The organism is Aeromicrobium terrae (genome assembly GCF_008039565.1).
Taxonomy (GTDB): Bacteria; Actinomycetota; Actinomycetes; order Propionibacteriales; family Nocardioidaceae; genus Aeromicrobium; species Aeromicrobium terrae.
The window spans coordinates 387146-440851 of the sequence record NZ_VDUX01000003.1; the positions used below are offsets into that span (position 1 = coordinate 387146).

Annotated in this window: 63 protein-coding genes (2 of these 63 only partly in view); 32 read left to right on the forward strand and 31 right to left on the reverse strand. The window is 70.1% G+C overall.

Annotated elements, in window-relative coordinates; genetic code table 11:
- The 3 genes in view from FHP06_RS08610 to FHP06_RS08620 are tightly spaced (each overlapping or abutting the next) and all read left to right on the forward strand, a layout consistent with a single transcriptional unit that may run on beyond the window.
- Positions 1–223: the 3' portion of a phage holin family protein gene (locus tag FHP06_RS08610; RefSeq protein WP_147685781.1), read on the forward strand. It extends 170 nt beyond the left edge of the window; 223 of the gene's 393 nt are visible here — the last part of the coding sequence; its start codon lies beyond the left edge, outside the window; its stop codon occupies positions 221–223.
- Positions 220–411 (forward strand): DUF3618 domain-containing protein, encoded by a 192-nt coding sequence (locus tag FHP06_RS08615; RefSeq protein ID WP_147685783.1) that lies wholly within the window; start codon positions 220–222, stop codon positions 409–411. The genes FHP06_RS08610 and FHP06_RS08615 overlap by 4 nt, the downstream gene beginning before the upstream one ends.
- Positions 408–707 carry a DUF4235 domain-containing protein gene (locus FHP06_RS08620; RefSeq protein WP_147685785.1) on the forward strand — a complete coding sequence of 100 codons (300 nt, stop codon included), beginning with the start codon at positions 408–410 and terminating at the stop codon, positions 705–707. The genes FHP06_RS08615 and FHP06_RS08620 overlap by 4 nt, the downstream gene beginning before the upstream one ends.
- Before the next feature lie 3 nt (positions 708–710).
- Here FHP06_RS08620 and FHP06_RS08625 read toward each other — a convergent pair whose 3' ends face one another.
- From FHP06_RS08625 to FHP06_RS08645, 5 genes are all read right to left on the reverse strand, one after another.
- A complete protein-coding gene (locus FHP06_RS08625) occupies positions 711–1028 on the reverse strand; it encodes a hypothetical protein (protein WP_147685787.1) in 318 nt (105 codons plus the stop codon).
- 5 nt (positions 1029–1033) lie between these two features.
- Complete coding sequence (locus FHP06_RS08630) at positions 1034–1294, reverse strand: hypothetical protein (RefSeq protein WP_147685789.1); 261 nt, start codon at positions 1292–1294, stop codon at positions 1034–1036.
- Between the two features lie 355 nt (positions 1295–1649).
- A complete protein-coding gene (locus FHP06_RS08635; protein ID WP_147685791.1) occupies positions 1650–2084 on the reverse strand; it encodes a DUF488 domain-containing protein in 435 nt (144 codons plus the stop codon).
- The gene (locus tag FHP06_RS08640; RefSeq protein ID WP_222706420.1) at positions 2081–2692 is read right to left on the reverse strand and encodes a DUF488 domain-containing protein; all 612 of its coding nucleotides are present in this window, start codon (positions 2690–2692) and stop codon (positions 2081–2083) included. Before FHP06_RS08640 ends, FHP06_RS08635 begins: the two co-directional genes overlap by 4 nt.
- A complete protein-coding gene (locus FHP06_RS08645; protein WP_147685793.1) occupies positions 2689–3387 on the reverse strand; it encodes a dual OB domain-containing protein in 699 nt (232 codons plus the stop codon). Before FHP06_RS08645 ends, FHP06_RS08640 begins: the two co-directional genes overlap by 4 nt.
- Positions 3388–3708: 321 nt before the next feature.
- On the opposite strand from FHP06_RS08645, the gene FHP06_RS08655 reads away from it, so the two are divergent.
- Positions 3709–4020 carry a hypothetical protein gene (locus tag FHP06_RS08655; protein ID WP_147685794.1) on the forward strand — a complete coding sequence of 104 codons (312 nt, stop codon included), beginning with the start codon at positions 3709–3711 and terminating at the stop codon, positions 4018–4020.
- Positions 4021–4660: 640 nt separating this feature from the next.
- Here FHP06_RS08655 and FHP06_RS08660 read toward each other — a convergent pair.
- The 3 genes from FHP06_RS08660 to ychF form a co-directional block, all read right to left on the reverse strand.
- The gene (locus tag FHP06_RS08660) at positions 4661–5806 is read right to left on the reverse strand and encodes a hypothetical protein (RefSeq protein ID WP_147685796.1); all 1146 of its coding nucleotides are present in this window, start codon (positions 5804–5806) and stop codon (positions 4661–4663) included.
- Complete coding sequence (locus tag FHP06_RS08665; protein ID WP_147685798.1) at positions 5796–6839, reverse strand: ImmA/IrrE family metallo-endopeptidase; 1044 nt, start codon at positions 6837–6839, stop codon at positions 5796–5798. Before FHP06_RS08665 ends, FHP06_RS08660 begins: the two co-directional genes overlap by 11 nt.
- Positions 6840–7018: 179 nt before the next feature.
- Positions 7019–8107, reverse strand: coding sequence for a redox-regulated ATPase YchF (gene ychF, locus FHP06_RS08670; RefSeq protein ID WP_147685800.1), 1089 nt, complete (start codon positions 8105–8107; stop codon positions 7019–7021).
- Between the two features lie 89 nt (positions 8108–8196).
- Between ychF and FHP06_RS08675 the strand changes: the two genes are divergently transcribed.
- Positions 8197–8781 carry a hypothetical protein gene (locus FHP06_RS08675; protein WP_147685802.1) on the forward strand — a complete coding sequence of 195 codons (585 nt, stop codon included), beginning with the start codon at positions 8197–8199 and terminating at the stop codon, positions 8779–8781.
- On the opposite strand, the gene FHP06_RS08680 is transcribed toward FHP06_RS08675, so the two are convergent.
- Positions 8773–9387: a TetR/AcrR family transcriptional regulator gene (locus FHP06_RS08680; protein ID WP_147685804.1), complete on the reverse strand. Its 615-nt coding sequence runs from the start codon at positions 9385–9387 to the stop codon at positions 8773–8775. The genes FHP06_RS08675 and FHP06_RS08680 overlap by 9 nt on opposite strands.
- 59 nt (positions 9388–9446) lie before the next feature.
- On the opposite strand from FHP06_RS08680, the gene FHP06_RS08685 reads away from it, so the two are divergent.
- On the forward strand, positions 9447–10334 hold the full coding sequence (locus FHP06_RS08685) for an alpha/beta fold hydrolase (RefSeq protein WP_147685806.1): 888 nt from the start codon (positions 9447–9449) through the stop codon (positions 10332–10334).
- Here the strand turns inward: FHP06_RS08685 and FHP06_RS08690 are convergent.
- Complete coding sequence (locus tag FHP06_RS08690; RefSeq protein WP_147685808.1) at positions 10324–10848, reverse strand: GNAT family N-acetyltransferase; 525 nt, start codon at positions 10846–10848, stop codon at positions 10324–10326. The two genes, FHP06_RS08685 and FHP06_RS08690, sit on opposite strands and share 11 nt — an antisense overlap.
- A gap of 32 nt (positions 10849–10880) precedes the next feature.
- Here FHP06_RS08690 and FHP06_RS08695 point away from each other — a divergent pair, with 32 nt between their 5' ends.
- The 3 genes from FHP06_RS08695 to FHP06_RS08705 are packed head-to-tail and all read left to right on the forward strand — an operon-like array spanning position 10881 to position 12219.
- The gene (locus FHP06_RS08695; RefSeq protein WP_147685810.1) at positions 10881–11210 is read left to right on the forward strand and encodes an antibiotic biosynthesis monooxygenase family protein; all 330 of its coding nucleotides are present in this window, start codon (positions 10881–10883) and stop codon (positions 11208–11210) included.
- 51 nt (positions 11211–11261) lie between these two features.
- On the forward strand, positions 11262–11681 hold the full coding sequence (locus FHP06_RS08700) for a DUF6542 domain-containing protein (RefSeq protein ID WP_147685812.1): 420 nt from the start codon (positions 11262–11264) through the stop codon (positions 11679–11681).
- Between the two features lie 4 nt (positions 11682–11685).
- Positions 11686–12219: a GNAT family N-acetyltransferase gene (locus FHP06_RS08705; protein WP_230973445.1), complete on the forward strand. Its 534-nt coding sequence runs from the start codon at positions 11686–11688 to the stop codon at positions 12217–12219.
- Here the strand turns inward: FHP06_RS08705 and FHP06_RS08710 are convergent, their stop codons facing one another.
- The gene (locus FHP06_RS08710; RefSeq protein ID WP_147685814.1) at positions 12220–14103 is read right to left on the reverse strand and encodes a Na+/H+ antiporter; all 1884 of its coding nucleotides are present in this window, start codon (positions 14101–14103) and stop codon (positions 12220–12222) included. It lies immediately after the preceding gene.
- 108 nt (positions 14104–14211) lie between these two features.
- Here FHP06_RS08710 and ggt point away from each other — a divergent pair, with 108 nt between their 5' ends.
- Entirely contained in the window at positions 14212–16044 is a 1833-nt protein-coding gene (gene ggt, locus FHP06_RS08715) for a gamma-glutamyltransferase (RefSeq protein ID WP_222706421.1), read from the forward strand.
- Between the two features lie 319 nt (positions 16045–16363).
- Here the strand turns inward: ggt and FHP06_RS08720 are convergent, their stop codons facing one another.
- On the reverse strand, positions 16364–17359 hold the full coding sequence (locus tag FHP06_RS08720; protein WP_147685816.1) for a 4-hydroxy-3-methylbut-2-enyl diphosphate reductase: 996 nt from the start codon (positions 17357–17359) through the stop codon (positions 16364–16366).
- A gap of 30 nt (positions 17360–17389) precedes the next feature.
- On the opposite strand from FHP06_RS08720, the gene xseA reads away from it, so the two are divergent.
- Positions 17390–18607: an exodeoxyribonuclease VII large subunit gene (gene xseA, locus FHP06_RS08725; protein WP_147685818.1), complete on the forward strand. Its 1218-nt coding sequence runs from the start codon at positions 17390–17392 to the stop codon at positions 18605–18607.
- Positions 18600–18824 (forward strand): exodeoxyribonuclease VII small subunit, encoded by a 225-nt coding sequence (locus tag FHP06_RS08730; protein ID WP_147685820.1) that lies wholly within the window; start codon positions 18600–18602, stop codon positions 18822–18824. Before xseA ends, FHP06_RS08730 begins: the two co-directional genes overlap by 8 nt.
- Here the strand turns inward: FHP06_RS08730 and FHP06_RS08735 are convergent.
- Positions 18794–19318 carry a DUF4245 domain-containing protein gene (locus tag FHP06_RS08735; protein WP_187271854.1) on the reverse strand — a complete coding sequence of 175 codons (525 nt, stop codon included), beginning with the start codon at positions 19316–19318 and terminating at the stop codon, positions 18794–18796. The two genes, FHP06_RS08730 and FHP06_RS08735, sit on opposite strands and share 31 nt — an antisense overlap.
- An 80-nt stretch (positions 19319–19398) precedes the next feature.
- On the opposite strand from FHP06_RS08735, the gene FHP06_RS08740 reads away from it, so the two are divergent.
- From FHP06_RS08740 to FHP06_RS08775, 8 genes are all read left to right on the forward strand, one after another.
- A complete protein-coding gene (locus FHP06_RS08740) occupies positions 19399–19788 on the forward strand; it encodes a TOBE domain-containing protein (protein WP_147685823.1) in 390 nt (129 codons plus the stop codon).
- The gene (modA, locus tag FHP06_RS08745) at positions 19785–20528 is read left to right on the forward strand and encodes a molybdate ABC transporter substrate-binding protein (protein ID WP_147685825.1); all 744 of its coding nucleotides are present in this window, start codon (positions 19785–19787) and stop codon (positions 20526–20528) included. Before FHP06_RS08740 ends, modA begins: the two co-directional genes overlap by 4 nt.
- Positions 20521–21312: an ABC transporter permease gene (locus tag FHP06_RS08750; protein WP_147685827.1), complete on the forward strand. Its 792-nt coding sequence runs from the start codon at positions 20521–20523 to the stop codon at positions 21310–21312. The genes modA and FHP06_RS08750 overlap by 8 nt, the downstream gene beginning before the upstream one ends.
- Before the next feature lie 25 nt (positions 21313–21337).
- Entirely contained in the window at positions 21338–22348 is a 1011-nt protein-coding gene (glpX, locus tag FHP06_RS08755; RefSeq protein ID WP_147685829.1) for a class II fructose-bisphosphatase, read from the forward strand.
- A 1-nt stretch (position 22349) separates the two neighbouring features.
- Positions 22350–23255 carry an alpha/beta fold hydrolase gene (locus FHP06_RS08760; RefSeq protein WP_230973446.1) on the forward strand — a complete coding sequence of 302 codons (906 nt, stop codon included), beginning with the start codon at positions 22350–22352 and terminating at the stop codon, positions 23253–23255.
- Entirely contained in the window at positions 23255–23881 is a 627-nt protein-coding gene (locus tag FHP06_RS08765; RefSeq protein ID WP_147685831.1) for an FMN-binding negative transcriptional regulator, read from the forward strand. Before FHP06_RS08760 ends, FHP06_RS08765 begins: the two co-directional genes overlap by 1 nt.
- A gap of 70 nt (positions 23882–23951) precedes the next feature.
- Positions 23952–24551 carry a methyltransferase domain-containing protein gene (locus FHP06_RS08770; RefSeq protein ID WP_230973447.1) on the forward strand — a complete coding sequence of 200 codons (600 nt, stop codon included), beginning with the start codon at positions 23952–23954 and terminating at the stop codon, positions 24549–24551.
- Positions 24548–25933 (forward strand): class II fumarate hydratase, encoded by a 1386-nt coding sequence (locus tag FHP06_RS08775; RefSeq protein ID WP_147685835.1) that lies wholly within the window; start codon positions 24548–24550, stop codon positions 25931–25933. Before FHP06_RS08770 ends, FHP06_RS08775 begins: the two co-directional genes overlap by 4 nt.
- A 113-nt stretch (positions 25934–26046) precedes the next feature.
- On the opposite strand, the gene FHP06_RS08780 is transcribed toward FHP06_RS08775, so the two are convergent.
- The 7 genes from FHP06_RS08780 to FHP06_RS08810 form a co-directional block, all read right to left on the reverse strand.
- A complete protein-coding gene (locus FHP06_RS08780) occupies positions 26047–27366 on the reverse strand; it encodes a DUF2079 domain-containing protein (protein ID WP_147685837.1) in 1320 nt (439 codons plus the stop codon).
- Entirely contained in the window at positions 27366–28535 is a 1170-nt protein-coding gene (locus FHP06_RS08785; protein WP_147685839.1) for an ABC transporter ATP-binding protein, read from the reverse strand. Before FHP06_RS08785 ends, FHP06_RS08780 begins: the two co-directional genes overlap by 1 nt.
- Positions 28532–29512, reverse strand: coding sequence for an ABC transporter permease subunit (locus FHP06_RS08790; protein ID WP_147685841.1), 981 nt, complete (start codon positions 29510–29512; stop codon positions 28532–28534). Before FHP06_RS08790 ends, FHP06_RS08785 begins: the two co-directional genes overlap by 4 nt.
- Positions 29509–30354 carry a carbohydrate ABC transporter permease gene (locus FHP06_RS08795; RefSeq protein ID WP_147685843.1) on the reverse strand — a complete coding sequence of 282 codons (846 nt, stop codon included), beginning with the start codon at positions 30352–30354 and terminating at the stop codon, positions 29509–29511. The genes FHP06_RS08790 and FHP06_RS08795 overlap by 4 nt, the downstream gene beginning before the upstream one ends.
- Complete coding sequence (locus tag FHP06_RS08800) at positions 30351–31574, reverse strand: extracellular solute-binding protein (RefSeq protein ID WP_187271855.1); 1224 nt, start codon at positions 31572–31574, stop codon at positions 30351–30353. Before FHP06_RS08800 ends, FHP06_RS08795 begins: the two co-directional genes overlap by 4 nt.
- Positions 31575–31632: 58 nt before the next feature.
- Positions 31633–32976 (reverse strand): PhoH family protein, encoded by a 1344-nt coding sequence (locus FHP06_RS08805; RefSeq protein ID WP_222706422.1) that lies wholly within the window; start codon positions 32974–32976, stop codon positions 31633–31635.
- 194 nt (positions 32977–33170) lie between these two features.
- Positions 33171–33932 (reverse strand): isoprenyl transferase, encoded by a 762-nt coding sequence (locus FHP06_RS08810; protein ID WP_147685846.1) that lies wholly within the window; start codon positions 33930–33932, stop codon positions 33171–33173.
- 17 nt (positions 33933–33949) lie between these two features.
- Here FHP06_RS08810 and trhA point away from each other — a divergent pair, with 17 nt between their 5' ends.
- On the forward strand, positions 33950–34648 hold the full coding sequence (gene trhA, locus FHP06_RS08815; protein ID WP_147685848.1) for a PAQR family membrane homeostasis protein TrhA: 699 nt from the start codon (positions 33950–33952) through the stop codon (positions 34646–34648).
- A gap of 43 nt (positions 34649–34691) precedes the next feature.
- Positions 34692–37904, forward strand: a complete 3213-nt coding sequence (locus tag FHP06_RS08820) for an adenylate/guanylate cyclase domain-containing protein (protein ID WP_147685850.1) — start codon at positions 34692–34694, stop codon at positions 37902–37904.
- Here the strand turns inward: FHP06_RS08820 and FHP06_RS08825 are convergent.
- Complete coding sequence (locus FHP06_RS08825; protein ID WP_147685852.1) at positions 37901–39880, reverse strand: thioredoxin domain-containing protein; 1980 nt, start codon at positions 39878–39880, stop codon at positions 37901–37903. The genes FHP06_RS08820 and FHP06_RS08825 overlap by 4 nt on opposite strands.
- Before the next feature lie 23 nt (positions 39881–39903).
- Here FHP06_RS08825 and FHP06_RS08830 point away from each other — a divergent pair, with 23 nt between their 5' ends.
- Entirely contained in the window at positions 39904–40428 is a 525-nt protein-coding gene (locus FHP06_RS08830) for a GNAT family N-acetyltransferase (RefSeq protein WP_147685854.1), read from the forward strand.
- Positions 40429–40431: 3 nt separating this feature from the next.
- Here FHP06_RS08830 and FHP06_RS08835 read toward each other — a convergent pair whose 3' ends face one another.
- From FHP06_RS08835 to mca, 3 genes are read right to left on the reverse strand one after another with little or no spacing between them, the layout of a single operon-like run.
- On the reverse strand, positions 40432–40626 hold the full coding sequence (locus FHP06_RS08835) for a hypothetical protein (RefSeq protein ID WP_147685856.1): 195 nt from the start codon (positions 40624–40626) through the stop codon (positions 40432–40434).
- Positions 40627–40635: 9 nt separating this feature from the next.
- Positions 40636–41565, reverse strand: coding sequence for a cation diffusion facilitator family transporter (locus tag FHP06_RS08840; RefSeq protein ID WP_147685858.1), 930 nt, complete (start codon positions 41563–41565; stop codon positions 40636–40638).
- Positions 41566–41569: 4 nt separating this feature from the next.
- Positions 41570–42442 (reverse strand): mycothiol conjugate amidase Mca, encoded by an 873-nt coding sequence (gene mca / locus FHP06_RS08845; protein WP_147685860.1) that lies wholly within the window; start codon positions 42440–42442, stop codon positions 41570–41572.
- A gap of 52 nt (positions 42443–42494) precedes the next feature.
- Here mca and FHP06_RS08850 point away from each other — a divergent pair, with 52 nt between their 5' ends.
- From FHP06_RS08850 to greA, 3 genes are all read left to right on the forward strand, one after another.
- Positions 42495–43343, forward strand: a complete 849-nt coding sequence (locus FHP06_RS08850) for an SDR family NAD(P)-dependent oxidoreductase (protein ID WP_147685862.1) — start codon at positions 42495–42497, stop codon at positions 43341–43343.
- Positions 43344–43371: 28 nt separating this feature from the next.
- The gene (locus FHP06_RS08855) at positions 43372–43773 is read left to right on the forward strand and encodes a DUF4307 domain-containing protein (protein ID WP_147685864.1); all 402 of its coding nucleotides are present in this window, start codon (positions 43372–43374) and stop codon (positions 43771–43773) included.
- Positions 43774–43837: 64 nt separating this feature from the next.
- Positions 43838–44341, forward strand: a complete 504-nt coding sequence (greA, locus tag FHP06_RS08860) for a transcription elongation factor GreA (protein ID WP_147685866.1) — start codon at positions 43838–43840, stop codon at positions 44339–44341.
- 13 nt (positions 44342–44354) lie between these two features.
- Here the strand turns inward: greA and ilvA are convergent, their stop codons facing one another.
- Positions 44355–45545: a threonine ammonia-lyase gene (gene ilvA / locus FHP06_RS08865; RefSeq protein WP_230973448.1), complete on the reverse strand. Its 1191-nt coding sequence runs from the start codon at positions 45543–45545 to the stop codon at positions 44355–44357.
- Between the two features lie 10 nt (positions 45546–45555).
- Positions 45556–46665 (reverse strand): AI-2E family transporter, encoded by a 1110-nt coding sequence (locus FHP06_RS08870; protein WP_230973449.1) that lies wholly within the window; start codon positions 46663–46665, stop codon positions 45556–45558.
- 76 nt (positions 46666–46741) lie between these two features.
- Here FHP06_RS08870 and msrA point away from each other — a divergent pair, with 76 nt between their 5' ends.
- Positions 46742–47371, forward strand: a complete 630-nt coding sequence (gene msrA / locus FHP06_RS08875; protein ID WP_147685870.1) for a peptide-methionine (S)-S-oxide reductase MsrA — start codon at positions 46742–46744, stop codon at positions 47369–47371.
- Between the two features lie 18 nt (positions 47372–47389).
- Here msrA and FHP06_RS08880 read toward each other — a convergent pair whose 3' ends face one another.
- A complete protein-coding gene (locus FHP06_RS08880) occupies positions 47390–48751 on the reverse strand; it encodes a GntP family permease (protein WP_222706434.1) in 1362 nt (453 codons plus the stop codon).
- Positions 48752–48777: 26 nt separating this feature from the next.
- Entirely contained in the window at positions 48778–49281 is a 504-nt protein-coding gene (locus FHP06_RS08885; RefSeq protein ID WP_147685873.1) for a gluconokinase, read from the reverse strand.
- A 60-nt stretch (positions 49282–49341) separates the two neighbouring features.
- Here FHP06_RS08885 and FHP06_RS08890 point away from each other — a divergent pair, with 60 nt between their 5' ends.
- Both FHP06_RS08890 and FHP06_RS08895 read left to right on the forward strand, forming a co-directional pair.
- On the forward strand, positions 49342–49872 hold the full coding sequence (locus tag FHP06_RS08890; RefSeq protein ID WP_230973450.1) for a mismatch-specific DNA-glycosylase: 531 nt from the start codon (positions 49342–49344) through the stop codon (positions 49870–49872).
- Positions 49873–49979: 107 nt separating this feature from the next.
- Positions 49980–50405 (forward strand): Hsp20/alpha crystallin family protein, encoded by a 426-nt coding sequence (locus tag FHP06_RS08895; protein ID WP_147685877.1) that lies wholly within the window; start codon positions 49980–49982, stop codon positions 50403–50405.
- A gap of 45 nt (positions 50406–50450) precedes the next feature.
- On the opposite strand, the gene FHP06_RS08900 is transcribed toward FHP06_RS08895, so the two are convergent.
- Together FHP06_RS08900 and FHP06_RS08905 are read right to left on the reverse strand one after the other, a co-directional pair.
- Complete coding sequence (locus FHP06_RS08900; protein ID WP_222706424.1) at positions 50451–51011, reverse strand: sugar O-acetyltransferase; 561 nt, start codon at positions 51009–51011, stop codon at positions 50451–50453.
- A 45-nt stretch (positions 51012–51056) separates the two neighbouring features.
- Positions 51057–51335 carry a hypothetical protein gene (locus FHP06_RS08905; RefSeq protein WP_147685878.1) on the reverse strand — a complete coding sequence of 93 codons (279 nt, stop codon included), beginning with the start codon at positions 51333–51335 and terminating at the stop codon, positions 51057–51059.
- Between the two features lie 108 nt (positions 51336–51443).
- Here FHP06_RS08905 and FHP06_RS08910 point away from each other — a divergent pair, with 108 nt between their 5' ends.
- The 3 genes from FHP06_RS08910 (at position 51444) to FHP06_RS08920 (ending at position 53595) form a co-directional block, all read left to right on the forward strand.
- The gene (locus FHP06_RS08910; protein WP_147685880.1) at positions 51444–51887 is read left to right on the forward strand and encodes an SLOG cluster 4 domain-containing protein; all 444 of its coding nucleotides are present in this window, start codon (positions 51444–51446) and stop codon (positions 51885–51887) included.
- A 1-nt stretch (position 51888) separates the two neighbouring features.
- Positions 51889–52311, forward strand: a complete 423-nt coding sequence (locus FHP06_RS08915) for a VOC family protein (protein ID WP_147685882.1) — start codon at positions 51889–51891, stop codon at positions 52309–52311.
- A gap of 84 nt (positions 52312–52395) precedes the next feature.
- The gene (locus FHP06_RS08920; RefSeq protein ID WP_147685884.1) at positions 52396–53595 is read left to right on the forward strand and encodes an HNH endonuclease signature motif containing protein; all 1200 of its coding nucleotides are present in this window, start codon (positions 52396–52398) and stop codon (positions 53593–53595) included.
- On the opposite strand, the gene FHP06_RS08925 is transcribed toward FHP06_RS08920, so the two are convergent.
- Positions 53592–53706: the final stretch of an SDR family NAD(P)-dependent oxidoreductase gene (locus FHP06_RS08925; RefSeq protein WP_147685886.1), read on the reverse strand. Its footprint extends 689 nt past the window's final position; 115 of the gene's 804 nt are visible here — the last part of the coding sequence; its start codon lies off the right edge, out of view — the gene reads right to left on this strand; the stop codon is at positions 53592–53594. The genes FHP06_RS08920 and FHP06_RS08925 overlap by 4 nt on opposite strands.

Here is a 53706-nt window from a genome sequence, read left to right on the forward strand (position 1 = left end):
CGCCATGCTGGGCGTCATCACGCTCGTCGGCTCGGCCGTCGCGGCGCTGTCGCTGGTCGTCGACGTCTGGCTCGCGACCCTGGTCGTCGCGGTCGCGCTGTTCGCGATCGCAGGCATCGTCGCGCTGGCCGGCAAGAAGCAGGTGGGCGAGGTCGGTCCGCCCGAGCAGGCGATCGAGAACGTCAGGAAGGACCTCGCCGAGGTGAAGGAGCACCGCTCATGACGCACGCAGCCACCACCGACGAGCTCGTCGACGACATCGAGCGCACCCGCGAGCAGCTTGGCGAGACCATCGACGCGCTCAGCGCAAAGCTCGACGCCAAGGCCGCCGCACGGCGCCACTGGCCGGAGCTCGCCGTGGCCGGCGCGACCCTCCTGGGTCTCGTAATCGTCTGGAAGAGGATGGGATGACGACGGAGAAGCAGAACGCCAGCAAGCCCGCCAAGGTGCTCTACCGCCCCGTCGGGCTGGCGACGTCGGTCGCCGCGGGCATGATCGCGAGCTCGATCGTGAGCAAGGTCTGGCAGAAGACCCTCGGCGACGAGGGCGACGACCCGCCGCAGGCGCTGGAGAGCGAGTATCCGTTCAAGGAGATCCTCGCCGCCGCGTTGATCCAGGGCGCGGTCTTCGCCGTGGTCAAGGCCGCCACCGATCGTGCCGGCGCTCGCGCCTTCGAGCGCGTTACTGGCGAATGGCCGGGCAGCTAGGCCCTACCCGCGTTCCCTGCCCGGCAGGGGCGCGCCGGCGAGGAACGCCTCGTACGCCTCGCGTGCGTCCTCGTCGACCGTCGTGTTCCGCGGTCCGTAACGCGTGTCGGTCCGATCGCGCTTGGGCCCGGACAGCCAGAACTCGTCGCCGGTCTCGTGGTCGTAGAAGTTGCTGTCGAAGCCGGCGAACTTGTGGAGCACGCGTCCGTGGACGCGAGCGGTCTTCCAGCTCCGGTTGAACTCGACCCAGCCGATGAACGACGGCCCCGCGTCGGTGTCGTAGCCCGTCTTCTGCTGGACGAACATGATGCGGCGTGCCATGTCAGTCAGCGCTCGGACGGCCGGAACACGCCCAGCATCCGGTCGACCTTGCCGCCGGCGTCGGCGTACGACGCCTGCTCGAGGGTCCAGCCCTCGGCCTCGACGGCCTCCACCATCGCGCTGATGTGCTTGAGCTCGCCCGAGACCGATCCACCGGACAGACCCCCGGACTTGAACACGGCCACGAAGACGGACTGACCGTTCACCTTCGCCGCGCGCGCGTCGCTCGCCACCATCCCGACCTTGGTGTCCTTGATGATCCCCACGCGGTCCTCCTCGTCGCGTGCATCGTCTCACCGAACGAGGCCGGTCCTGCCGGCTTTGGACAGATCGAGGCTGCTCAGACGTTGAAAGGAACGATCAAGCGGGGCTTCGATGGTCGTTGATAATCTCCGAATGGCGCCGGAAAACACGCACTTTGACATGCGGAGACAACGATCTCCCGACTGGTGGACGTCCTCGGCAAGCTTCGGTCTCGACTGGACTTGTTGCGGACTATTTGCGGACTGCAGAGTCGAGTACGTCGGCATCTCGCCGAATGCGTCAGCCAGCCGCGATCGATGTCGATCAACGGCCGCTAACGGTTCGCGCAAGTCAGCTGCATGATGCCACCAACGTCCGTCAGAGGTGCTCGATGGTGACGTCATCCCAGCGCTCGGCGAGGTACTCAGCCACAAGTCTGCGGTGACAGTGGTGTGCGGTAGCCTCGCTGCACAGCAGCACGGAGTTGTCCAAGAGTGCGGGGGACATCCTGTCCTCGATCTGCCGCTCAGCGATCAGGTCCAGGAACCACCGCTCGTAGTCCATCCATCTCGCGCCATGCTTCTTGTAGTCGTCGAGCATGTCCTTGGTTGGCGCTAGCTGGATCTCGTGGTGGTACGCCATTTCACAGATCTCGTCGAGGAAGTACGACAGGTCGTCCCGCTTGGCGAACCCGGACAACTGCGAGACGTTGTTCAGACGCACATCAACGAGACGCTCGGCGCCGGACTTCCGGAGCAGGCCGAAGAAGCTGCTGGCCGGCTTCTTCGTGAACCCGATCGTATAGATCTTCATCCCTGCTGGACCTCGCCGAGCGCCAAATCCTTATCGACGTACGCGATTCTCTGCTCCTGCCGTGCCAGAGCTTCGTCGAGCAATTCCTCATGTGTATGGAAGAGATCGTCTTGATCAAGCCCAAACCCGGACATGAGTCGAAGCATCGCGTCGTTGTGGCCTTCAAGTCGCCCGTCACCATGAATGTGCGCAACGGACGCTCCACGGTCGGCAAGCACACGCGAGACCAAGACCGTTCGATGACAGTCCAGCGGTTCCTGCTCGGCGCACAGCACCGCGATGCGTTCCGTGGCAGCGCCCTTCAGGAGGCGCTCGATCCCTTCACCGAAGGGCACCGTCTGAGCGAGTCGCTCGTACTGGACCTGCCCGTTGACATAGCACGAGCGGTCGTCGGAGCGAGCCCCCAACTCTTGGCCGAGGAACACGTACTTGATTCCGTGGTCTGCAAGCGAGCGCTTGAGTACGGGACGGTTGAACTGCGGAGTAAATCGGCTGGCAGGAACCGACCGAACGTCCGCCACAGCCGTGACACCGTGCCGAGTCAGAAGCGCAAGGAAGTGCTCGATCGCATGGGTGGAGTGCCCCACGGTTAGCAGGGATGCGTTCACGAGCTGCCTCCATTCGGCTCGATCACAGCAGCGACCAACTTCGACGAGTAAAGCTGCTCACTGCCGGGCTTTGACCAAGGCTCACCGAGGCTGATCGTTAAGTACGCACTCGGGACAAGGAACTCTCCGTCTTCACCAGTGAGATATCGATCCTCATAGACCGGATCCGTCACCTTGAAACGGTAACTCACCCCGCGGTGGGCGAACGTCGCTCGTAGTTCCTGTTTTTCGCTCCATCGGTTCGTTTGAGCGCTGAGTACGAGCTCCTGGGGACTAAGCAACAAGATCGAGTCGGCGAATTCGTCCAACTCTGATTCGGCTACCAAGTCGTTCAGGCCCAGGAGAGTCTCTTCATCATTCGTCCAAAGCGTATCCGGATCGCTGACCAGTTGATCGAGGTCGTCGTAGCTGAAGGTCCCAGCCCTTCGTCTAGGACGATCGGCATCCACTAGCCAGTTCTCGCTGTGACAGTTCATGGGCACATGACGTGCAACCACGAAATCAACCACATCAAGGGGCAGCGGCTCCGACCCGTCGGGCAATCGTCGTTCCCAAGGCTTCAGTCCGGCGCCGTACACGTCACCAACCGGACGAACCCACCCAACGTGTGCGCCGGCGATTTCGATGCCAGCGACACAGCGACCAGGCGGCTTACGTGAGTTCGCCAGAATCACAATCCGCTTGGCCTCGGTCATCGGTGTCCTTCCCGGGACGGCGAAAACTGGTCCGCCTCCAAGCCTAGAACAACGCGCCGACAACTCGGCTTGACAAGCCGAAGTCAGGACTCGGCGTTCAGCTCCACGACTTGCGCCACTTCTACGCGTCGGGCCTCATCGCGGCCGGCTGCGATGGCGTGACCGTCCAGCGCTCCCTCGGCCACGCCAAGTCGACTCTTAACACTTACGCCGACCTCTGGCCGACGGCTGAAGACCGCACGCGCCAGGCGCTCAGTCGATCATGGACGCTTCGCAGGATCACCAGACTGGGCATTGACCACTGTTCATGATTCTGGAATCATGAACCAAATGGCAACAATTGCGGATCGCGAGCGTGCCTGCTCAAAGAGCCTGTTCGGCAACGCTCACATGCTCGCGGTAGCGATCTCGATCGCCGACCTGGAGGGCGACGTGTTCATACCTTCCGACGTGCGTTCTCGTACGTCCCTGGCGGCCAGCAGCATCCACCGGCTCCTCGAGAAGTTGGTCGAAGTGCGGATCTTGGAGCGAATTCCCCGTGATCGCGGTGAGCACAATCAGCACTATCGGGTCATGTCGCACCCCTTCTGGAGTGCTGCAGAGCGCATCCGGAAGGATGCGATAGAGCAATGAGCCGCCTCTTCGCCTGTCGGGGAGGCGGACCTGAGCCCACGGAGAGGCAGACGTTGCGAATCGCTCACCTTGACGCGTCGGATGCGGGGACCTCAAGCGCGCGTGGCGATGTCCAATTGGTAATGGAATTCACGCTCGGCGTCGATCATGCGGTCTTGGTCGATCGCCTTAGACGCGGTTCAGGGCCGATCACCAACCTGGAAGTGTTGAATCTTCTGATCCAGCTGCCAGCGGGACGGCCGTGTTGGGTCGACTGGTCGAAGTACGAGTTGCAGCTACTGCGCCCTCACTTCGGGTCGGCTCTAGAGCTCAACCAAAGACGAGGAAATCACTACCTCGTGACTCGCTGGTTGGAACCAGCGGTTGAAGTGCAGGCAGTCCTCATCTCTGGAGCCCGATGGGACAGAGCAATCGCGGCTGCATCAAAGTACGCGCCGTATTGCCAGCGGCGAGTATCAGTGGATGAACTTCCCGGCGATGAACACCTGTTCTGGTGGGAAGCTCGGCTTCTAGGCGTTGGCGTCGTTACGTCGTCCGGAGCCGAACTCTTGGAAGCCGCGCCATTCGCCCCGGAACGTTACTCAGGTGCGTCGTGGAAATTTGCTGAGCAGATGCTCGCAAGCACTGACCTTGCGTCGAGCTAGGCCCCGTCGACACTCATCCAGATCTGCAGCTCGTCGGGGACCGGCACCTTCACCCCTGTCTGGCCACTCAGAAGGTCGTGCGCAATCTGTGCCTGACGGAGCCGCGAAACCCACCACGAGTCGACGCCAGACGGATCATCTTGAGCAGCGGCATGGAGCTCTTGCACGACTGCGGCGTTGTGCAGGTGGGCTGCGAGGCGGTCCGTCGGTGATCCGCTGAACTTGTCAATGTCGCGGCCTTTACAGACGGCGCAGTCACACTTCCACGGAGTGGAACTAGCGAACCACTTCTCCTGCATCACGTTCGTTCGCCCGAATCGGAGAAGGCTCGGGATGAGAACGTGGGGAAACTTTTCTTGGGGTCGCTGTGCCCTGCCGTTCTTGTTTGGCTCGTTGACTCGGCGAAGGCTCGGGAGTTGTCCGATAGCGGCTGCCGCCGCTCCGCGAGCCATTGCGCCGAAGCCGGCGAGGTCAGTCCTCCACGCTACGGCGTCCTCAACCTCGCCGAAGAACCTCCGGTACCCCTCAATGCGATGACGGCTCGTAAGCGGGTTAGTCTGTGAACCCAACGTCAGAGCCACAGGGTGGTGGATGCGCTTCGCGACGGCAATGACCGTCGCGACGTGCTCTGGAGCCATGAATTGCGGTGCGAGCGCCATGAGAACGAGCACGTCCTCACGCTCGATGCCATTGGCGGCCGCAAGCAGACCCTTTAGCGAGCGGATATCCCCAGCGGCGATGAACTTGCTGGGTGTTACGGCAACCGACGCACCGCTGCCGCGCTGACCGTCAAGCAGATCGTCGATGGTCTGGTCAAACAGACCATCCTGCGGGCCCAAGTCGAACGGGGCCTCCGGCGTAGCAACGGTTCCGTGCGAGGTCGGATCGACCAGGAGCGTCATATCGCTGTGAGCCAGGCGGAGCTGTCGAACGATCTTTCCGGCGTCAGCCCCCGAGACGACAAGCCCACTGGTATCGACGGATACGAGCGGTGCCGTGCGGAGCGCGTCATTGCCCGAGACAACGAGTACACGCTGAGCGAGCGCGGCGCGCGCTGTCTGCGGGAAGGAACTGGGGGCGACAGTGCCGGCCGGTAGCGCGGCACCAGTCCGATCGACCCCATCGACGATTTCAGTAGACATCGGCACTCCCTACATAAGCGTCGCGGAGCTCCTCGGTGGTCATCATGGCGTCGCGGGCGATCGACTCGATGGACTCTCCACTTGCAATTCGCGTACTGATCGCTGCAGCGACGGCGTGGGGGGACTCCTGCGTGATTTCAACCGGCTCGCTCTTGCGGTAACCGGCCGTAGAGATGTCAATGTTGACCTGCTTGTATCGAAAATCCGAGATCGCACCCAGGTCGCGGGCGCGGCGCAGCAGAGCAGCCATAGACACGCGCCATTTCAATTTGAGTTCGGCCAGGCGAGCCAGCGAAACGTTGTTCAGGTCATGTCTGATGTCGTCAGCAGGCATAAGGAACTCGCTGGCGAACTGATCGGCCTCGGCTTCCTGACGATTGCTGGGCACCTTGTGCATTACTGCGTGACCCAACTCGTGCGCCAGCGTGAATCGGAGCCGGTCACCGGGCGCGTGGTCGCCGATCAGTACGAGCGGCGCCCGACCATCCGGCCAACTGATAAGAGCATCAATCAAATTCGAGCCGAGGTCACGACGCACGACGACCACTCCGCAACTCTCTAGAAGTTGCACCATGTTCTTGACCGGCCCCGGCTCCAGACCCATGGTCCGGCGCAACTCCTGCGCACGTTCTTGCGGAGTTTCAAAGGCATCGTCCGGGAGCGGCTTGTGCGAAATGACCACTCGCGGCGCTTGGTCTTTGAAAAGTGCGGACGTCTGAACATGGGACAGCTCGATCATCGCGCGGAACTGATTGACCTTGGACACCGGAAGAGCTGACCTCTTCCGATGGAAGACATGGACCGGCTCACCAGCCGGCTGTGGAAATCGAAGTAGATCTGCCGGAACATCCAGTTCATGAGCGAGCGCGGATATCCGATCGTCATCGAGGTCGACCAGACCCCCTTCCGCCTTTGACAACACCGCCTGCGGGACCCCGGTCGCCGCCTCGAGCTCCTTCTGAGTCCGACCGCGGGCTGCACGCACGATGCCAAGCATCGTGGGTTCACTAACGGCGATCGCTGAGGAGTTCATGCCTCCACCGTATAGGTAGCGCCCGTCAATACCGACCTGCGATGTCAAAAAATATTCTGGCGAGTCGTTGGCAGCAGGCGCGAGTCCGGACTCACCCGTGTATCGGCTCTCGATTCTTGCGGACCAATTGCGACCGCCATGATTTTTCTCAGCACATTGACCTGCGCAAACGTCCTCATTCAGACATTGAAGCGGAACTCCACGACGTCGCCGTCGGCCATGACGTAGTCCTTGCCCTCCATGCGGACCTTGCCGGCGGCCTTCGCCGCGTTCATGGAGCCGGCCTCGACGAGGTCGTCGAAGGAGACGATCTCGGCCTTGATGAAGCCCTTCTGGAAGTCGGTGTGGATCACGCCGGCGGCCTCCGGGGCGGTGGCGCCCTTGCGGATGGTCCAGGCGCGCGACTCCTTGGGGCCGGCGGTCAGGTAGGTCTGCAGGCCGAGGGTGTCGAAGCCGACGCGCGCGAGGGCATCCAGGCCGGGCTCCTCGACACCCATGTCGGCGAGCATCTCGGCGCGCAGCTGCTCGGACTCCTCGTCGTCTCCCAGCTCGGCGAGCTCCGCCTCGCCCTTGGCGTCGAGGAAGATCGCCTCGGCCGGCGCGACGATCTCGCGCATCCGGTTCTTGAGGTCCTCGTCGGCGAGCTCGTCGGCGTCGCAGTTGAAGACGAACAGCTGCTTCTTGGCACTCAGCAGGTGCAGGTCGCGCAGGAGCGCGAGGTCGAGGCCGGCGCGGAACACGCCCGTGCCCTCGCCCAGCACCTCGGCGGCCTTCTGCGCCTCAGCGAACTGAGGCGCCAGCGACTTGTCGCGCTTGGACTCCTTCTCCAGCCGCGGCAGCGCGTTCTCGACGGTCTGCAGGTCGGCGAGGATCAGCTCGGTGGAGATGGTCTCGATGTCGCTGCTCGGGTCGACCTTGCCGTCGACGTGCGTGACGTCCTCGTCGCGGAACACTCGCGTGACCTGGCAGATCGCGTCGGACTCCCGGATGTGCGAGAGGAACGCGTTGCCCATGCCCTCGCCCTCGGACGCGCCGCGGACGATGCCGGCGATGTCGACGAACTGCACCGTCGCCGGGAGGATCCGGGCCGACCCGAAGATCTCCGCCAGCTTCGGCAGCCGGGCGTCGGGGACGCCGACCACGCCGACGTTCGGCTCGATCGTCGCGAACGGGTAGTTCGCCGCGAGGACGTCGTTGCGGGTGAGGGCGTTGAAGAGCGTCGACTTGCCCGCGTTGGGGAGACCGACGATGCCGATGGTGAGTGCCACGAGGGACTACCCTACGTGGCCGCGCTCACGGCCTATTTACCCCTGTGCTCAAGAGGAATAGCGTCGACAGGGGGCGACAGGAGGCGATCATGTTCATCCAGGTCATCCAGAGCCGCGCCAGCAAGCGTGCGGAGATCCGGCAGCTGTTCGCGGAGTGGGCCGCGCAGCCCCGGACGGAGCCCACCGGCTGGCTCGGCGGCACCTACGGCTTCACCGACGACGACCAGCTCTTCGCGGTCATCCGGTTCGAGTCGAAGGAGGCCGCGATGGCGAACTCGGCGCGGCCGGAGACCGACGCCATGGCGCAGAAGATGATGGAGCTGACGGACGGGCCGCCGACGTTCATCGACTGCGACGACGTCACCGAGTGGCTGGACGGCGGGTCGGACGACGCCGGCTTCGTGCAGATCATGAAGGGTCACACCGACGATCCCGAGAGCCTCAAGGCAGCCCGGCCCGACGACCGGATCCGCGAGGAGCGGCCGGAGATCATCGGTGGCACGCTCGCGATCGCCGATGACGGCACGTGGGTGCAGACCGTCGCCTTCACCAGCGAGGAGGCCGCGCGCGAGGGCGAGAAGAAGCCGCCGCCGCCGGAGGTCCAGGAAGCCATGGCGGCGTTCGGCGAGGTGGAGTTCTTCGACCTGCACGACCCCTGGTTCGAGTCACCCTAAGGAGTCGACCAGCCGGTCGACGACCGCGTCGACCTCACGCCGCGCGCGCTTGGACCCGTCGGTGCGCGCGAGGTAGAGCGCGGCCTCGTCGAGCGCGCCGATCAGCACGTGCGCCAGGGGCGTGACGGGCTGCTTCGGGACGGCGCCGGAGTCCATGGCGTGCTCGAGCATGCCCTGCACGAGCCCCAGCCCGTACTTCATCCCGACCTCGCGCCACCGCTCCCAGCCGAGCACCGACGGCGCCTCCACGAGGATGATCCGGTGCACGGCCGGCTCGCCGCACGCGTCGAGCCACGCCGCCGCCCCGCGCTTCATCAGCGTCAGCGCATCCGCCTCACCCGAGCCCGCCACCGCCGCCCCGACGCGCTCCACGACCTCGGCCTCGACTTGCTCGAACACCGCCGCGAACAGGTCGGTCTTGTCGTCGAACTGGTGGTACATCGCCCCGCGGGTGACCCCGGCCGCCGACGCGATGGCGTCCGCGCTGACCTTGCCGAAGCCGTGCTCGGCGAACAGCGGGCGGGCAGCGGCGAGCAGGGCCTCCCGCGTGGCGGCAGACCGCTGTGCTTGTGTCCTGGGGGCCTGAGTCCGACGATTGTTTTTCATACAGACTGTATGTATGTTGATGGGGTCACGAGCCCACCGTACCGTCCGAGGAGCGATTCATGGAGACCGTCGAGCTGCCGCAAGGCACGATCAAGTACCGCGTCACCGGCGGGGGTGCCGGGCCGCGGGCGGCGAACGGCACCGGACCGGCGGACTCCACGGCACCGCCCGTCGTCTTCGTCCACGGGTTCCTCGTCAACCACGAGCTGTGGGACGGCGTCGGCGACGCGTTGGCCGCCGAGGGCATCCGTACCTACTCCCCCGACCTGCCGCTCGGCTCGCACACCATCGCGCTGAAGCCCGAGGCCGACCGCTCACCGCGTGGCGTCGCCATACTGATCAACGACTTCCTCGCCGCGCTCGACCTCGACGACGTCACCCTCGTGGGCAACGACACCGGCGGCGCCATCTGCCAGTTCCTCCTCGACACCGACCACTCACGCATCGGCCGGCTCGTGCTGACCAACTGCGACGCGTTCGACCAGTTCCCGCCGGCACCGTTCGACGTCCTGCTCAAGCTGGGCCGGAGCCCGGCGATGCTGCGGATCATGGGCGACACGATGCGGCCGCGGTTCATGCGCCACTCCTACATCGGCTTCGGTGGCCTCGTCGGCAAGCCTCTCGACAAGGCGATGTCCCGTCGCTGGATCGAACCGGTCCTCAAGGACGCGGGCGTCCGGCGCGACACGTCGGCGTTCCTGCGCGAGGTGCGGCCGAGCGAGCTGCTCGACGTCTCGACGCGCCTCGGCTCGTTCGGCAAGCCGGTCCGTCTCGTGTGGGGAACCGCCGACCCGTTCTTCAAGATCTCGTTCGCTCAGAAGCTCCTCGACGCGTTCGGCCCCAACGCCGAGCTCGTCGAGGTGCCCGGCGCCAAGACCTTCCACGCGCTCGACGACCCGGCGCCCGTGGCCCGGGAGATCGCGGCGCTGTCGACGGTCAGCGGCTGAGGCGGAAGGCCCGCAGCTCCTGGTCGTACCACTCGGTGTGCAGGCCGAGGTCCGTCATGCCGAGCCGGCGACAGACCGCCTGCGAGCGGACGTTGTCCGGGTCCGTGACGGCGTACAGCTCCTCGAAGCCGGCCGCGAAGCCGCGCTCGACCAGGGCCGTCGCCGCCTCGCTGGCGTAGCCCCGACCCCAGACGTCGGGGTGCAGGTGCCAGCCGACCTCGATGTCCGCGCGGTCGACGCCCGTGCTCGGCGGGAGCGGGACGAGCATCAGCTGACCGCGGCACACGTCGGTGTCGTCGTCGACGACCGCCCAGATGCCGGTGGCCGGATGGTCCCCGGCCCGGGTCGGGAAGCGGCCGATCCGCTGGACGGCCTGGTCGCGCTCCGTCATCGGCTCGCCGGTGCCGCTCCAGCGAGCGACGTCGGGCCGCCGGAAGATGTCGAACAGCGCGTCGGCGTCGTCCTCGACGAACGGCCGCAGCGTGAGGCGTTCCGTCCTGATCACCGCGTCCATGCGGCGAGTGTGCCAGGTGCCAGACTCGACCCATGACCGTCATCAAGATCAACGCCATCACGGTGCCGGCCGGCTCCGGCGACGAGCTCGCGCACCGCTTCGCCGCCCGCGCGGGTGCCGTCGACCACGCCGACGGGTTCGAGGGCTTCGAGCTGCTCAAGCCCACCGACGACCGCGACCAGTGGCTGGTCATCACGCGGTGGCGGGACGAGGACGCCTTCCAGGCCTGGGTGAGCTCACCGTCGTTCGCCGACGGTCACCGCTCGGCGGTCGATCGCGCCGGCGGCGAGGCGCCGAAGCCGGTGTCGACGCACAGCGAGGTGTGGTCGTACGAGACGGCGGGCGGTTCCCAGCCCGCCTGACCTGCGGCGCGGCTCCGACACCCCGTCCGCGGTGACGGATACCGTCGAAGCATGTCGTCGGCGACGGCTCCTTCACCGGCCGGCCTGGCAGGGCGCGACCTCACCGCCCGGGGCGCGGTCACGATGGCCTGCGCCACCCTCGGCGTCGTCACGGTCCTCGACCTCCTCGACGGCCGCCTCGGCATCGTCTTCTCCATCGGCTTCGTGCTCGCCGCCGTCACCGCGCCGGTCAGCGTCGAGTCGCGCGGCCTCCTGCCCACCGGCGTCCTGCCGCCCGTCCTGCTCGTCGGCGCCCTGATGCTGGTGGCGGTGGTCAACAGCGACGCCCTCGTCGTCGACGGCCTCTCCCCCGACGTCGGCGCGTTCGGGCGGCTGGTCGCCTCCGTGGTCGACCACGGCATCGTCCTCGTCGTCGGCCACGGCCTCGCGCTCGCCGCGATCGTCGCCCGCATCGTCACGGCCGAGCGCTGATCCGGTGACCGAGCTGACCGTCGCGCACACCGCCGACCTCGATCCCGGCACCCTCGCCGAGGCGCGGGCCATGACCTTCTCGGCCTTCGGCGAGGACGACTTCACCGAGCACGACTGGGAGCACGGGCTGGGCGGCCTGCACGCCATCGTTCGCGACGGCGACACCATCGTCGGGCACGCGGCGGTCAACCAGCGCCACCTGCTGCACGAGGGCCAGGTGCTGCGCGCGGGGTACGTCGAGTCGGTGGCCGTCCACCCCGAGCACCGGCGCCGCGGCATCGGCCACCAGGTCATCGAGGCCCTCGAGCCGGTCATCGAGCGCGCCTACGACCTCGGCGGCCTGTACGCCACGGAGGCCGGGCGCCCGCTCTACCTGTCGCGCGGCTGGGTGCCGTGGGAGGGCCACCTGTTCGCGTTGACGCCCGACGGCGTCGTGCCCACGCCCGACGACGAGGGCGGGGTGCTGGTGTTCGACACCGGTGCGCTCGACCTGACGGCCGACCTCACCTGCGACTACCGGAGCGGCGATCTCTGGTGATCAGCCGGTGACGTTGTCGATGTAGCACCAGCGCCAGGCCTCGCCGGGCTCGAAGCTGCGCATCACCGGGTGGCCAGACTCGTGGAAGTGCGCCGTGGCGTGCCGGTTCGGCGAGGAGTCGCAGCAGCCGACGTGGCCGCACTCCATGCAGAGCCGCAGGTGCACCCAGGTGTCGCCGTCGGCCAGGCACTCCTCGCACCCGGTGGGCGTGTTCGGGTTCGGCGGGGTGCCACAGACCGCGAGATGCTCGCACGGTCCCTTGCCGGTGCTGGGACGCAGGTCGGTCTCTCGGTCGGCCGTAGTCTCGTCCTCCGACATGCGGTCCAAGATCGACTCCTCGACGTCGAGGGCGTCCAGCACGCGTTGCAGGACGCTCTGGTCCAGCGTGCCCAGGTCGCGGAGCCGCAGCACCTCGGCGCGCTCGACGTCGAGCATCGCGGCGCGCGCTCGGGAGTACTGGGCGCTCGGGGTGTCGATGCCGCCCAGCCGCTCCCACACGGCGTCGGACCGATCGGTGGCGCGCTGCCGCAGTCGCTCCATGACGCTGTCGGAGATCCGGTCGCGCTCGTTCTCCTCGAGGTAGTCGAGGCCCGCCTGCACGGCGGCCTGGTAGACGTTCGCCTCCTGCAGGTGGTCCTCGTGCCGGTCCGGCCCCTCGACCCCCAGCCCCCGCACGACGGCCGGCAGCGTGAGTCCTTGCAGCAGCAGGGTGCCGACGGTGACCACGAACGCGATCATCACCAGCGCCGGCCGGTGCGGCGTCTCCTCGGGCAGCAGGAACACCGCCGCCAGGGTGACGACGCCGCGCATGCCGGTCCAGGCGATGACGGTGGTGATCTGCCACGGCGGCGGAGGATCGGCCCGCCTCACCGCCGGGACCAGCCAGCGGGGCACATAGGTGGCCGGGAAGACCCAGACCGCGCGCAGCACGATCACGCCCACGAGCACCGCGATGCTCGCGGCGATGACGCGGCCGACGGACAGGTCGTCCTCGCCGAGGTCAGACACGATGGCCCGGATCTGCAGGCCGATCAGCAGGAAGACCGAGTTCTCCAGGACGAAGGAGATCGTGGACCAGTTCGTCCGCTCGAACAGCCGCGACGTGGCCGACTGGATGAGCGGCGCTTTGTGCCCGAGGATCAGCCCGGCCACCACGACGGCCAGGACGCCCGACGGGTGCTGATCGATGCCCGGGACGTGGAGCTCCTCGGCCGGCAGGTAGGCGATCCACGGCGTCAGCAGCGACACCGCGACGTCGGTGATGTCGTCGGTGATCAGGCGGCGGACCTTGCCGACGACGACCGCGACGACCAGGCCGATGATGGCGCCGCCGAGGGCGGAGACGACGAAGCCGAGCCCCACCTCCCACGCGCTCACGGTGCCGGCGATGGCCGCGATCGACGTCCGTAGCACCACGATCGCGGTGGCGTCGTTGACCAGGCTCTCGCCCTCCAGGATCGTCACGACGCGACGCGGCAGGCCGACCCGGCGGGCGATGGTGGTGGCGGCGACGGCGTCGGGAGGGGCCACCACCGCCCCGACGGCGAACGCCACCGGCCAGTCGACCGGCAGCATCATGTGCACCAGCACGCCGATGCCGAGCGTCGTGAAGACCACCAGACCCACGCTGAGCAGCGCGATCGGCCGCTTGTTGGCGCGGAAGTCGACGAGCGACGTGCGGATGGCGGCCGCGTAGAGCAGGGGCGGCAGCAGGCCGATCAGCACCAGCTCGGGACTCAGCTCGACGTCCGGGACGAACGGCACGTACGAGCCGGCGATGCCGACGGCGATCAGGGCCAGGGGCGCTGAGGTGAAGCGTTGGGTGAGCGCCGTGACGACCACCGCGATGGCCACGACGGTGACCAGCGTGAGGGCGACGTCCACGGCGGTATTCAACCATCCGTGCCCCGCCGGGCATTCCCATCGCGTTGCCCGGCGTCGACGACCGACTTACGGTGAGGAAGCCGTCGATTCGAGGGGGATGGTTCGTCCATGCACGGCTTCAGCACCTGGTCCATGCGCGGCGCGATCGCGCTCGCCGCCGCCACCGCGGCCGCCACACTCGCAGTCACCACCGGTCCGGCCAGCGCCGACCGCACGCCGCCGACCAAGGTCGCGACGTCGCACGGGTCCGGCGGGGCCGTGTCGTCGGTCGACCCGAACGCGACGCGCGTCGGCATCGCGGTCCTGCGCAGCGGCGGCAACGCGGCCGACGCAGCCGTGGCCACCGCGGCGGCGCTCGGCGTCACCGAGCCGTACAGCGCCGGCGTCGGCGGAGGCGGATACTTCGTCTACCACGACGCGCGCACCGGTCAGACGCGCACGATCGACGGTCGCGAGACCGCGCCGGCCGGCATCACCCACGACGCCTTCATCGATCCCGCCATCGGCGATCCGTACCCGTTCACCCCGGAGCTGGTCTCGTCCGGCGTCTCGGTCGGCGTGCCCGGAACCCTGGCCACCTGGGACGCGGCGCTGAAGGACTTCGGCACCCTGTCGCTGAAGAAGGCGCTCCAGCCGTCGATCCACCTGGCGAAGAAGGGCTTCGTCGTCGACGACACCTTCCGCAGCCAGACCCTCGACAACAAGACGCGGTTCGCCGCATTTCCGGACACGGCGAAGCTGTTCCTCCCCGGAGGCGACGCGCCCGCCGTCGGCTCGGTGTTCCGCAACCCCGAGCTCGCGAAGACCCTCGGCCTGATCGCCGACCAGGGTCCTTCCGCGTTCTACGACGGCGCCATCGCCGACGAGATCGCCGACGTCGTGCAGCACCCGCGCAAGGACCCGGCGTCCGACCTGCCCGCGCCACCCGGGTCGATGACGGCCGACGACCTCTCGGGCTACCGGGTCAAGCGCCAGGCGCCGACGTCCGTCGACTACCGCGGGCTGACCGTGAAGGGCATGGCGCCGTCGTCGTCGGGCGGCACCACCGTCGGCGAGGCGCTGAACATCCTCGAGGGCTTCGACCTCGGCGCCGGCGACGCGCTCGCCAAGAGCCTGCACCTCTACCTGGAGGCGTCCGCGCTCGCGTTCGCCGACCGAGGCGCCTACGTCGGCGACCCGGCCTTCGTCGACGTGCCGACGCAGACGCTGCTCAGCCAGGCGTTCGCCGACTCGCGCGCGTGCACGATCGACCCCGAGCACGCGGCGACGAAACCGGTGCCCGCCGGCGACCTCGGCGCGACCGGCTGCGAGGACGCCGCGCACGAGGAGAAGCCGGACACCGAGAACGTCTCGACGACGCACCTCTCGGTCGTCGACCGGTGGGGCAACGCGGCTGCGTACACGCTCACGATCGAGCAGACCGGCGGCTCGGGCATGACCGTGCCCGGGCGCGGCTTCCTGCTCAACAACGAGCTGACCGACTTCAGCGCCGTCTACGACCCGAAGGACCCGAACCGGATCGAGCCCGGCAAGCGGCCGCGATCGTCGATGTCGCCGACGATCGTGCTCGACGACCACGACGACGTGAAGTACGTCGTCGGCTCGCCCGGCGGCTCGACGATCATCACGACGGTCCTGCAGATCCTGCTGAACCGCATCGACCTCGGCATGACCTTGCCCGAGGCGATCGCGGCGCCGAGGGCGTCACAGCGCAACACCGCGTCCGTGACGGCCGAGCCGACGTTCATCGACGCCTACGAGGACGCCCTCGCGCCCTTCGGCCACGTGCTGGTGCCCTCCGGCGACGCGTTCACGTCGGCGGCCGAGATCGGTGCCGCGGCGGCGATCGAGGTCGGGAGCCACGGCGAGCTCACGGCCGCCGCCGAGCCGGTGCGTCGAGGCGGCGGGACCGCCCTCGTGGTCAAGCCGAACGGTCGTTGAGCTCGTCCGCCCCACCCTCGGTGGTCGAGTAGCGGAGGCCGCCCGCGGCCGACGCGTATCGAGACCACGTCTGACGTCAGGTGGTCTCGATACACCTCCAGCTCGCTGGCGCTCGCGGAGGCACTCGACCATCGGTCATTGAGCCTGCCGAAATGACCTTTCAACAAGCTCAAGGTCCGTGGCTCGCCTCACCTTCGGTGGTCGAGTAGCGGAGGCCGCCCGCGGCCGACGCGTATCGAGACCACGTCTGACGTCAGGCGGTCTCGATACACCTCCAGCTCGCTGGCGCTCGCGGAGGCACTCGACCACCGGACTGGAGCTAACGCCCGCTCTGCTCGGCCAGCTTCATGTCGCGGCGGAGCTCCGGCGGGAGGGAGAACGTCAGGCTCTCCTCGGCGGTGCGGACCGCGGCGGCGTCGGGGTGGCCGTGCTCGGCGAGGTAGGCGAGCACGTCCTGCACGAGGTCGTCAGGCACGGAGGCACCTGAGGTGACGCCGACCTTCTCGACGCCCTCGAGCCAGGCGTCGTCGATCTCGGTGACGTCGTCGATGCGGTAGGAGGCGCTGGCCCCGTTCTCGAGGGCGACCTCGACGAGGCGGACGGAGTTGGAGGAGTTGGCCGAGCCGACGACGATGACGAGGTCGGCCTCCTTGGCGATCTCCTTGACCGCGACCTGCCGGTTCTGCGTGGCGTAGCAGATGTCGTCGCTGGGCGGGTCCTCCAGGTGCGGGAACTTCTCCCGCAGCCGGCGGACGGTCTCCATGGTCTCGTCGACGCTCAGCGTGGTCTGCGAGAGCCACGACAGCTGCGTGCCCTCGGGGAACTCCAGCGAGTCGACGTCGTCCGGGTGCTCGACGAGCGTGATGCTCTCCGGCGCCTCGCCCGCGGTGCCCTCGACCTCCTCGTGACCGGCGTGGCCGATCAGGAGGATGTGCCGGCCCTCGCGGGCGAACCGCTTGGCCTCGTGGTGCACCTTCGTGACCAGCGGGCACGTGGCGTCGATCGTCTTCAGGTTCCGCTCCGCGGCCTGGGCGTGCACCGCCGGCGAGACGCCGTGGGCGGAGAAGACGACCGTGGCGCCCTCGGGCACCTCGTCGAGCTCCTCGACGAAGATCGCGCCGCGAGCGGCGAGATTCTGGACGACGTGCTTGTTGTGCACGATCTGCTTGCGCACGTAGACCGGGGCGCCGTACAGGTCGAGCGCCTTCTCGACCGTGATGACGGCGCGGTCGACGCCCGCGCAGTAGCCTCGCGGGTCGGCCAGCAGCACGCTGCCGCCGACGGGGGGCATGCCGAGCTCGACGTGGGAGGACATGACTCCAGCCTAACGACCTAGTGTGTGGCCATGGCCCTGGAGACCAGCCCGGACGCACCGGCACCGCTGCGTCAGGTCTCCACGCTGATCGGCCAGTACGTCGGCCGGCTGGGCGCCGTCTGGCTGGAGGCCCAGGTGGCGTCGGTGAACCGCCGCCCCGGGGTCTGCTTCCTCGTGCTCCGCGACCTGCGGGCCACCCTGTCGATCCGCGCCACGTGCCACTCCTCGATCCTCGACGCCGCCAGCACGCCGGTCGCGCCCGGTCAGCGGGTCGTCGTGCATGCCAAGCCCACGTTCTACGAGCCCGACGGCACGCTGTCGCTGGAGATCCGCGAGATCCGGCCCACCGGCGAGGGCGAGCTGCTGGCCCAGCTCGAGCGCCGCAAGCAGCTGCTGGCCGCCGAGGGTCTCTTCGACCCGCGGCTGAAGAAGGCGCTGCCCCTGCTCCCCCGTGCCATCGGCCTGGTCACCGGCCGCGACTCCGCCGCCGAGAAGGACGTGCTCGAGAACGCCCGCATGCGCTGGCCCGGCGTCACGTTCGTCGTCCGGCACGCCACCATGCAGGGCCCCAAGTGCGCCGGCGAGGTCATGGGCGCGATGCGATCGCTGGAGCAGTCCGGCAACGTCGACGTCATCGTCATCGCCCGCGGCGGCGGCTCCATCGAGGACCTGCTGCCGTTCTCCGACGAGGGTCTGGTCCGCGCCGTGCACGGGTGCTCGGTGCCGGTCGTCAGCGCCATCGGGCACGAGCCCGACTCCCCGATCCTCGACCTCGTCGCCGACGTCCGCGCCTCCACGCCCACCGACGCGGCCAAGCGGGTCGTGCCCGACGTCGCGCAGGAGGTCGCCGGACTCGCCGCGGCGCGGGAGCGGGCCACCCGCGCCGTGCTCGCCCTGCTGCACCGCGAGGCGCACACGCTCGAGCAGCTGCGGTCTCGCCCGGTGCTGGCTCAGCCGGCCACGCTCGTCGACGCCCAGCAGACCGTGGTGCTCGACGCCCTCGACCGCGCCCGTCGCAGCCTGCGGCACACCATCGACCGCGAGCGCGACACCGTCGGACACCACCTCGCCCGCGTCCAGTCGCTGTCGCCGCTGGCCACCCTGCGCCGCGGGTACGCCGTCGCGCAGCACCCCGACGGCAGCGTCATCACCGCTCTCGACCAGGTGCCCGAGGAGTTCGCCGTCCGCCTGGCCGACGGCCGGGTCGCCGTCCGCACCCTCTCGACCGAGGAGACCCCCCATGACTGAGACCCCGGAGATCCCCTACGAGCAGGCGCGCGACGAGCTGGTCGCCACGGTGCAGAAGCTGGAGTCCGGGGGCACCACGCTCGAGGAGTCGCTCGCCCTCTGGGAGCGCGGTGAAGAGCTCGCCGCCATCTGCCAGCGGTGGCTCGACGGCGCGCGGGAGCGGCTCGCCAAGGCGTCAGGCGCGGCTCATGATGACGAGGAGAGCGACGAGACGTAGCGCTCGATCTCCGCGCGCTTCGCGCTGCCGGTGACGAGGACGGTCATGTCGCCGTCGCGGCGCACGTAGGTCGAGTCACCGTCGGGCTCCGTCCGCCGCTGCCACGACGTCCCGTCGATGGTCACCGAGCCGGCGGGGCGGCTGTCCTCGGCGAACTTCCGGATCGTCTCCTGGGCGCTCGCGCGGAGCTGCTCGAGGCCGACGTACTCGTCGTCGTCGGTGATCACGCCGAGGTGCCAGGAGTCGCTCTCGTAGCGCGCCGACGTGGCCCGCCAGCCCTTCGGCAGCGACGTCGGGCCCAGGAGATCGAAGTCCGCCACCGGGCGAGCGCTGTCGAGGGCCGACTGGTAGTCGACGGTGCTGGTCGGGTGCTCCGGCTCGACGGTCATGATCTGCGCGATGCCGTACACGCCCAGCAGGATGGCGCCGATGACGGCGACCGATCGCAGGATGTCGCCCAGGGCCGGGTTGCCCCGGCTGCTGGTTCCACTCATGCGGCGCTCCTGACCGTATTTCTCCGCAGATGCGGAGATAGTGCTGTGCATCAGCCGCACGTGCGGTCTACCGTGCTGTCATGACCGAGTACCGGCTGGCCGAGGCCGCGGACCTGCTGGGCGTCAGCGATGACACCCTACGTCGCTGGCAGCAGCAGGGACGCTTCAGCACCACGGGCTCGCCCGGCGTCGCGACGATCGCCGGCGCGGACCTGGCTCGGCTCGCCGTCGAGGTGGCCGACTCCCCCGACCGCGGTCCCTCCACGGGCAGCACCCGCAACCGGCTGCGCGGCATCGTCACCAAGGTCACGAAGGACACCGTGATGGCGCAGGTCGAGGTGGCGTGCGGCCCGTACCGGGTGGTCTCGCTGATCAGCCGCGAGGCGGCCGACGACCTCGAGCTCGAGCCCGGCTCGCTCGTCTGGGCCTCGGTCAAGTCCACGAACGTCTCGCTCGAGGTCACGCAGTGAGGCGTGCCACCGTCCTGGCGCTCGTCGTCGCTCTCACCGCCTGCGGGTCCGGGTCCGACGGCTCCTCCGGGAGGACGACGCTGAAGGTGCTGGCCGCCTCCTCGCTCACCGAGTCGTTCACCGCGCTCGAGCAGCGGTACGAGAAGGCGCATCCCGGCGTCGACGTGAAGCTGTCCTTCGACTCCTCCGCCATCCTCGTCGAGCAGCTGTCGCAGGGCCTCGACGCCGACGTCCTCGCCACCGCCGACACCGCGACGATGGACAAGGCCGAGCAGGCCGGCGTCGTCACCGGCACGCCGACGGTCTTCGCCTCCAACACACTCGTCATCGCCACCCCGAGGGGGAACCCGGCCGGGATCCGCGGCCTCGACGACCTCGCCACGTCGACGTTCGCCGTCTGCGTGCCGGCCGCCCCGTGCGGCGACGCGGCTCAGCGCCTGTTCCAGCTCGAGGGGTTCACGGCGAAGCCGACGACCGAGGAGGAGAACGTCAAGGGTGTGCTCACCAAGGTGGTGACCGGCGAGGTGGACGCCGGCCTCGTCTACGTCTCGGACGCGCAGGCTGCCGGCGACCAGGTCGAGGTGGTCCAGGCCGCCAACGCCTCCGAGGTGGTCAACGTCGACCCGATCGCCGCGGTGAAGGGCGGCGACCGAGGGGCGGCCCAGGACTGGATCCGGCTGATCACGGGCGCCGAGGGGCAGCGCGTCCTGGCCTCCTTCGGGTTCGGTCCCCGTGCGTAGGAGCGCCCCACCTCCCGCGGTCGTCGTCGCGGCCGGGCTGGCGACGCTGCTGCTCGTCGTCCCGCTCGTCGCCCTGTTCGTCCGCGCGCCGTGGAGCACGCTCGGCGACCTGCTCACCAGCGACTCGCTGCTGACCGCCCTGCGACTCAGCCTGGTGACGGCGTCGATCGCGACGGTGGTGTGCGTCCTCGTCGGCGTCCCGCTGGCCTGGGTCCTCGCCCGCGTGGACTTCCGCGGTCGGTCCCTGGTGCGCTCGCTGGTCACGGTGCCGCTCGTCCTGCCGCCCGTCGTCGCCGGCGTCGCGCTGCTCACGGCGTTCGGCCGGAACGGGTTCGTCGGCGAGCCGCTCCGCGACGCGTTCGGCGTGACGATCCCGTTCTCGACCACCGCCGTCGTCCTGGCGCAGGTGTTCGTCGCGATGCCGTTCCTGGTGATCTCGGTAGAGGGGTCGTTCCGCACGGCCGACCCGACGCTCGACGAGGAGGCCGCGATGGCCGGTGCCAGCCGGTGGCAGACGTTCCTGCGGGTCAACGTCCCGCTGGCGATGCCCGGCATCCTCGCCGGCGCCGTGCTCGCCTGGGCTCGCGCGATCGGCGAGTTCGGCGCGACGATCACGTTCGCCGGCAACTCCGAGGGCGTCACCCGCACCATGCCGCTGGAGATCTACACGGCGTTGCAGACCGACCCGGAGCCGGCGATCGCGCTCAGCATCGTCCTGCTCGTCCTCAGCGTCGCCGTGCTGGCCGCCCTCCGCGAGCGCTGGCTGTCGAACCCCTGGGAGTGAGGTGACCCATCGGTAGGATGCCCGTGTGACCAACAGCCTGCAGCCCGCCGCCCAAGCCCCGGACCGCAACCTCGCCCTCGACCTGGTGCGCGTCACCGAGGCCGGTGCGATGGCGGCCGGCCGCTGGGTCGGGCGCGGCGACAAGAACGGCGCCGACGGCGTCGCGGTCAACGCGATGCGCACGCTGATCAACACGGTGCAGATGAACGGCGTCGTCGTCATCGGCGAGGGCGAGAAGGACCACGCCCCGATGCTCTACAACGGCGAGCACGTCGGCGACGGCACCGGTCCGGACGTCGACGTCGCGGTCGACCCCATCGACGGCACCACCCTGGCCGCCAAGAGCATGCCCAACGCCGTCTCGGTCATGGCCGTCGCGCCGCGCGGCTCGATGTACGACCCGTCCGCCGTCTTCTACATGGAGAAGCTCGTGGCCGGTCCCGAGGCCGCCGACGTCGTCGACATCCGCCTCCCGGTCGCCGAGAACATCTCCCTCGTGGCCAAGGCCAAGGGCGTGCAGGTCAGCGACGTCACGGTGTGCGTGCTCGACCGTCCGCGGCACGAGAAGCTGGTCGAGGAGATCCGCGCCACCGGGGCTCGCATCAAGTTCATCATGGACGGCGACGTCGCCGGAGCCATCACGGCGGCCCGCCCGGACACCGGCGTCGACCTGTTGGTCGGGGTCGGCGGCACACCGGAGGGCATCATCACCGCCTGCGCGATGAAGTGCGTCGGCGGCATCATCCAGGGCCGGCTGTGGCCCACCGACGACGCCGAGCGGCAGCGGGCGATCGACGCGGGCCTCGAGCTCGACGTCGTGCTCGACACCGACGACCTCGTCCGCGCCGACGACGTCTTCTTCGTCGCCACCGGCATCACCGACGGCGAGCTGATGGACGGTGTCCGCTACGGCGCCGGCAAGGCGTACACCGAGTCGATCGTCATGCGCTCGCGCAGCGGCACGGTCCGCAAGATCTCGAGCGAGCACCAGCTGCACAAGCTGAAGGCGTACTCCACCGTCGACTACGAGCACTGACGTGAGCAGCTCGGGCGAGCAGCACGCGTCGCTGCCCTCTGGCATCGACCTCTGCTACGAGACGTTCGGCGACCCCAACGACCCGGCGATGCTGCTGGTCATGGGCCTCGGCGGGCCCATGGGCTGGTGGGCCACCGAGCTGTGTGAGAAGCTCGCCGCCCGCGGCTTCCTGGTGATCCGCTACGACAACCGCGACACCGGACGCTCCACCAAGCTGTCGCAGCACCGGGTCACGCGCACCGACATCGTGCGGGCGTTCCTGCTCCCGGGCCGGTCCCGGCCGCCGTACACGCTCGACGACCTCGCGGACGACGCCGTCGGCCTGCTCGACCACCTGGGGATCGACCGCGCCCACGTCGTCGGCGTCTCGATGGGCGGGATGATCGGCCAGATCCTGGCCATCGACCACGCGGACCGCGTGCTGTCGTTCACCTCGATCATGTCCACCACGGGCCGCCGCACGGTGGGTCGAGCGCACCCGAAGCTGTTCCGGGCGATCCTCAGCTCGGCCGGGCCCAACCGCGACACCTACACCGAGCGCGCCGTCCGCACCGCCGAGCTGATCGGGTCGCCGGCCTACCCGCCGGAGCGTGACGCCTCCGTCGCCCGGGCGCACGAGACGTACGACCGCGGCTGGTCGGCCAGCGGCGTCGCCCGGCAGACGCTCGCGGTGCTGACCCAGACCGACCGCACGGAACGACTCGCGGACGTGAAGGTCCCGGTGACCGTCATCCACGGCACGAAGGACCTGCTGGTCAACAGCTCCGGCGGCCGCGCCACGGCGCGCGCCATCCGCGGGGCGAAGCACCTGGAGATCCCCGGCATGGGCCACGACCTCCCGCCGGCGCTGTACGACACCTTCGTCGACGCCATCGTCGCCACGGCCGAGCGGGCGGTGGATCGCTGATGCGGCACAACCCGAAGCACTTCTCCGACGACCCCGACGTCTTCCGCGCCCTCGTCCGCGAGAACCCGTGGGCGATCATCGTCAGCCAGCACGACGGCGAGATCGTCGCGTCGCACTACCCGATGCTGCTGGACGAGGAGTCTGAGGAGCTGGCGCTGGTCACGCACGTCGGCCGCCCGGACGAGAAGATCCACGGGTTCGACGGCACGAAGGAGGTCCTGGTGATCATCCAGGGCCGGCACGGCTACGTCTCCCCCAGCTGGTACGAGCCCGGCACCACGCCGGCGCCCACGTGGAACTTCAGCGCCGCCCACGCGCACGGCACCCCGCAGGTGCTCGACGCCGAGGAGAACCTCGCCGTGCTCACGCGCCTGGTCGCGCACTTCGAGCAGCACGTCGACGACCCGATGTACCTCGACCAGGTCGAGGGCGCCAAGCTCGCTCGTGGCACGGTCGGCCTGCGCATCCCGATCGACCGGTTCGTCCTGAAGATCAAGATGAGCCAGGACAAGGACCCGGTCAGCGTCCAGAACGTCATCGACCGCCTCCGCGCCCCCGGGCCGTACTCGCACCCCGACCTCGCCGACGACATGGAGCGCGCCCGCGACAGCCTCCGTGCCCGCTGAGAGTGACGTTTTCGCCGTGAAATCGCCAAAAATGGGGTCAAAACGTCACTCCCAGCGCGTAAGCGAGGTGGTGATTCGGACGCGGGCCGACGGCGCCCGGGAGCTGCGGGTGAACGGCGTCTTCGTCATGGACGACGTCGAGACCTCGTCCGAGCGCCGGCTGGCCGAGCTGGTGCTCGAGCGCGGCGCCCGTGACGTGCTGGTCGGCGGGCTCGGGCTCGGGTTCACCACGCGGCGGCTGCTCGAGGACACGGACGTCCGCCGCGTGCTGGTGGCCGAGCTGCACCCGGCCGTCGTCGAGAGCTCGGACATCGAGGACCCGCGGGCGGAGGTCGTCGTCGGCGACGTCCGCACCGTGCTCGCCGAGCAGCCGGACGCGTCGTTCGACGCCGTGCTGCTCGACGTCGACAACGGCCCCGACTTCCTGGTCCACGACGCCAACGCCGGCCTCTACGAGCCGACCGGCGTCGCCGACGCCGTCCGCGTGCTGCGCCCCGGCGGAACCCTCGCGGTCTGGTCGATGGCCGACTCCCCCGCCCTCCGGGACGCCCTCGCCGAGCACCTCGAGGACGTGCAGGCCGAGGCTGTGCCGGTGCGGCTCCAGAGGCGGGACGAGGCCTACTGGGTCCTGACGGGCCGCCGGAGCCCCGGGGATATCGTCAGGGCATGACCGAATACCGCATCGAGCACGACACCATGGGCGAGGTCAAGGTGCCCGCCGACGCCCTCTGGCGGGCCCAGACGCAGCGCGCCGTCGAGAACTTCCCGATCTCCGGCACGCCCATCGAGTCGGCGCAGATCCGGGCGCTCGCGCAGATCAAGGCCGCCTGCGCCAAGGCGAACGCCGAGCTCGGCATCCTCGACCAGGACGTCGCCGACGCGATCATCGCCGCCGCCGACGAGGTCGCCAGCGGCGCGCACGACGAGCACTTCCCGATCGACGTCTTCCAGACCGGCTCGGGCACGTCGAGCAACATGAACACCAACGAGGTCATCGCCACGCTCGCCACGAAGGCGCTCGGCAAGGACGTCCACCCGAACGACCACGTCAACGCGAGCCAGTCCAGCAACGACGTCTTCCCGACGTCGATCCACGTCGCCGCCACCGCGTCGGCGATGAACGAGCTGATCCCCGCGCTCGACCACCTGGCGCAGTCGCTCGAGGCCAAGTCCAAGGAGCTCGCCGAGGTCGTGAAGTCCGGCCGCACGCACCTGATGGACGCCACGCCCGTGACGCTCGGCCAGGAGTTCGGCGGCTACGCCGCGCAGATCCGCCGCGGCATCGAGCGTGTCGAGGCGTCGCTGCCCCGCACGGCCGAGGTCCCGCTCGGCGGCACCGCCGTCGGCACCGGCATCAACACGCCGGTCGGCTTCCCGCAGCGCGTCATCGAGCTGCTCGCCGAGGGCACCGGCCTCCCGGTCACCGAGGCGGTCGACCACTTCGAGGCGCAGGGCGCCCGTGACGGGCTGGTGGAGATGTCCGGCCAGCTCCGCACCATCGCCGTCAGCCTCATGAAGATCTGCAACGACCTGCGCTGGATGGGCTCCGGCCCGCGCGCCGGCCTCGGCGAGATCAACCTGCCCGACCTGCAGCCCGGCTCGAGCATCATGCCCGGCAAGGTGAACCCGGTGCTCCCGGAGGCCACGCTCATGGTCGCCGCGCAGGTCATCGGCAACGACGCCACCATCGCCACCGCGGGGGCGTCCGGCGCGTTCGAGCTCAACGTGATGCTGCCGGTCATCGGTCGCAACATCCTGGAGTCCATGCGCCTGCTGGCCAACTCCTCCCGCGTGCTGGCCGACCGCTGCATCGACGGCATCACCGCGAACGTCGAGCGCTGCCTCGAGCTGGCCGAGTCCAGCCCGTCGGTGGTCACGCCGCTCAACCGGCACATCGGCTACGAGAACGCCGCGGCCGTCGCCAAGAAGTCGGTCAAGGAGCGCAAGACCATCCGCCAGGTCGTCATCGACGAGGGCTACGTCGAGCGCGGCGAGATCTCCGAGGAGGACCTCGACGCCGCCCTGGACGTCATGTCCATGACCCACCCCTGATCGCTGACGAGAGGGTTCCGGCCCCCTGACGAGAGGGTTTCGGCGCATCGTCGCGCCGGAAGTCTCTCGTCGGCATGCCGGAAGTCTCTCGTCGGCATGCCGGAATTCTCTCGTCAGCGGTTTCGGCGGGCGAGCACGAAGCCGTCGTCGGTGTCCACCACCTCGTACGGGACGCCGTAGCGGCGGCTGGCGTAGTCGGCGACGTCGTCGGGCGAGCCGATGCCGGCCGTGACGTCGAACAGCAGCCAGTCGGGCCGGGCGTTGCCCGGCGTGCCCAGCCAGGTGACGTCGTGGTCGCTGACCAGGTGCGTGATCACCGAGATGTCGGTCTCGACGGACTTGCCGGCCGGGATCTGGTCGATCATCCGCTGCGCCGCGACGGCGTGCGGCGGCAGCTCGTAGGTGTCTCGGTCGGCCAGCGTCGTGAGCGGTGAGCCGGCGAACGTCACCGCCGTGAACACCAGGGCGACCGCGCCGAGCGGGCGGAGCCGGTGCCAGCGGGCCATGGCGTCGACCGCGGCGACGGCGACGATCGGCATCAGGATCAGGGAGTAGTGGAAGTCGGTGCCCCAGTAGTACGGGTTGTCGCCGAGGAACCGCCAGCCGAACGTCGGCAGCACGAGCAGCGCCCACGGCGACACCAGCGCCGCGAGCCCGCTGACGGCGAACGTCATGAACAGCGTCTCCAGCTTGCGGCCGGGGTCGTCGAAGGCGGTCTCGAGGACGCCGCGGTCACCCCCGACCGACGACGCGTAGGCGTAGGAGCCGCCCGGGTTGAACGCCGGCACGATCACGACGACCACCAGGAGAAGGCCGACCAGGCCGGTGGCGGCCAGCCACGCGGCCCGCCGGCGCTCCCCAGCCAGCCAGAGCACGCCGCCGATCACCGCGACGGTCAGCCCGAGGTCCTCCTTGACCAGCAGCAGCGGCAGCGACCAGAGGACCACCCGGTCGAAGCGCCGGTCGACGTAGGCCGCGCCGGCCAGCGCCAGCAGCGGCGCGGCGAACGCGACCTCGTGGAAGTCGGCCTTGATCGCGGACTGGACGCCGAACGAGACGCCGTAGGCGAGGGCGATCGGCGCGCCGGCCCACCAGCCGAGCACGCGCAGGGCCAGGGCGGACACGACGTGGATCGAGATCGCCACGAGCACGACCTGCGCGACGAGCAGCGTCTGCGCGTGCGGGAACACTCGATAGAACGGGGCGAGCAGTGCGGTGACCGGGGAGAAGTGGTCGCCGAGGATGGTGAAGCCCTTGATGTCGGCCACCGGCGCCTGCAGGTGCGCGTACGCGCGCACGACCTGCTCGAAGATCGCGTTGTCGTACGACGTGGGCTCGAACCGGGCGAACCGGCGCAGCGTCAAGAGCGCGTACGCCGCGCCGCACAGCACGGCCCAGGACGCGGCGACGGCCTGGCGCCGGTCCACGGACATCAGGAGCGGCGTGGAGTGAGGTTCTCGCCGGTCTCGGGGTCGAACACGTGGATCGCGTCGCGCGGGACGACGATCCGCGCCGACATCCCGGCCCGGAGCGGGCTGCCGGCCGACAGCTCGGCCGCCAGGAAGCTCTGGAACAGGTCGAAGTCGAGGGCGTCCTCGATGGCCTCGAGCTGCCCCTCCACCTCCGGATCGAGCTCGAAGCCGAAGTAGACGAGCTGCGAGCGCCCACGCCACTCCACCTCGTCGATGCGCGACGTGAGCTCGACCCGGTCGCACACCTCGCGAGCCTCCGCGCTGGTGGCGTCCAGGCACTGCTCGGGCCGGATGCCGACGATGACGAGGTCGCGGTCGCCGACCGCTCGCTCGAGCTCGACGTCCATCGGGATGGACGTGAACGGCAGCACCAGCCGCGAGCCGGTGGGGCGAGCGGCGACGAGGTTCATCGCCGGCCTGCCGAGGAACCCCGCGACGAACAGGTCGGCCGGCCGGTCGTACAGCTCACGCGGCGAGCCGACCTGGTGCACCACGCCGCGGTGCATGACGGCCAGGTGGTCGGAGAGCGCAAGAGCCTCCTCGACGTCCGTGGTGGTGACGACGGACGTGCGCGTCTTCTCGCCCTGCCACTGCGTCGTGACCGAGCGGACGAGCGCACGGGAGTGGTCGGACTGCGCCGAGAACGGCTCGTCGAACAGGTACACGGCGGCCTCACGCACCAGCGAGCGGCCGATCGCGACGCGCTGGCGCTGGGCGTCGTCGAGGTCCGCGGGCTTGAGGTCGAGCAGCGCGGTCAGCGCGAGGAACTCGGCGACCTCCTCGACGCGGTCGTCCAGCGCGTCGCGGTCGACGCCCTTCCGCAGCGTGGAGGAGAACGACAGGTTGTCGTAGACGTCGAGGTGCGGGTGCAGGGCGAAGTCGGAGAACACCATCGCGACGTCGCGCTCGCGCGGGCCGACGGCGTTGACCAGGACGTCGTCGAAGAGCACGTCGCCCTCGGTCTGGTCGTCGATGCCGACGATGACGCGGAGCAGCGCGGTCTTGCCGGCCCCGGGCGGCCCGCACAGGGCGAACGTGCTGCCGTCGGGCACCGTGAGGCTGACGTCGTCGAGGAGCGTCCGGCCGCCCCGGCCGACGAAGGTGAGGTTGCGGACCTCGATCGCGGTCATGGGTACGTCCTTCCCAGGAGTCGGAGGGTCCGGCGCGGGAGTGCGAGCAGCACGAGGAGGGCCGGGACGAGCCACAGCAGCCCGGCGGCGGCGAGCTGGGCCGTCGGGTTCTCGAGCTGGTCCGCCGCGAGGAGCAGGGTGGCGGGCAAGGTGCGTGAGCGGTCGCTGCCGGTGAGCGTGGCACCGATGAGCGCGTCGTTGCAGGCGGCGAGGAGCACCAGGAGCGTCACGGCGAGCACGGCCGGCGCGACGTTCGGCAGGACGAACCAGCGCAGCCGCTGGCGGCGGCCGGCGCCGTCGGCGCGCAGGGCGTCGTCGAGCGACCACGGCACGTCCCGCATCAGCGTGACGCCCAGCCAGAGCGCGAGCGGCAGGGTCAGCATCAGCGTGGGCAGCACCAGGGCGAGCCGGTGGTCGTACCAGCCGAACGCGCGGAGCTGGTCGCCGAACGGACCGGCGAGCGCGACGAGCGGGGCAAGGAGCACGGCGACCGCGTAGACGTACAGGACGCGACGGCCGCGAGCGCGCCGACGGACCATCGCGTACACCGCCGGGGCGGCCACCAGCAGCGACACCGCGGTGGCGACCAGCGCGACGAGCACCGACGTGATGACGGCGCGGCGCAGCACGTCCGCGTCCCAAACGTCGCCGAACACGGACCACGAGACGTCGGTGGGCAGCAGCGAGCGCGCCACCTGACCTTCGGGCGTCGTGGCCAACGTGAACATCCACAGCAGCGGGATGACCGTGAAGAACGCCAGCGTCTCCAGGCCGAGCACCGCCCAGATCGAGATCCGGCGCCGGGTGTCGGCGATGATCACGCCGATCGCGCCGGTGAGCATCAGCACCACGGCGATCGCGAGCCAGAGCCACTGGTCGCGACCGGGCACCCGCAGGATGCCGTAGTTCGCGACGACGAACCCGACGACGAACGCGATGCCGGCGGCGGTGAGCCGGGCGCGCACGGAGGAGCTCACAGTGCCCTCCTGACCCGCAGCATCAGCATGAGCCCGACGCCGACCAGCGCGGCGAGCGCGAGGACCAGGACCGACATCGCGGCACCCAGTCCGAGCTCGAACGAGGTGAACGTGGTGTCCCACAGGAGCAGCGGCGCCGTGCGGAGCTTCGGCAGCGACGGCTCGGCGAGCAGCGGTGCCTCGAAGGCCCGGTACGCGTCGAGGGCGCGGTAGACCGTGGCCACGGCGATCGCCGGCGCGGCCGCCGGGAGGACGACGCGGAACACCCGCTGGCGGCCGGTGGCGCCGTCGGCGACCGCCGACTCCAGCAGCGACACCGGCACCCGCGCGAGCCCGGCCAGCAGGATGATCGTGGTGATGCCGGTGCCGCGCCAGACCTCGGCGGCGCCGGCGGCCAGCAGGCCGACCACCTGACCCTCGCCGTCGTAGCGGAACCACGACGGCCCGAAGCCCTCGGTCAGCCCGTCGCGCCAGGCGAACGCGGTGACGACGGCCAGCACCGCGAACGGCACCAGCACGAGCACCTGGAGGTAGGCGGAGGCGAAGGTGATGCGCCGCAACGTCGCCGCGAACGCGGCCGCCAGCAGGAGCTGGAGGATCACCACGACGGCGACGAACAGCAGCGTGAGGGCGACGGCGACCCACCACCGGCGGCTGGTGAGCACCTCGACGTAGTTGTCGACGCCCACGAACGAGGTGTCGTCCGGCGTGGTCAGGGCGGACGTCGACAGGGACGTCCAGACCGCTCGGCCGAGCGGCCATGCGGTGACGAGCAGCAGCAGGAGGACGGCCGGGGCCATCAGCATCTCCGGGCGGCGCAGCGTGCGCGTCACGGCCTTCATCGCAGGCCTCCGGAGACGAGGTCGCGCACCACGCGCTGCGAGTCCTTCGGCGTGGTGGTGGGGCTGACCGAGGTGACCGGCAGCCAGGTGTCGCGCAGGCCGGCGCGGACCCGCTGCCAGTACGGCGTCGGCGGGGCCGTGACGCCGGTGGTGATCGCGGACTGGATGACCGAGGCGTTCGGGAACGCGGCCTGGACCTCGCGCGTCGCGAGCGTGCTCGGACGGACCGAGGCGTGGCCCGAGCCCAGCATCATCGTCAGCTGGCTCTCCGCCGACGTGAGGCACTCGATGGCCTTGAACGCGGCGCCGGGGTCGGGGGCGTCCGCGGGCACGGCGAGCTCGACGCCGGACAGCGAGGCGACGCTCTCCGTCCCGACGACGGGGTAGGCCACGGCCTGCATGTCGGCGACGACCGTGCTGAGCCGGGGGTCGGTGACGATGCCGGAGCCGGCGATCATGAAGCCGCCGTCGCTGCGGGCGAACTTCTCCGGGGCGTCCAGCGACGGCCCGTCACCCAGGCCCGCCTCGCCGACGTACTGCACGATGCCCGCGGCGGTCTTCCCGGCGTCGGTGTCGAGACCGATCTTCGGCGAGCGGCCCGTGCCGTCGACGAGCGTGCCGCCCGCCGCCCTGACCAGCACGTTCACCCAGTCGCCGAGCGCCGAGCCGTCCGGGTCGTCGATCTGGATGGTGGTGCCGACCCGCTCGGCACCAGCCAACAGGTCGTCCCAGAGCACCGGCTGCGTCGTGTCGATGCCGGCGCGCTCGGCGGCGGTGCCGCGGAACCACATGAGCTGCGGCTCGAGCCACCATGGCATCGCGACCTGCTTGCCCTTGTAGGTGGCCGCCTCCACCGCCTGCGGGACGACGTCGACGCCGAGCGACCCCGCGACGTCCGCCGGGACGGTGCGGAGATAGCCGGCCGCGGCCAGCTCGGCGGTCAGCGACGTGCTGAGGCTCAGGACGTCGACGCTGTCGTCGTGCGCGGCGAACCGGCGCACCAGCTCGACCCGCTGCTCGTCGATGTCGGCGGGCAGGGTCTCGACCTCGATCGTGGCGCCGGCCGACTCGCCACAGGCGTCGGCGAGGGCGAACGCCGGCGTGCGGTCAGGCACGGTCAGCCAGTGCAGCGTCTCGCGGCCTCCGGAGGCGTCGCTCCCGCAGGCCGTCAGCGCCCCCACACCCAGCGTCAGCAGCGCGAGGACCCGTGACACGCGCACGACACCCCTCCTGCTCACGCCGCAACTCTGCCACAGCGAGGGGTGACGAATACGGCGGTCAGAGAGAGACGTCCTCCAGGAGCTCGGTGACCAGAGCCGCCACCGGCGAACGCTCCGACCGCGTCAGCGTGACGTGCGCGAACAGCGGGTGTCCCTTGAGCTTCTCGACCACCGCGACGACGCCGTCGTGACGCCCGACCCGCAGGTTGTCGCGCTGCGCGACGTCGTGCGTGAGCACCACCTTGGAGTTGGCGCCGATGCGCGAGAGCACGGTCAGCAGGACGTTCCGCTCCAGCGACTGCGCCTCGTCGACGATGACGAACGCGTCGTGCAGCGAGCGGCCGCGGATGTGCGTGAGCGGCAGGACCTCGAGCATCCCGCGGTCGAGGATCTCGTCGATCACCGGCGTGGAGGTGACGGCGCCGAGGGTGTCGAACACGGCCTGCGCCCAGGGGCCCATCTTCTCGGACTCGCTGCCGGGCAGGTAGCCGAGCTCCTGGCCGCCGACGGCGTACAGCGGGCGGAACACGACGACCTTCTTGTGCTGACCGCGCTCCATCACCGCCTCGAGGCCGGCGCAGATGGCCAGCGCGGACTTGCCGGTGCCCGCGCGGCCGCCGAGGGAGACGATGCCGACGTCGGGGTCCAGCAGGAGGTCGAGCGCGACCCGCTGCTCCGCCGAGCGGCCGTGGATGCCGAACGCGTCGCGGTCGCCGCGCACCAGCTGGACGTGCTTGTCGGCGGTGACGCGGCCGAGCCCGCTGCCCTTGCTCGACACCAGCACCAGACCGGTGTGGCACGGCAGCTCACGGGCCTCCGGGAGGTCGATCTCGCCCAGCTCGTACAGCGCGTCCAGGTCGGCGCTCTCGACCTCGATCTCGTGCATGCCGGTCCACCCGGACTCCAGCGCCAGCTCGGCGCGGTACTCCTCCGCCGTCAGGCCGACGGACGACGCCTTCACGCGCATCGGCAGGTCCTTGGACACCAGCGTCACGTCGTGGCCCTCGTTGGCGAGGTTGCGGGCGACGGACAGGATGCGGGTGTCGTTGTCGCCCAGCCGGAACCCGGCGGGCAGCGACTCGGGGTTCGTGTGGTTGAGCTCGACCCGGATCGTGCCGCCCTCGTCCCCGATGGGCAGCGGGACGTCGAGCGTGCCGTGCTGCACGCGCAGGTCGTCGAGGAAGCGCAGAGCGGTCCGCGCGAAGTAGCCGAGCTCCGGGTGGTGGCGCTTGCCCTCGAGCTCGGAGATCACGACGACCGGAATGACCACCTCGTGCTCGTGGAACCGGGTGACGGCCGCAGGGTCCGCGAGCAGCACGCTGGTGTCCAGCACGTACGTGCGCTGCTTGGGCGCCTTGGTCGAGGTCGTCGGGCGGGGGCTCGCGCTCTTCTTCACAGCCACGGCTGTCTCCTCGGTGAGCCCGCGCGCGCCCTGCGCCGGCCCTTAGTCGTCGGTGCGGTCGGGGCGGCTGGGCTCAGGGGCGAGCATCAACACACTCGCAACGTACGTCTGCGCTGGTCCGAAACCTCGCAGGACACGCTGACGAGAGACTTCCGGAACCCTCTCCTCGGCGGGCCGGAACCCTCTCGTCAGCGTCAGGCGCCGAAGCGACGTTCGCGGGAGGCGTAGGAGCGCATGGCGCGCAGCAGGTCGACGCGGCGGAAGGCCGGCCAGAGCACGTCGGAGAAGTAGAACTCCGAGTGCACGCTCTGCCAGAGCAGGAAGCCGGAGAGCCGCTGCTCGCCGGACGTGCGGATCACGAGGTCGGGGTCGGGCTGGCCCTTGGTGTAGAGGTGCTCGGCGATGTGGTCGACCTCGAGCGTGCGGGCGACCTCCTCGAGGTCGCGGCCCTCGGCGGCCTTCTCGAGCAGCAGCGAGCGCATCGCGTCGGTGAGCTCCTGGCGGCCGCCGTAGCCGACGCAGACGTTGACCCGCATGCCCTGGACGCCGGCGGTCCGGTCGGCCGCGCCCTTGAGCCGCCCGGCCGACTCCGGCGGCAGCAGCTCGAGGCTGCCCATCAGCGTGAGGTGCCAGCGGCCGTCGTCGGCGAGCCGGTCGACCAGGCCCTCGACGGCGTCGAGGATGCTCGCCAGCTCTTCCTGTGGGCGCTGCAGGTTGTCGGTGGAGAGGACCCAGAACGTGACCGTGCCGACGCCGAGGTCGTGGCACCACTCGAGGAACTCGTCGACCTTCGCGGCGCCGGCCTGGTACCCGCTCTCCAGGTCCGTGCGAGCGTCCTTGGCCCACCGGCGGTTGCCGTCGACGATGGCCCCGACGTGGTGGGGCAGACGGCTCTGATCGAGCTGGCGCAGCAGTCGGCGCTCGTACGCACCGTAGAGAAGGTCGCTGACGCCCATACGGCTAATCTCATCACATGACGAAGGCCGCGCCGGAGACGCTGACGGAGGAGGCCTCCGAAGCCATCCGGGAGACGGCTCGGGAGATCAAGCCGCGGCTGCGCGGCTGGCTGCACGCCGCCACCGCTCCCCTGGCGTTCTTCTCGTTCCTGGCCATGCTCGTCATCGCCGACGACGTGTGGGTGCGGTTCGCCGTCGCTGTCTTCATGGTGAGCGCGCTGCTGCTGTTCGGCGTCAGCGCGCTGTACCACACGCGCACCTGGTCAGATCAGGCTCGGATGATCTGGAAGCGGATCGACCACGCCAACATCTTCATCCTCATCGCCGGGTCCTACACGCCGTTCTCGCTCATCCTGTTGTCCACGAAGCACGCGGTGATCATGCTGTCGCTGGTGTGGGGCGGCGCCGTCCTCGGCGTGCTGTTCCGCATCTTCTGGGTCGGTGCCCCCCGATGGCTCTACGTCCCGCTGTACATCCTGCTCGGCTGGGCGGCGGTGCTGTACTTCCCGGAGTTCGTCGACGAGTCCCCCACCGCGGTGCTGGTGCTGATGGTCACCGGCGGCGGCCTCTACACGCTCGGCGCCCTGGTCTACGGCTTCAAGAAGCCGGACCCGTGGCCGAGCTGGTACGGCTTCCACGAGGTGTTCCACACGCTGACGATCGCGGCCTTCGTCGTGCACTACATCGGCGTGAGCTTCCTCGCCTACCAACGCTGACAAGAGCCTCCGCGGGGGCGCCGCGCTGCCCTAGCATCGATCCATGACCGGGAATCCGGGCATTTCGTGCACGAGCTGCGGCCGCGAGAACCCGGACGGATCCCGGTTCTGCGGGCACTGCGGCGAGTCCCTGGAGCAGACGACGTCATGCCCGAGCTGCGGCACCGTCCTCCCGTCCGACGCCCGGTTCTGCCTGCAGTGCGGCACACCCGTCGCCAACGCAGCTCCGGAGTCGCCCGAGCCGGAGGGTGAGCGCAAGCAGATCACCGTGCTGTTCGCCGACGTGCGCGGGTCGATGGACCTGGCCGAGCGGCTCGACGCGGAGTCCTGGCGCGAGGTGATGCAGCGGTTCTTCGACGTGCTCGCCGAGGCGGTCGAGCGGGCCGACGGCACCGTGGACAAGTTCACCGGCGACGGCATCATGGCGTTGTTCGGAGCGCCGGTGGCCCGCGAGGACCACGCCCTGTGCGCCTGCCGGGCCGCCCTCGACATGATCCGCCGGGTCGACGCCCTCGCCGCGGAGCTCAGTGACGAGGGCATCGAGCTCGCCGTGCGCATCGGCCTCAACTCCGGCGAGGTCGTCGTCGGGACGATCGGCGAGGGCCGGATGGAGTACACGGCCATCGGTCACACCGTCGGGCTCGCGCAGCGGATGGAGGCACAGGCCGAGGTCGGCACCGCCTACCTGACCGCCACGACGGCCGCCCTGGCCGAGGGCTTCTTCGACCTCACGGACTGCGGTGAGCGCACCGTGAAGGGTGCGAGCGAGCCGATCCGCGTCTTCCGCCTGGAGGGCGTCGGCAGCGCGCACGGTCATCTCGACGTCTCGCGGAACAGAGGACTGACGCGGTTCGTCGGCCGGGCGGACGAGCTGGCCGAGCTTGAGGCAGCGTACGCCCGTGCCCTCGGCGGGGCGGGCGAGGTCGTCGGCGTGGTGGCCGCCGCGGGCGTGGGCAAGAGCCGGTTGTGCCACGAGCTGGTCGAGCGGTGCCGCGAGCGCGGGATCGCCGTCTATCAAGCGCAGTGCGAGGCTCACACGCGCGACGTCCCACTGGTGCCCGTGCTCCAGCTGCTGCGGTCGCGGTTCGGCATCAGCGGCGTCGACTCCGACGCGGCCGCACAGGCGAAGGTCCGCAGCGAGCTGGCCGACCTGGGCCCCGGCTCGGAGGACCTCGCCCTGGTCCTCGACTTCCTCGGCGTGCCCGACCCGGACGCCTCGCCGGTGACGATGAACGGCGACGCCCGCAACCGCCGGCTCCGCGAGCTCGTCCGCCGGCTCGTGCAGGTCCAGGCGGGTGACCCGAGCGTCATCGTCCTCGAGGACCTGCAGTGGATCGACGAGGCCAGCGCGCTGTTCCTCGACACCCTCGTCGAGGCCGTCTCGATGAGTGGCGGCCTGATCGTGGCCAACTTCCGCCCCGAGTACCGCGCCGCCTGGATGGGCGGGACGCACTACCGCCAGCTGCCGCTGTCGCCGCTCAGCGACGCGTCGCTCGCGGCCCTGGTCCGCGACCTGCTGGGTGACGACCCCTCGCTCGACGGGCTCACCGAGCTGGTCGCCGAGCGGACGGAGGGCAATCCGTTCTACGCCGAGGAGGTCGTGCGCGAGCTCGCCGAGAGCGGAACCCTGCACGGCGAGCGGGGCGCCTACCGGATGGCGCGCGAGATCGACCACCTGCCGGTCCCACCCACCGTCCAGTCGATCCTGGCCGCTCGCATCGACCGGCTGCCGGCCGGCGCGAAGACGACGCTCCAGGCCGCGGCCACGATCGGGTCGGAGGCGAGCCGCGCACTGTTGGGCCAGGTGATCTCCCTGAGCGAGGACCGGCTCGACGACGCCCTGCGCACCCTGGTCACGAACGAGTTCATCCACGAGACGTCGCTCTACCCCGAGCACGTCTACGGCTTCCGGCACCGGCTCACGCAGGAGGTCGCGTACGGGTCGCTGCTGACCGCTTCCCGGGCGCGAGCCCACCTCGCCGTGGCCGTCGGCCTCCAGACCACCGACCCCGACCGGGTGGACGAGAACGCCGGCCTGATCGCGCAGCACTACGCGCTCGCCGGTGACGCGATGCAGGCGGCCCAGTGGCACCTGCGGGCCGTCTTCTGGTCCGGGGTGCGCGACCCGATGGCCTCGATCCGGCACGCGCTGCAGGTCATCGATCTCGAACGAGATCTGCCGAAAGGCGCCGAGTCAGACACCGTCCGACTCACCGCCCGGCTGTACGTCACCGCGATGGGATGGCGAGTCGGGGCGGACACGAAGGTGATCCGGAAGGCGTTCGACGACGCGGTCACGATCGCGGAGAGCATCGGTGACGACACGATGCTCGCGCTCCTGCACATCACCTTCGCCTCGTGCCCGCTCTCCTGCGAGGGCCGGCTGGCCGAAGCGGCCTGGATCGCGTCGGAGGGTCAGCGTCGTGCCGACGTCATCGGCGACCCCGGCCTGAGGGCCTTGGCCCGGGTGATCCCGATCTACTGCCAGTGGCTCGAGGGCAACGCCGGGACCGTCGTCCGGCTGTGCGAGGAGCTGGCCGAGCTCACCGCCGACGGCGTCGAGATCCCGTTCGCGGACTCGGCCATCGACCCGCGCTCGTGGGCCGAGTTCGCCCGGGGTCCTTCGCTCCTGGCCATGGGTCGCACGGAGGAGGCGCACGCCTGCGCGGCTCGCGGCATCGAGCTGGCGACCGCGGTGGGCGGAGAGGTGCTCGGCTGGGCGCACATGTTCGCCGCCACGTTCTACACCTTCGACCCCGACCTCCCCGTCGCCGACCTCGTCGAGCACGCGCGGGCCAGCGCCGAGATCGCCGATCGGCTCGGCGACGTGTTCTCCCGGGCATGGGCCCGCTTCTGGACCTCCTACGCCGCCCTGCGGGAGGGCTCGTACGAGGAGGCGCTGGCGGGGTTCGCCCAGGCCCTCGAGCAGATCCGCGCGCAGGGTGCGGGCCGGGAGTCCGAGCCGCTGATCCGGTACGGGATCGGCGCGTCCCTCGCCGGGTCGGGTCGCGTCGACGAGGGGATCGACATGGTTCGCCAGAGCGTCGAGCTCGCCGTCGAGCTGGGGATCGGGATCAACGAGCTCTGGACCCGGGAGCTGCTCGCCGAGCTGTTGATGGACCGCGGCGAGCCGGGCGACATCGAGGAGGCGTCGGAGCACCTGCAGGCGGCCGGCGACTTCGCCGTCCGAACCGGCAACGTCGTCTACGCCGAGCGCATCGCCGAGCTGCGCCGCCGGCTGCCGGCGACCGCCTAGGCCTGGAGAGCGGCCGGGTCCGTCACCGGCATCTGGCAGACGAAGTCGCGGCAGACGTACGCGGCCGGCCGACCGTCGACCAGGCCGCGGTCCTCGAACAGCGGGATCGGCGAGCCGACGTCGGCGGCCACGACCACGGCTCCGGGTGACGTCAGGCGGAGCGCGGCGCGGTGCAGGTCGGCGCGGTCGTCGGCCGGTCCGACGACCGCGATCTCGGCCGGTCCCGCCAGCATCGCCTCGGCCGCGGACAGGCTCGCGCCGGCGAACCGCGGCACCTGCCGGCCCACGGCCGCCGCGCTGGCCAGGCCGCGCTCGGCGGCCTCGCGGTACCGGTGCTCGCCGGTGACGGCGGCGAACGCCACCAGCGCGGCGATGGCCGACGACGTGCCGGACGGGTAGGCGTTGTCCGACACGTCCTTGGGTCGCACCACGAGCGTCTCGGCGTCGTCGGCGGTGTCGAAGAACCCGCCGGCCGGGTCGGTGAAGTGGTCGAGGATGCGGTCCACGAGGACTCGGGCCCGGTCGAGCCAGGCCGGGTCGCCGGTCAGCCCGAGCACGGCGACGAACGCCTCGGCGACGCAGCCGTGGTCCTCGAGCACCGCCGCGCTGCGCCCGGCCACGCCATCACGCGACGTGCGCAGGAACGTGCCGAAGTCGACGCCGTGGACGTCGGCCAGCAGCGTCGCGGCCTCGACCGCCGCCTCGCCGAACGACGGCTCGTCGAGCAGGACGGCGGCCTCGGCCAGCGCGGTGATGGCCAGCCCGTTCCAGGCGGCGACCACCTTGTCGTCCCGGGCCGGCCGTGTGCGCTCGGCCCGCGCAGTGAGGAGCTTCGTGCGCACGTCGGACCAGCGGTCAGCGTCGTCCGGATCCTCGAGCAGCTGCAGTGTCGAGAACCCACGCTCGAAGGTCCCGGCACCGGTGACGCCAAGCAGCTGCGCCGCCCACGCGCCGTCGGCGGCGCCGAGCGTCCGCATCAGCTGGTTCGGGTTCCAGACGTAGTACGTGCCCTCGTGCCCGTCGCTGTCGGCGTCGAGGGCGGACGCGAAGCCGCCCTCCGGTGTGCGGAGCTCGGCGAGCAGGAAGCGACCGGTCTCCCGGGCTATCCGCTCCGCGAGCGGCGAGCCGTCGACGCGCCAGCGGTGCAGGTAGACCCGCAGCAGCTGGGCGTTGTCGTAGAGCATCTTCTCGAAGTGCGGCACCCGCCAGAACCGGTCGACGCCGTAGCGGGCGAACCCGCCGCCGAGCTGGTCGTAGATGCCGCCGCGCGCCATCGCGTCGGTGGTGCGAGTGACCATCTCGAGCGACCGTTCGTCGCCGGTGCGGGCGTGGTGACGGAGCAGGAGCTCCAGGACCATCGACGGCGGGAACTTGGGGCTGGCGCCGAACCCGCCCGCCTCGTCGTCGTGCTGGGTGGACAGCTTCTGGACCGCGGCGTCCAGGTCGGAGGCGCCGATCAGGTCGCCGGTGGCATCCATGCTCTGCCGCAGGTGCGCGACGACGTCCGCACTCACCGCGGTCACCTCGTCGCGCCGGTTCTTCCACGCGTCGGCGAGCGCCTGCAGGACCTGCGTGAACGCGGGCATGCCCTGCCGCGGCTCCGGCGGGAAGTAGGTGCCGGCGAAGAACGGCTCGCCGTCCGGGCTGAGGACGCAGGTCATCGGCCAGCCGCCCTGCCCGGTCATCGCCTGCGTGGCCTGCATGTAGACCGCGTCGATGTCCGGTCGCTCCTCGCGGTCGACCTTGATGTTGACGAAGTGGTCGTTCATGAACGCGGCGGTGGCGGGGTCCTCGAACGACTCGTGCGCCATCACGTGGCACCAGTGGCACGCCGCATAGCCGACGCTCAGCAGGATCGGCCGGTCCAGCTCCTTCGCGACGGCGAGCGCCTCGTCGCTCCACTCCCACCAGTCGACGGGGTTGTCGGCGTGCTGGAGGAGGTACGGACTGGTGGAGCTCGCAAGCCGGTTCGGCATGTGTCCCACCGTACGGTGAGGACATGGGGACGCAGATCCGAGCGGCACGGGACGAGGACTGGGACGGCATCTGGCCGATCGTGCAGGAGGTGCTCGCCGAGGGCACGGCCTACACGTACGACCCGGCGATGACCGAGGAGCAGGCGAAGGGGAAGTGGCTGCAGCCCGAGCCGTGGCGGACGCTCGTCGCCGTCGAGGAGGCCGGCGGGGGTGCCGGGCCGCGGGCGGCTGGTCAGCAGCATGTGCTCGGCGCAGCGACGTTCGGCCCCAACCAGGCCGGCCCCGGGTCGCACGTGAGCAACGCCAACTTCATCGTCGCGCGCGACACCCGCGGCGGCGGCGTGGGCACCGCGCTCGTCGAGGCCACCCTGGAGCAGGCGAAGGAGGCCGGCTTCACGGCGATGCAGTTCAACGCCGTCACCGAGACGAATCCCGCGGTGCAGCTCTACCTGCGGCTCGGCTTCGAGATCATCGGCACCGTGCCGGGCGCGTTCATCCACCCGGAGCACGGACCGGTCGGCCTGCACGTCATGCACCGGCCGCTCTGACGCTCAGGGGGTGCGGTCGTCGCCGTCCTCGCCGGGCCACGGCTCGGACGCGCGCCGGGCGTGCTTCATGAACGAGCGCGCCAGGAAGAACGTGGCCAGGCACAGCAGCGCCACGATGCCGAGCGCCAGCCAGCCGGGCTTGACGTTGTCGGGCGTCAGCGGCACGTCGGCGGTGACGAAGGCGGTGATCACGTCCATGGGTCCAGCCTAGGTCAGCAGCTCGCGGTCGGGAGGCTCGCCCGGTCGGGAGACGGTGAGCACCGCCTCGACGACCGAGTCGTCCTGCTCCAGCTCGTGCTCCAGGGCGCGCAGCCGATCGGCGACGCGACCCTCGGTCTCGTCTCCGACGAGGTCGACGCTGGCCACGACGTACACCTGACGCGGCCCGACGAACTCGATGTGCAGGTAGCCGACGTCGGCGACGGCCGACATGCCGCCGAGCCGCTCGCGGGCCGCCTCGATCACCCGAGGGGACGCCTCCATCCCGACGAGGAACCGCCGGTTGCGGTCGATCAGCACGACGGCGATCACGCCCAGCAGCACCCCGACCAGGATCGAGCCGATCGCGTCGGGCGTCGGGGACCCGGTGACCTGGTGCAGCAGGATCCCGACGAAGGCGATGACGATGCCGAGGAGGGCGGCGGAGTCCTCGGCGAAGACGGCGCGCAGGGTGGGGTCCGACGTGTGGAGCGCGTGCTCGAGGACGTCGCGCTGGACGGTCTCGGCCTCCCGGCTCGTCTGCCGGAACGCCTGGAGGAACGACGCCCCCTCGAGGACGAACGCGATGGCGAGCACGACGTACGCCGCCACGAACCCGGACCCTTCCTCCTCCGGCGGCGACAGCAGCTCCTGCACGCCGTGGGTGATGGAGACCGCCGCGCCGGCGGTGAACAGGCCGAGCGCGGCGAACATCGACCACACGTACGCCTCGCGGCCGTACCCGAGCGGGTGGCTCGCGTCCGGGCGCCGCTTGGACCGCTTGTCGGCGACCAGCAGCAGCACCTGGTTGACCGTGTCGGCCCAGGAGTGCGCAGCCTCGGCCAGCATCGACGCCGACCCGGTGACGGCTGCTGCGACCGACTTCGCCACCGCCACCAACGCGTTGGCGGCGAAGGCGATGACGACGGTCAGGTTCACGACATCAGCGCAGGCCGGCGAAGAGGTCGTCCTCGGGGACCGACGTCTCGACGTGGCTCTTCACGAGCTGGAAGTCCTCGGTGGGCCACGCCTCGGCCTGGATCTCGCGCGGGATGGCGAAGAACCAGCCGTTGGGGTCGATCTGGGTGGCGTGGGCGATGAGCGCCTCGTCGCGGATGTGGAAGTAGTCGGCGCACTCGATGCGGGTGGTGAGCCGCGCCTCGTCCTCCGGCTTGCGCTCCCAGTCCTTGAACCGCTCGGCGTACGGGTTCTCGAGCCCGTGCTTCTCCAGCGCCGCGGAGATGGCCTCGACGCGCTGCCAGCTCCAGCCGAGCTGGTAGTAGAGCTTGGAGACCTGCCAGGGCTCGCCGGCGTCCGGGTACAGCTCCGGGTCGGCGGCCGCCTCGAACGCGTAGATGCTGATCTCGTGGCACTTGATGTGGTCGGGGTGCGGGTAGCCGCCGTTCTCGTCGTACGTGGTGAGGACGTGCGGCTTGAACGAGCGGATCAGCTTCACGAGCGGCTCGGCGGCCTCCTCGAGCGGCACCAGCGCGAAGCAGCCCTCCGGCAGCGGCGGCTTGGGGTCGCCCTCGGGCCAGCCGGAGTCGATCCAGCCGAGCCAGTCCTGACGGATGCCGAGGATCTCGCGCGCCCGGTCCATCTCCTCGCGGCGGATCTCGGTGATCAGCTCGGGATTGTCGATGATCCCGGGGTGGTCGAAGCTCGGGTTCAGGACGCTGCCGCGCTCGCCGCCGGTGCAGGTGGCGACGTGGACGTCGACCCCCTCGGCGACGTACTTGGCGGTGGACGCCGCCCCCTTGCTGGACTCGTCGTCGGGATGGGCGTGCACGTGCATCAGACGAAGTTGTTCAGCCACGTCCCCATACAACCACCTGCCCACGACGGAGATTCCTGCGCCATCATGAGCCATGTCCACTCGTGAAGCCGTGCTCGTCACGGGAGCCTCCACCGGGATCGGCCGGGCCATCGTCGAGCGCCTCCGCACCGACGGCGTCCGCGTGTTCGCGGCCGTCCGCGACCTGTCCACCGTCGACGAGCACCCGCTCGTCACCGCTGTCCGCCTCGACGTCACGTCGGTGGACGAGGCCCGCGCCGCCGCGACCACCGTCACCGAGGCCCTCGGCGACGCCCGTCTGCGCGGTGTCGTCAACAACGCCGGCGTCGCCGTCGGCGGTCCGCTCGAGTTCCTCGACCTCGACGAGATGCGCCGCCAGCTCGAGGTGAACGTCGTCGGCCAGCTCGCCGTCACGCAGGCGTTCCTGCCCCTGCTCCGCGAGCGCGGGCCCGACGACCCGCGCATCGTCTTCACCAGCTCGATCGGCGGCCGCGTGGCGGCGCCGTACATTGGTCCGTACGCGGCCTCGAAGCACGCCCTCAACGGCATGGCCGAGTCGCTGCGCCGCGAGCTGCTGCCGTGGGGCTTCAGCGTCTCCGTGCTCATGCCCGCGACGGTCAGCACGCCGATCTGGGACAAGGGCGTCGTCCAGGTCGACGAGGTGGTCGCCGGCATGCCGCCACGCGCCGTCGAGCTCTACGGCGAGGCGATCGAGTCGATGCGCGGCATCGCGGCCGGGGCCAACGACGCCGGCATCCCCGCCTCCGTCGTCGCCGACGCCGCGCACCACGCCCTGTTCTCGTCGCGGCCCAAGGCGGAGTACCTCGTCGGCCGCGAGGCGAAGATGATGGCGACGGTCTCGTCGGCCCTGCCGTACCGGACGTTCGACAAGCTCGTGCTGCGGGAGATGCGCAAGAGCTGAGGCCTGCGACGCCTGAGAGAATGACGGGGTGCCCCCGTCCAGCACCGACCCGTCCAGCACCGTCGCCGCCCGCTACGGCACGCGCAAGCGACCCCGCTGGATGTGGCCTGTCGTCGCGGCCGTCGGCATCGCGATCGGCATCTCCTGGGCCGCGTGGGTCGCGTTCCAGCCCCGCCCGGTCACCGCGAAGCTGTACGGCTACGAGGTCGTCGACGCCCACCACGTGAAGGTCACGCTGGACGTCCGGCGGCCCGAGCCGGTCCGGGTCCGCTGCACCGTCTACGCGCAGTCAGCGGACCACGACATCGTCGGCGAGAAGACCGTCGACCTCCCCGCCGGCACCGAGAAGAAGACCCGTTATCCGATCACCGTGGAGACCGAGCGGAAGGCCGTCACGGGCGTCTTGCGCATGTGTGAATCCTTGGATTGAGTGCTAGGCTCGATGTTTCACCCCGGGCGGACTGCCTGGGGTGCCGCACGTCAGAGGAGGAGCGATGACTCAGCACACCGACACCGAGACCATCTGGGTCACCCAGGAGGCCTACGACCGGCTGAAGCAGGAGCTCGCGCACCTCAAGAACGACGTCATGGACGAGATCACGGCCAAGATCGCCGCGGCTCGTGAGGAGGGCGACCTCAAGGAGAACGGCGGATATCACGCCGCCCGCGAGGAGCAGGGCAAGACCAAGGCCCGCATCGACCAGCTCGAGGCCATGCTGCGTCGGGCCGAGGTCGGCGAGAAGCCGGCCGACGACGGCCTGGTGGAGGCCGGCATGAAGGTCACCATCAAGTTCGCCGGCGACTCCGACACCGAGACGTTCCTGCTCGGCTCGCGCGAGCTGCTCAGCATGGACAGCGCCGTCGACCTGGACGTCTACTCCCCCACGTCGCCGCTCGGCGCGGCCATCATGGGCAAGTCCAAGGGCGACTCCGCCTCGTACGAGGCTCCCAACGGCAGCACCATCACCGTCGAGATCGTCGACGCCGTCCCGTTCTGACCGTCAGCGCCGCTCAGACGAGCGCGTGACCGAGCTCGGCCAGCCGACGCAGCACGTCCTCGCGGTGGTCGGGCCCACGCGTGGCGCCCTCGACGGACACGTCGACCTCCCGCACGCCGAGCGACTCGGCCGAGCGGTCGTGCGTGACGTTCAGGACGTTCACCTGCAGCCCCGCGAGGTCGGCGAGCAGCCGCATGAGCTCGCCCGGCCGGTCGGTGATGCGGACGCGCAGCCGGAGGAACCGCCCGGCGGCCACGAGGCCGTGGCGGATGACGTCGAGCAGCAGGAGCGCGTCGATGTTGCCGCCGGACAGCACGGCCACGACCGGGCCCTCCACGGCGCCGGGCTCGTCGAGCAGGGCTGCGACCGCGGCGGCGCCGGACGGCTCCACCAGCATCTTGCCGCGCTCGAGCAGCCCGACGAGCGCCTGGCTCATCGACTCCTCGCTCACGGTCACGACGTGGTCGACCTGCGCGGCGATGACCTCGAACGGGATGTCGCCCGGACGGGCCACGGCGATGCCGTCGGCCATGGTCGATCCGAGCGTCGCGGCGACCGGCCGGCCCTCCTGGAGTGATCCGGGGTAGGCGGCGGCGTCCTCGGCCTGGACGCCGATGACGGTGACGTCGGGATGACGCTCACGGACGAGCGAGATGCCCGCGGCCAGTCCGCCGCCGCCGAGCGGCACCATGATCGTGCGCACGTCGGGCAGCTGCTCGACGATCTCCAGCCCGACGGTGCCCTGGCCGGCCAGGATGTCGGCGTGGTCGAACGGGTGGATGAGGATCGCCCCGGTCTCGTCGGCGAACTGCTGCGCCGCCTCGAGCGCCTCCGTGACGCCGGCGCCGGCAAACTCGACCTGGGCGCCGTAGCCCTGGGTGGCGCTCACCTTGGGCAGCGCCGCGCCCTCCGGCATGAAGATGGTGGCCTTCGTGTCGAGCATCGAGGCCGCCAGGGCGACGCCTTGCGCGTGGTTGCCGGCGCTGGCGGCCACGACGCCGCGGGCCCGCTCGGCCGCGGAGAGCCGGGAGATGCGCACGTAGGCACCGCGAATCTTGAACGAGCCGGTGCGCTGGAGGTTCTCGCACTTGAGGTAGACGGGCACCTTCGCGCGGGTGCTCAGCCACCGCGAGTGAGCCATCGGCGTCTCCTCGATCACCCCGTCGAGGAGGCTGCGGGCGGCGAGGACGTCGGAGAGCTCCACGGACCTCACTCTAGGCGTGCCCCAGCTCGGGCGGGAGCTCCTCCGGATCGCTCTGGAACTCCCGCGCGGTGACGGCCAGATGCCGCACGACGCCGTTGAGGCAGGCCGCGAGCGGGACGGCGATCAGCGCTCCCACCACGCCCGCGACGACCACGCCTGAGGCGATCGCGATGATGATGGCCAGCGGGTGGACAGCGACGATCTTGCCCATCAGGAACGGCTGCAGCACGTGCGACTCGAACTGCTGCACGGCGACCACCGCGAGCAGCATGAACAGGGCGGTCCATGGCCCTTGCGCCACGAGCGCGACGAGCACCGCGACCATGCCGGAGACCAGCGCACCGACGATCGGCACGAACGCGCCCAGGAACACCAGGACGCCGATGGCCAGCGTCAGCGGGACGCCCAGCGCCCACGCGGCGAACGCGATGCCCAGGGCGTCGGTGAGCGCGACGATGACCGTGGCCCGCACGAACGCGGTGAGCGAGCGCCACGCGGTCTGTCCGGAGGTGTGGACCCGCTCGCGGGCGGCCTGCGGGAACAGCGCGACGACCCAGCTCCAGATGCGATCGCCCTCGTAGAGGAAGAAGAACGCCGAGAACAGCGCGATGAAGAACCCCGCGACGATGTGCGTGAGCGTGGTGCCCACCTCGCCGATCCGGGTCAGCAGCGACGTGTCGCTGGAGGAGATGCTCGCCTTCGCGTCGTCGATCCAGCTCTGGAGCTGCGCGTCGCTGAGGTCGAGCGGGCCGTCCTTGGCCCAGTCCTGCACCTGCGTGATGCCCTCGACGACGTTCGCCTTCAGGTCGCTGACCTGCGTCGACAGCTGCTGGCCGACGAGCGCGAGCATGCCGAAGAACGCCAGCAGCATGAAGAGGACCACCATGAACGTGGCGGCCAGCCGCGGGATCCCGTGGTCCTCGAGCCAGTCGACCGCGTTGATCGTCAGGGCCGTCCCGAGCACCGCGATGGCCACCGGCACGGTGATCTCGGAGAAGTAGCGCAGGAACCAGATGCCGAGCAGTCCGGCGGCCGCGATGATCAGCAGGCGCCACGCCCAGGCCGTCGCGATCTCCACCCCGATCGGGATCTGCACCGAACGCCGCGACGAGTCCTCCACGGCACCGAGACTACGGGAACAGAGGCCTGCGGCTCGATGTTGAAACGCATACGCTCGACCACGAAAGGTGGCCCCCATGTTCGGCAAGACGACGACCCTCCCCGACGAGAGCACCGCCCTCCGCGGACGCGACACCCGCCCCTTCTCCGTCGGCGGCGACCACCTGGTGCTGGGCAACCCGGTCGAGACCGACGTGCCCGAGGGCCTGGAGTCCGTCGTCGTCGGCCTGGGCTGCTTCTGGGGCGAGGAGAAGACCTTCTGGGAGCTCCCCGGCGTCTGGTCCACGTCGGTCGGCTACGCCGGCGGCATCACGCCCAACCCCACGTACGAGGAGGTGTGCACGGGTCGCACCGGGCACGCCGAGGTCGTGCGCATCATCTTCGACCCGGAGAAGCTGCCGTTCAGCCGCATCCTCGAGGTGTTCTGGGAGAACCACGACCCCACGCAGGGCATGCGCCAGGGCAACGACCGCGGCTCGCAGTACCGCTCGATCATCCTGACGACCACCGAGGAGCAGCAGAAGCTGGCCGAGGAGTCCAAGGCGCACTACCAGGAGCGGATGACGGCGGCCGGCTACGGCACCATCACCACGAGCATCCTGCCGCTCGGCGAGTACTACTACGCCGAGGACTACCACCAGCAGTACCTGGTGAAGAACCCGTACGGCTACTGCCCGCTGCACGCCACGGGCGTCAGCTACGCGTGATCCCGTGGCTCGGGGTCGTCAGATGACGATCCCGAGCAGCAGCACGAACACCAGGCCGGTGACCGACAGCACCGTCTCCATCAGCGACCAGCTCTTGATGGTCTGACCGACGGACATCCCGAAGTACTCCTTCACCAGCCAGAACCCGGCGTCGTTGACGTGCGAGAAGAACACCGACCCGGAGCCGACGGCCAGCACCACGAGCGACGTCTCGCCGGTGCTGAGCCCGTCGACCAGCTCGATCATCAGCGACGACGCCGTGATGGTGGCGACGGTGGCCGAGCCGGTGGCCAGTCGGATGAGCACGGCCAGCACCCAGGCGAGCAGCAGCACCGAGATGTCGGCGTCCTTGGCCCAGTCGGCCAGCACGGTGCCGACGCCGGTGTCGACGAGCACCTGCTTGAACCCGCCGCCGGCGGCCACGATCAGCAGGATGCCGGCGATCGGCGGCAGACCGGCCTCGACGGACGCGGCGACGTCCTTGCGCTCCATCCCGGCGTGGATCCCGAGTGTGTACATCGCCACGAGCACGGCGATCAGCAGGGCGATCAACGGGGTGCCCAGGACGTCGAGGACCTGACGGAAGGTCTGCTCCTCGTCGTCGATGAGGATGTCGACGAGCGCCTTGCCGAGCATCAGCACCACGGGCAGCAGGACGCTGAACAACGTGATGCCGAACGACGGCCGCTGCGCCGACTCGTCGCGGTCGGAGGCGTCGAACGTGTGCGGCGGCGCCACGTCCACCCAGCGTCCGGCGATGCGCCCGAAGAGCGGCCCGGCGACGACCACCGTCGGGACGGCCACCAGGACGCCCAGTGCGAGGGTGACGCCGAGGTCGGCGTGGAGGTAGTCGATCGCGGTCAGGGGGCCGGGGTGCGGAGGCACGAGCCCGTGCATGGCGGACAGACCGGCCAGCGCCGGGATGCCCACCGTGATCAGCGAGACCTGGGCCCGCCGCGCGACGAGGTAGATGACCGGCATCAGCAGGACCAGACCGATCTCGAAGAACATCGGCAGGCCGATGATCGCGCCGACCAGCGCCATCGCCCACGGCAGCCCGGCGGTCGAGGCGCGGCCGACGATCGTGTCGACGATCTGGTCCGCGCCGCCGGAGTCGGCGAGGAGCTTCGCGAACATCGCGCCGAGGGCGATCAGGATGCCGACGCCGGCGGCCGTGTCGCCGAACCCGGTGGAGAACGACGCGATCACGTCGTTGACGTTCTGGCCGGCGACGATGCCGACCGTCAGACCGCCGAGGATGAGGCCGAGGAACGGGTGCACCTTGGCCGCCGTGATCAGCACGACGATCAGCGCGATGCCGACGAGCGCGGCGACGACGAGCTGCCACCCGTCCGCGACCGGCTTGACGACGTCGTCCATGGGCAGGGCGGCGGACAGGATGGACATCAGGTCTCCGTTCTCGTGCGGTCGACGTACTCCTGGACGATGTCGTCGACGCTCTGGCCGACGTCGATGACGAAGCCGTCCTCGTCGGGCTCGAGCGGCTCGAGGGTGTCGAACTGGGAGTCCAGCAGCGCGGGCGGCATGAAGTGGCCGGGCCGGCTCGCCTGCCGGCGCGCGATGAGGTCACGGTCGCCGCTCAGGTGGACGAGCTGGAGGTCCGCGAAGTGGCTGCGCAGCTGGTCGCGGTACGTCCGCTTGAGGGCCGAGCAGCTCACGACCCCGCCGTCCGCGTGCTCCTCGAGCCAGCGGCCGATCACGTCGAGCCAGGGTCGCCGGTCGTCGTCGTCGAGTGGGTGGCCGGCGGCCATCTTGTCGATGTTGGCCTGCGGGTGGAAGTCGTCGGCGTCGGCGAACGGCACGCGCAGGCGTTGGGCGAGCGCGGCACCGACGACGGACTTGCCGGAGCCGGAGACCCCCATCACGACGACGGGCCGTGGGTTCGACATCCCGTCCATCGTCGATCACCCGACGGGACACCGCATCCCGCCCGTGGTCAGATGGACGCCGTGAGCACGCTGCCCCCGGTCCCCGACCTCGTCGGCCCGGACGTGCGGCTGGTGATCGTCGGGATCAACCCGAGCATCCTGAGCTCGGAGACCGGCTTCCACTTCGCGCACCCGGGCAACCGCTTCTACCCGGCGCTGCGGGCGGCCGGGATCCTGCCCGCTGACGCGCTGACGCCGGCGGACGCGGCGCCCGCGCTCGTGCAGCGCGGCGTCGCCATCACCAACCTGGTGGCCCGGCCGACGGCCCGGGCGGACGAGCTGTCCGACGACGAGGTCCGCGGCGGTCGCGAGCGGGTGGAGCGGTTCGTGGCCGAGCATCGTCCGCGCGTCGTCGCCGTCCTCGGGATCACCGCGTACCGGGTCGCGTTCGGCGACAAGAAGGCCAAGGCCGGGCGCCAGCCCGAGGGCATCGGCGACGCCGAGCTGTGGGTGGTCTCGAACCCGAGCGGGTTGAACGCGCACGCGACGCCCACGTCGCTCGCGGCGGAGTACCGGACCGTCGCCGAAGCAGCAGGACTTGACCTGCACTGATGCTGTTCGCCACCGGCGAACGAGGACCCGGAATTGAGTCGGGTCGACTCAAGTTGAACTGGGTGAACCGGTCGTGGTGACCGGACTGGTACCTCAGAGGAGCACTCATGACCACTCTCACCCGCTACACCCGGCGTGACCCGTTCTTCGCCGACTTCGACACCCTCGTCCGCTCCGCGTTCGGCAGCACCGCCCAGACCACGGGCTTCAGCCCGGCCGTCGAGACCGTCCGCGACGGCGACGACGCGGTCGTCCGCGTCGAGCTTCCCGGCGTCGACGTCGAGAACGACGTGAGCGTCGAGATCGTCGAGGGCCGCCTCGTCATCAGCGGCGAGCGCCGCGACGAGCGCGCCGACGAGCAGCGCCGCGCCCGCGAGATCCGCTACGGATCGTTCAAGCGCAGCTTCACGCTGCCGTCGCAGGTCGACGCCGACGCGATCAGCGCGTCGTACACCGACGGGATCCTGAGCGTCCGCGTCGCGGGCGTCTACGCCGGCACCGAGCCGAAGCGCATCGAGATCACGCGCAGCTGAGCTCGGCACCACTGACACGGCCCCGCCCTCTCGGCGGGGCCGTCGTCATGTCAGCTCGCGGATCACGCGCGCGGGGTTGCCGACCGCGAGGACGTTCGGTGGGAGGTCGCGGGTGACCACGGCGCCGGAGCCCACGACGGTGTTCGCGCCGATGGTCACGCCGGGCAGGACGATCACGCCACCGCCGAGCCAGACGTTGTCCTCGATCACGATCGGCTGGGCCGACTCCCACTTGTCGCGCCGCGGCCCCGGCTCCAGCGGGTGCGTCGGGGTGAGCAGCTGGACGTTCGGGCCGATCTGCACGTCGTCGCCGATCGTGATCGTCGCGACGTCCAGCGCCATCAGCCCGTAGTTGGCGAACGTGCGCGCGCCGATGGTGATGTTCGCGCCGTAGTCGACGTAGAACGGCGGGCGGATCGCGGTGTCCTCGCCGATCGAGCCGAGCAGCTGCCGGAGCAGCCGGCTTCGCTCGTCCCGGTCGCGGACCGACGTGGCGTTGTACGCCTCCATCAGCTCCTGGCCCGCCGCCTGCCGCTCGGAGATCTCCGGGTCGTCGGCAATGTACTGCTCGCCCGCCACCATCCGCTCGTGCATCGACCGTGTCATGGGACCACTCTAGGGACGGACCGGGCGGCCACGACGTGTGCGCGGCTAGGCGAGGACGGGGCCGAACAGCGGGGGCTGTCCGAACGAGTACGACCGGCTTGCCATGGCGTCGTGCGCCATGACGGTCAGGCGTGACCACAGCCGGTCCTCGGTGGAGCTGGTCTCGATCATGACGAACCACGACGTCGCGTCCTGGGTGCCCAGGGCGGTGACGGCCGGACGACACTCGGCGCGGAAGGTGGCGAGCACGCGTTGCTGGTGCTCGCGGTCGCTGACGCGGTACACGTCGACGGACCAGTGCGGGGACTTGGGAGTGGTGAACATCGGCTGACTGCCTGGACGTCGAAGGGTGTCCGCTGTTGTGTCAACCGACTCCCCCACCGTACGCCCTCCACCCTGATCCGGCTCCGCGAACGTGTGATGCTGATCGGCATGGCACGTCAGATCTCGGTGATCGGCAGCGGCGCGGAGTGGGAAGCCGCGGCCGAGGAGGTCGGGCGGCTGCTCGCGGAAGCCGGGTGCACGGTCGTGACCGGCGGGCTCGGCGAGGTGATGGCGGCGGCGCATCGCGGCGCGAAGTCAGTCGGTGGGACGACGATCGCGATCGTGCCGGGCGAGCGTCGCGAGGACGCGAACCCGTGGGCCGACCATGTCGTCGTCACCGGGATCGGGCACGGCCGCAACCTCGCCGTCGCGGCGTCGGGCGACGCGGTCATCGCCGTGGGCGGAGAGTGGGGCACGCTCGCCGAGGTCGCGCTGGCCAAGACCCTGGGACGGACGGTCGTCGTCCTTGACGGCGGACTCACCGTCGACGGGGTCCGCACGGCCGCCACACCGCAGGAGGCCGTCGACGTCGCCCTGGGGTTACGTTCGTGAGATGGACCAACGACTCAGCCTGATCACGCTCGGCGTCGCGGACCTGGCGCGCTCACGAGCGTTCTACGAGGACGGCCTCGGCTGGACGCGGGGCAACACCGAGGACGAGGTGGCGTTCTACCAGCTGCCCGGGATGATCCTGGCGCTGTGGGCGCGCGCCGAGCTGGTCGCCGACGCCGGCATCGCGGACAGCGGAGCTACCTTCAGCGGCGCGGCGCTCGGGTTCAACGGACGAAGTCGCGAGGAGGTCGACGCCGTGGTCGACGAGTTCGTCGCCGCCGGCGGCTCGGTCGTCAAGGCGCCCGAGGCGACGCCGTGGGGAGGCTACTCCGGCTACCTCGCCGACCCGGACGGCCACGTGTGGGAGGTCGCCCACAACCCCGGCTGGCCCATCGACGACGCCGGGCGCACTCAACTCGGGTAGACGGAGGAAATTCCTGCAATTTCGGGGCAAAATCTCCCTTCCGGCCCTTGCGCAACGCCGTTGCTGTGCGATACAATCGAACACATGATCGAGACCGACCGACTCGCCGAGCTGGCCCGGTCTCGAGCGGCCGCCGAGGCAGCCGAGTGGGCCGGGATGCTCCAGTACTCGATCGACGAGGAAGCCCGGGTCGACGCCACCGACCTGTCGCCGTTGGCGAAGCAGGCGAACATCGCCATGATCCCGATGGAGATCGGCACCGCGACGGGCCTGTCCGAGGGGCAGGTGCACCGCCGGTTGGCTGTCACCCGTCGCGTCCGTGAGAAGGCACCGATGACGTGGCTGGCGTTCCGCAAGGGCCGGATCGACGCCGCCCGGGTCCAGATCATCTCCGACGGGATCGACAAGCTGAAGCGCGACGCGTCGATCGTGCGGCTCGATCAGCGGGTCGTGACGTACGCCGAGACCCACACCACCGCCCAGCTGCGGCAGTGGGTGCGCCGGTTCATCGCCCGCGTCGAGCCCGACGAGCACGAGAAGCGCGCCGAGGACGAACGGAAGACGCGCCGGGTCGACGCCTTCCACGGCGACGACGGCATGGGGTTCCTCGACGCCAAGCTGCCGTCTTATCTCCTGGCGGCGATCGACAAGCGGTTGATCAAGGAAGCCAAGGCTCTCGGCGCCGACGACCCCCGCACCCTCCAGCAGCGCCGTGCCGACCTCCTTGCCGCCTGGCTCACCACCAACGAAGCCGGCGAGCCCGCGATCCACGCCGACATCGCCGTCACCATCCCCGCCGCCTCCCTCGCCGGCGTGAACGACGACCCGATCATCTCCGCCGACGGAGACTGGGTCATCCCGGCCGCCTGGATCACCGACCTAGTCGCCACCGGCAACACGCTCTGGCACCGGATCATCACCGATGGCGCCGGCCACACCCTGGACCACACCTACCTCGGCCGGTTCGCCCCCGAGATCCTCAAGAAGGCCATCGTCTTCAGAGATGGCGTCTGCCAGGCCCCCGGCTGCACCACACCAGCCGACCAGTGCGACATCGATCATCGAGAACCACACCCCGAAGGACCCACAGCCGGGTTCAACCTCTGGCCACTGCACCGACGGCACCACGGCATGAAAGGCCACGGCGTCCTGAGATGGGTCCTCCCATCCGGACGTGAGATACCGGTCGAGACGACCAGTCACTCACCTCCACTCGACGAGATTTCGTGGGCGGAGCACGATCTCGCCCAGTTCGCCGTCGAGTTCTCGCTCTCCGGGCGCTAGCGCTTGTCCTTCTGACCCTCGGCCAGCGTCGCCGCGACCTTCGCTCCGCCACCGGCCTTCTGCAGCTTCTCGGACACGCCCGCCAGCACGGAGCCGACCGCGGCACCGGCG

Excerpts from the sequence above, each read along its gene's own strand:
- FHP06_RS08615 (WP_147685783.1), top strand. The coding sequence starts at position 220 with ATGACGCACGCAGCCACCACCGACGAGCTCGTCGACGACATCGAGCGC.
- FHP06_RS08620 (WP_147685785.1), top strand. The coding sequence starts at position 408 with ATGACGACGGAGAAGCAGAACGCCAGCAAGCCCGCCAAGGTGCTCTAC.
- FHP06_RS08625 (WP_147685787.1), bottom strand. The coding sequence starts at position 1,028 with ATGGCACGCCGCATCATGTTCGTCCAGCAGAAGACGGGCTACGACACC.
- FHP06_RS08635 (WP_147685791.1), bottom strand. The coding sequence starts at position 2,084 with ATGAAGATCTATACGATCGGGTTCACGAAGAAGCCGGCCAGCAGCTTC.
- FHP06_RS08645 (WP_147685793.1), bottom strand. The coding sequence starts at position 3,387 with ATGACCGAGGCCAAGCGGATTGTGATTCTGGCGAACTCACGTAAGCCG.
- FHP06_RS08655 (WP_147685794.1), top strand. The coding sequence starts at position 3,709 with ATGAACCAAATGGCAACAATTGCGGATCGCGAGCGTGCCTGCTCAAAG.
- FHP06_RS08660 (WP_147685796.1), bottom strand. The coding sequence starts at position 5,806 with ATGTCTACTGAAATCGTCGATGGGGTCGATCGGACTGGTGCCGCGCTA.
- FHP06_RS08665 (WP_147685798.1), bottom strand. The coding sequence starts at position 6,839 with ATGAACTCCTCAGCGATCGCCGTTAGTGAACCCACGATGCTTGGCATC.
- FHP06_RS08675 (WP_147685802.1), top strand. The coding sequence starts at position 8,197 with ATGTTCATCCAGGTCATCCAGAGCCGCGCCAGCAAGCGTGCGGAGATC.
- FHP06_RS08680 (WP_147685804.1), bottom strand. The coding sequence starts at position 9,387 with ATGAAAAACAATCGTCGGACTCAGGCCCCCAGGACACAAGCACAGCGG.
- FHP06_RS08685 (WP_147685806.1), top strand. The coding sequence starts at position 9,447 with ATGGAGACCGTCGAGCTGCCGCAAGGCACGATCAAGTACCGCGTCACC.
- FHP06_RS08690 (WP_147685808.1), bottom strand. The coding sequence starts at position 10,848 with ATGGACGCGGTGATCAGGACGGAACGCCTCACGCTGCGGCCGTTCGTC.
- FHP06_RS08695 (WP_147685810.1), top strand. The coding sequence starts at position 10,881 with ATGACCGTCATCAAGATCAACGCCATCACGGTGCCGGCCGGCTCCGGC.
- FHP06_RS08700 (WP_147685812.1), top strand. The coding sequence starts at position 11,262 with ATGTCGTCGGCGACGGCTCCTTCACCGGCCGGCCTGGCAGGGCGCGAC.
- ggt (WP_222706421.1), top strand. The coding sequence starts at position 14,212 with ATGCACGGCTTCAGCACCTGGTCCATGCGCGGCGCGATCGCGCTCGCC.
- FHP06_RS08720 (WP_147685816.1), bottom strand. The coding sequence starts at position 17,359 with ATGTCCTCCCACGTCGAGCTCGGCATGCCCCCCGTCGGCGGCAGCGTG.
- xseA (WP_147685818.1), top strand. The coding sequence starts at position 17,390 with ATGGCCCTGGAGACCAGCCCGGACGCACCGGCACCGCTGCGTCAGGTC.
- FHP06_RS08730 (WP_147685820.1), top strand. The coding sequence starts at position 18,600 with ATGACTGAGACCCCGGAGATCCCCTACGAGCAGGCGCGCGACGAGCTG.
- FHP06_RS08735 (WP_187271854.1), bottom strand. The coding sequence starts at position 19,318 with ATGAGTGGAACCAGCAGCCGGGGCAACCCGGCCCTGGGCGACATCCTG.
- FHP06_RS08740 (WP_147685823.1), top strand. The coding sequence starts at position 19,399 with ATGACCGAGTACCGGCTGGCCGAGGCCGCGGACCTGCTGGGCGTCAGC.
- FHP06_RS08765 (WP_147685831.1), top strand. The coding sequence starts at position 23,255 with ATGCGGCACAACCCGAAGCACTTCTCCGACGACCCCGACGTCTTCCGC.
- FHP06_RS08775 (WP_147685835.1), top strand. The coding sequence starts at position 24,548 with ATGACCGAATACCGCATCGAGCACGACACCATGGGCGAGGTCAAGGTG.
- FHP06_RS08780 (WP_147685837.1), bottom strand. The coding sequence starts at position 27,366 with ATGTCCGTGGACCGGCGCCAGGCCGTCGCCGCGTCCTGGGCCGTGCTG.
- FHP06_RS08785 (WP_147685839.1), bottom strand. The coding sequence starts at position 28,535 with ATGACCGCGATCGAGGTCCGCAACCTCACCTTCGTCGGCCGGGGCGGC.
- FHP06_RS08795 (WP_147685843.1), bottom strand. The coding sequence starts at position 30,354 with ATGAAGGCCGTGACGCGCACGCTGCGCCGCCCGGAGATGCTGATGGCC.
- FHP06_RS08810 (WP_147685846.1), bottom strand. The coding sequence starts at position 33,932 with ATGGGCGTCAGCGACCTTCTCTACGGTGCGTACGAGCGCCGACTGCTG.
- trhA (WP_147685848.1), top strand. The coding sequence starts at position 33,950 with ATGACGAAGGCCGCGCCGGAGACGCTGACGGAGGAGGCCTCCGAAGCC.
- FHP06_RS08820 (WP_147685850.1), top strand. The coding sequence starts at position 34,692 with ATGACCGGGAATCCGGGCATTTCGTGCACGAGCTGCGGCCGCGAGAAC.
- FHP06_RS08825 (WP_147685852.1), bottom strand. The coding sequence starts at position 39,880 with ATGCCGAACCGGCTTGCGAGCTCCACCAGTCCGTACCTCCTCCAGCAC.
- FHP06_RS08830 (WP_147685854.1), top strand. The coding sequence starts at position 39,904 with ATGGGGACGCAGATCCGAGCGGCACGGGACGAGGACTGGGACGGCATC.
- FHP06_RS08835 (WP_147685856.1), bottom strand. The coding sequence starts at position 40,626 with ATGGACGTGATCACCGCCTTCGTCACCGCCGACGTGCCGCTGACGCCC.
- FHP06_RS08850 (WP_147685862.1), top strand. The coding sequence starts at position 42,495 with ATGTCCACTCGTGAAGCCGTGCTCGTCACGGGAGCCTCCACCGGGATC.
- greA (WP_147685866.1), top strand. The coding sequence starts at position 43,838 with ATGACTCAGCACACCGACACCGAGACCATCTGGGTCACCCAGGAGGCC.
- msrA (WP_147685870.1), top strand. The coding sequence starts at position 46,742 with ATGTTCGGCAAGACGACGACCCTCCCCGACGAGAGCACCGCCCTCCGC.
- FHP06_RS08880 (WP_222706434.1), bottom strand. The coding sequence starts at position 48,751 with ATGGACGACGTCGTCAAGCCGGTCGCGGACGGGTGGCAGCTCGTCGTC.
- FHP06_RS08885 (WP_147685873.1), bottom strand. The coding sequence starts at position 49,281 with ATGTCGAACCCACGGCCCGTCGTCGTGATGGGGGTCTCCGGCTCCGGC.
- FHP06_RS08895 (WP_147685877.1), top strand. The coding sequence starts at position 49,980 with ATGACCACTCTCACCCGCTACACCCGGCGTGACCCGTTCTTCGCCGAC.
- FHP06_RS08900 (WP_222706424.1), bottom strand. The coding sequence starts at position 51,011 with ATGACACGGTCGATGCACGAGCGGATGGTGGCGGGCGAGCAGTACATT.
- FHP06_RS08905 (WP_147685878.1), bottom strand. The coding sequence starts at position 51,335 with ATGTTCACCACTCCCAAGTCCCCGCACTGGTCCGTCGACGTGTACCGC.
- FHP06_RS08910 (WP_147685880.1), top strand. The coding sequence starts at position 51,444 with ATGGCACGTCAGATCTCGGTGATCGGCAGCGGCGCGGAGTGGGAAGCC.
- FHP06_RS08915 (WP_147685882.1), top strand. The coding sequence starts at position 51,889 with ATGGACCAACGACTCAGCCTGATCACGCTCGGCGTCGCGGACCTGGCG.
- FHP06_RS08920 (WP_147685884.1), top strand. The coding sequence starts at position 52,396 with ATGATCGAGACCGACCGACTCGCCGAGCTGGCCCGGTCTCGAGCGGCC.